Origin of the sequence: Metabacillus litoralis, assembly GCF_003667825.1 — a bacterium.
Lineage (GTDB): Bacteria > Bacillota > Bacilli > Bacillales > Bacillaceae > Metabacillus > Metabacillus litoralis_B.
In genome coordinates this window covers 4042059-4099729 of record NZ_CP033043.1, presented here as the reverse complement: position 1 = coordinate 4099729, position 57671 = coordinate 4042059, and the positions used below count along the sequence as shown (strand labels likewise).

The window sequence follows — 57671 nt, the reverse complement described above, 5'->3', positions numbered from 1 at the left end:
GATTTTATCTTCCAAACTCAGGAGAAATCTTATTTGGAAAAACAAATATAAAAGAGTTTAATTTAAAGTCATGGCGTAGTCAATTTAGCTATGTATCTCAGGAAAGCCCATTGATGTCGGGAACGATTCGAGAGAATATTATATACGGAATGGAAAGAGATGTTTCTGAGGAAGAAATGAAGGCAGCAGCAGAGCTTGCCAATGCCTCAGAATTTATTTCCCGTCTTCCAGGAGGCTTTGATACCGAGGTTGGGGAGCGGGGGATCAAGTTATCTGGTGGACAAAGACAACGAATTGCAATTGCTCGAGCTTTAATACGTGATCCAAAGATTCTTTTATTAGATGAAGCAACCTCTAACTTGGACAGTGCCTCAGAGCTCCTTGTCCAAAAAGCTCTTCAGCATTTAATGAAGGGGCGAACAACACTTGTTATTGCACATCGAATCTCAACGGTAGTAGACGCAGATCAAATCGTTGTGTTAGACGGTGGAATCATATCAGGAGTTGGCACACATCATGAGCTAGTTAAACATCATGATTTATATCGAAAACTAGCAAAGCGGCAGCTTCAGGATGGAGAAGTAGGGAACCATACGATTAAATCTTCCATTGTAACGTAATAGATGTAAAAACCGCATCATAATAAAGGGTTCTGTTTGGAATTACAAAGTAAGGATTAACATTGCTTTTCGTATAGTCATTAGCACTAGGGTTAAAAACAATTTAGCAAGTAAACAGCAAGAAAAAATGCTTGGAGACAAGCGTTTTTATACCAAGATAAGCAACCGACTAAGCAATTTGTAAATCTTCAAGAATCCCCAGGAAATAAGCTACTAAATAAGCGGAGAAATTCCTCTTACTTGAGGGAATAACACTAAAAATAGGTTAAATAGGCGGAAGGATTCCGCCTATTTAATCGAAAAAGATGAAAATAGACCATTTTACCTTGCATAAACGGAGAAACTCCGTTTATATTCCCCAAACCGAGATCCATTCTACAGTCTAAGCGGAAAAACTACGCTTATTTAAACTATCGTTACTCAATTAAGAATAGGCAAGAATTTGATTAATTTTTAGTAAGAGCCAAATAGTCAGTGAAGTCATGGCGTTACTTTAGGCCTATAATTCATTCACTTATTAAATATCTAGATTCATTATTTTTCTATAATTACTTTTACAAATCAATAACCTTATTGTGATTCTTGTAAAGGACTTTGTACGATTTCATACATTATTACAATTAAGTAAAATTTGTATCGTTTGTCAGGTAACAGTAAATATTCCCTGAAAATCTTAGAAAAGAAAATAGGTAGAATTAGTAGAATAGTATTATTGTTAGATATGTAAGCGTTTTATATACTAAGTTGTAAGTACAAATATGTAAGTCTTGGAGGTGTTGTCAGGTTAAATGGTTAGCTTTAGTGGTATAACTTGTACGCATGGTTTGTGATGCGGTATATGTCTATACTAAATTTTACACTTACAAATGAATGTTAAGCTTTGTATGGATAACAAAGGAGGAGAAAAAGTGAAAGGCAATCTTAAAAGATTTTTATCTGTGTTTCTATTTTTATTATTAGTGATACCAAGTAGTACCCTCGGATATGAAAAAGAAAGCAATACAGAACCATTAGAATTTAGAAATGCTTCAGTACATGATCCGTCTATCATTAAAGATCCGAAAACGGGTACTTACTACGTGTATGGCTCGCATATTGATGCAGCAAAATCAACAGATTTAATTAATTGGGATAATTTTACGAATGGTTATACAACCCCGAATAATGCAGTGTATGGAGATTTGTCAGCAAATCTTAAGGAGTCATTTCAATGGGCAGGAGAAAATGATTCAGACAGCCGTGGTGGCTTTGCAGTTTGGGCTCCTGATATTTATTGGAATAAACACTATATAAATGAAGATGGTTCAAAGGGTGCCTACATGATGTATTATAGTGTGTCTTCCACTTATATTCGATCAGCAATCGGAATAGCCGTATCAAAAGATATTGAAGGTCCATTTGAATATGTTGATACGATTATGTATTCCGGTTTTACCAATGTGGATGCTTACGACCAAAACAGTGATGTAAATAAGCATTGGGAGAATACAAATCTTTCTGATCTTATTAAAGATGGTACCATTGACGAAGTAAATCCAGATTGGTTTACAGAAACTGGTACGTACAATAATAAGCTATATACGAATGCGATTGATGCCAATATCCTTGAAGGAGAAAATGGCAAGCTATACATGACCTACGGATCTTGGTCTGGTGGGACATTTATTTTGGAATTAGATAAAAAAACAGGCTTGCCAAAGTATCCTGGTAAGGATGGAAAAACAAAAGACGGAAGAATGATTGATCGATATTTTGGTACTAAAATAGCTTCTGGCTATGGAAGGTCTGCTGAAGGAACGTATGCTGTACATGATAAGGAAACAGGCTATTACTACTTATACATCACATATGGCGGCTTAGCGTCAGATGGTGGTTATCAAATGAGACAGTTTAGATCAAAAAATCCAGATGGACCATATGTTGATGCCAAAGGAAATCAAGCTGTTTTTTCTGAATCATTTGATCTGGGAGTAGGAAACTTCCCGGGAAATGATGATCATAAAGATATTGGAAATAAAATGATTGGAAACTTTTTATTTAAAAGAGATCTTGGTGAAGCAGGTACTGGAATCGGTACAGGTTATCTTTCTCCAGGACATAACTCTTATTTAATCGATAAAGAGTTAGGAAAAGAATTTATCGTTACTCATACTCGCTTCCCGCAACAAGGGGAGATGCATGAGGTTCGTGTACATCAAACATTCAAAAATAAAGATAAATGGCCAGTGCCAACACCTTATCGCTATGCTGGAGAAACAATTGAAAAGGTTACTAGACAAGATGTAATTGGTGACTATAAATATATTAATCATGGAAAAGAAATCACTAGTGAATTAACTGAGTCAAGCTGGATTAAATTGAATAAAAATGGCAAGATCACTGGTGCAGTAACAGGAAAATGGAAGCTATATGGTAAGTACAGAGCAGAATTAAAGATCGATGGAGAAGGTACGTATGATGGCGTATTTATCCGTCAATATGATCCTACTTCACAAAGCTGGGTAATGACATTTAGTGCAATGTCTGATGAAGGAGTTGTGATTTGGGGAAGTTATTCCGTGGCTTCTACAGATGAAGAATTAGTTGAAGCGATCAAACAAGAATTAAGTACAAGTTTGCCTACAACAGTTATCAGCAATTTATCACTAGCAACAGAAGCAACAAGAGGAGCAAAAATCACTTGGGAATCGTCTAATCCTGAGATGATCACTGCAGATGGAGTCGTAACACGTCCAAGCTCTGATTCTGAAGATGCAATTGTAGATTTAACTGCGACTATCGAATCTGGTGATGCTACAGATACTTTAACGATCTCTGTAACAGTTCTTGCAGAAGAAGAAGGTGGCTTATCCGGTTATTACAATTTTAATGATAATTTGAATGATCAAACAGTTAATAACCGAGATGCATCTATTACTGGAAATCGATTAGATAATCGTGGCGGACAAATTACTTTTGCTGAAGGTGTTGCGGGTAAAGCTGCAAAATTTGATGGAAACTCCGGCCTGCGCTTAGGTGATGGGTTAATTACAGGTGATACTTATTCTGTATCCTTGTGGTTAAAGCCTGAGCAAATTACTGAGTTTACAACTTCTTTCTTTGGAGCGGAAACATCAAATAATTGGATTAGTGTTGTTCCAAAAACAAGTTGGGGTAATACAATGGTTTGGGCACACAACGGTGATCAATGGTATGATGCCCCAACAGATACAACCATTCCAGTAGGCAAGTGGAGTCACCTTGCTTTTACTGTTAATGAAGGAAATGCTGTACTTTATATCAATGGAGAAGCAAAATTCTCCGGAGGAAATTTCCCAAATGTATTTAATTCAATAGACGCAGTATTTGGTTTAGGTGTTAACTATTGGGATACTCCTTTTAAAGGGCTCATGGATGAAGTTCGAGTTTATGATGGATTGGCTATTACAGCGGATGAGGTACAATCACTTTATCAAAATCCGGATGGGGTAGTAACTGAATAGAAGCGGAAAAGTAAAAGGAGACTGTAGATAAACTCGATAATAAACGAGCTTGTCTACAGTCTTTTTATTTTGGCTTGAGGTGAAAAGAGGCTGTTGATTTCCGTTCCCAGACATCTTTTCTTGCACTGCCCAATCATAATTCTATGATGATCAACCATAGACTCTTTTCGTTGGGGAGTCTATAATGACTGTTATTCAAGTCTGACAATTGAACTAAGTAATCTCTATATTTTTAATAAGTCCATTTTCAATAGAAGTAAGGAGAGATCTTATAACAGATTTAGGGGAGATAGCAAATGAATAAAATCTTAAAGTGGTTTGTGGAACCTTTCTCCACTACTCTTATTGAAATGAACTATCTAGTGAATTTGAAAAAAAATACAGTGGAAAGAAAGGCAAGGACGAGAATTCGTGAACTACAAGCCTTTAATGTGATGTTTCTAATGTTAATTTCGGTATTATTCTTACTTTCTATCTTTCATCTTTTTCTCATATTTTTTTCAGGGTGGTATGCATTTGTACCACTGTTTGTTTCTGTCATTATGATTACACTGGCAAAAATTGTTCAAAAAAAGCGCTATTTTAAACGAAGAGATGCTTATATTAAAAATGATCCGGGCTTGATTATGAATGATTAACAGAAAATAGCATGATTTGAAATAAATTATGAACAATGGTGTTAAAATAATGGTAGGATTTAAGGATATAGAAAAGGAGGTCATGTAAGTGATCAAAATATCGATTCCAACACCTGATGTTACAATTACGAAACAGGAAAATCCAGAGTTAAGTAATATTTATGGATTTACTGATTTTCACCTTATTACCAGAGATAAAGGTGGAATTTTTATGTTTTACAACGATGATAAGGAATTATTATTCGTAGGAAAAGCTAGGAAGTTACGACAAAGAATTAAAAAACATTTCGAAGATAATGTTTCTCCTATTAAATCACATAGAGAAGAAGTAACGAAGATTAGTGTTTGTTTGGTCGAAGACCCAGTACATAGAGAAATATATGAAACCTATATTATTAATGAACTTAAGGCGAAGTATAACGTAGATAAAGTTTTCTATCGCTAAAAACAAAAAGCCCCTCTTTAACAATTTAACGGGGTTCGGTTTTGGATAAATTAGAAATCACGGGTTATTCGCACTTAAATTAACTGATCATTTGATTAGCGAAAATGCTTGGAACATTGTGTCTCCAAGCATTTTTTACATGATCTTGAACACATAGTTGTGTTTTTTACTAAATTTGAAAAAAATAAACGTAAAAATTACGCTTAAATTGAGGAATACTAACATTCCCTACGAAATAAGGGGAATTTTTCCGTTTATATGAACCAAAACTTTAGATTTAGCCATATATAGAGAATTTTACCGGAATAAATTCGCTTATATCGGCTTCTTAAGTACCAATGATATACCTTAACCGGAATTTCTCCGCCTATCAATTTCTATACCTCCACGACACAAATTAATTTTTTATATACTTATGATCTCTTAGAGGGTTTTTTGTTAAAAAAAGTCGCTTTGCATGATGAATATATGCAAAGCGACTTGAATTAATTTCTAATCAAATAATCAAATGCACCTAAAGCTGCAGTAGCTCCAGATCCCATTGAGATAATGATCTGATTATACGCACTATCCGTACAATCTCCAGCAGCAAACAAACCAGGAACGGTTGTTTCGCCATGCTTATTAACGATGATCTCACCCATGCGATTACGTTCAACGACTCCGTCTAACCAGTCAGTGTTTGGAACAAGACCGATTTGAACGAATACACCTTGTAATTCAACGTGCTTTTCTTCATTGGTATCACGTTCAATATATGTAATACCATTAACACTATCTGTACCAGTGATTTCCTTCGTTTGAACATTTTTCAGTACTGTTACGTTTGGAAGACTGTTCAGGCGATTTTGTAGCACCTCGTCAGCCTTTAGTTCTGGATTAAACTCTAGTACAGTAACATGCTTAACAATACCTGCTAAGTCAATTGCTGCCTCGATACCAGAATTACCACCGCCAATAACAGCTACATGTTTTCCTTCAAACAATGGACCATCACAGTGAGGGCAATAAGCTACACCTTTGTTTTTAAATTCTTGCTCACCAGGTACGCCTACATTACGCCAGCGTGCACCTGTTGATACAATCACACTTTTACTTTTTAGAATAGCGCCATTTTCAAGCTCAAGCTCGAAAAGATCTTTCTTTTCAATGCTTTTAGCGCGTTGAAGATTCATGATATCAACACCATACTCTTTAACATGCTCTTCAAGACTTGCCGCTAGCTTAGGACCTTCAGTGCTTTTTACACTAATAAAGTTCTCAATGCTCATTGTATCAAGAACCTGGCCGCCAAAGCGCTCCGCAACGATACCTGTACGAATACCTTTACGAGCTGCGTAGATTGCCGCACTTGAACCAGCAGGGCCGCCTCCAACAACTAAAACATCATAAGGTTCTTTGTTTTCAAACTCGGAAGCATCAGGGCCTGTACCGATCTTAGCAAGAATCTCCTCAATCGTCATACGACCGCCGCTTAAGAATTCTGCGTTTAGGTAAACGGCAGGAACAGCCATAACGTTTTTACGTTCAACTTCTTCCTTGTAAACTGCACCATCAATCATTGTGTGAGTGATATTAGGATTTAAAACACTCATGATATTTAGAGCTTGTACAACATCAGGACAGTTGTGACAGCTTAAGCTTACGTATGTTTCAAAGTGATGTTCACCAGTAATGCCTTTAATTTGGTCAATCACGCTTTGATCAACCTTAGGCGCTCTTCCACTAACCTGTAAAAGAGCCAACACTAAAGAAGTGAATTCATGTCCTAAAGGAATACCAGCGAAAGTAACACCAGTATCTTCACCAACACGATTCACACTAAAGCTTGGCGTTCTTGGTAAATCAGCTTTTTCAACAGTAATTTTAGATGACATGGAAGCTAGCTCATTCACTAGCTCCATCATGTCACTTGAAACATTATCATCACCAGCACTAACTTTTAGCACAATATCACTTTCTAGTAGTTGAAGATATTGCTCTAACTGTGCTTTAATCTCTGCATCAAGTACCATTTATTGCACTCCTTACAGCTTTCCAACAAGGTCAAGACTTGGCTTAAGTGTTTCAGAACCTTCTTGCCATTTCGCTGGGCAAACTTCGCCTGGGTTGTTACGAACATATTGTGCAGCTTTTACTTTGTTGATTAACGTGCTTGCGTCACGACCAATTCCACCTGCATTGATTTCAACAGTTTGGATTACGCCATCTGGATCAATGATAAAAGTACCACGATCAGCAAGACCTTCTTCTTCGTTTAATACTTCGAATCCACGAGAGATTACTTGAGATGGATCACCGATCATCGCATATTTGATTTTACCGATTTTTTCTGAGCTGTCATGCCAGCCTTTGTGAGTGAAGTGAGTATCAGTAGATACAGAGTATACTTCAACACCAAGTGCTTTTAAGTTATCATATTCGTTTTGTAGATCTTCAAGCTCAGTTGGGCATACGAATGTGAAATCTGCTGGGTAGAAGCAGAAGATGCTCCATTGACCTTTTAAATCTTCGTTTGTTACATCGATGAACTCGCCATCTTTGAATGCTTTTGCTGCGAAAGGTTTTACTTCAGTACCAATTAATGACATATTATTTTCCTCCTATGTAGTTGAGATAATAGATAACTTAAATATACTATCTATAATCTCTCTAATTTTAAATAAATTATCAAATAAAATTCATTATACGTCAAGGGTAACAGATTGATAATTTATTTAAAAGTGTATTTACAAATTAATAGTATTTTAATTCACCTATATTTTAACTAGTTGTAAAGACATGCTGTAGCTAGCCATTAAGCATTATTTCCATTATTAGAATAAAGTATAATCACCTTTTCTCATTTGAAAGTAACAATTGATACTAGTCTATATTCTATTGAAACCTTTTTCCATTTTTTACGTATGAAATAGAAACAGAGAAAACTGGGGGAATGAACATGTTCTCTGATATAAATGAGCAACTAATCAAGATCAAAGGTGACCTTAGGAAAAAACAAAAATATAAAATCCAGATTGAGGATTTTCAAAATGAATTAGAAGCAGTAGAAGGGAAAATCTCTCAATTAAACAATCAATTAAAATCTGACCAAGAAGATGTTAATAAGCTAGAACGAATGAGTTTAACAAACTTATTTGCAACATTATCTGGTACAAAGGATGAGAAACTTTCTAAGGAAAACAAGGAGCTACTAGGTACAAAACATAGGCTAGATGAAGTATTAAAAATTAAATCGGATATTGATGAGTCAATCAATGAAATAAGGAATAAGCTACACCCTCTATCAAATGTGGAGAATGATTACCAGAAACTTTTATTACAAAAAGAAACTTTAATAAAGAGCAGCGATTCAGCACATGCTGATAAGGTTTTGGAGCTGAGTGAACAGGAAGGAAGTCTTAGAGCTTATATTGATGAGTTAAATGAAGCGATTACTGCTGGTGAACTTGTGAAGGAATCGCTGATGGATGCAGAAAATTCTCTTGAAAAAGCTAGTAATTGGGGAACAGCGGATATGCTGGGTGGTGGAACAATTTCTGGTTTTGTGAAACATCAGCATATTAATGATGCAGAGGACTATCTTCACGATGCTCAAACACATATGCGGAAGTTTCAAAAAGAATTATTAGATGTACAAGAGGAAGCAAAGCTCGAAGTTGATATTTCAAGTTTATTGATGTTTGCTGACTTCTTTTTTGATGGATTCATCGTAGACTTTATGGTGCAGGGAAAAATTAATGATGCTTTGGATGAAACAAGGGAGCAGTATGATAAAGTGACAGAAGTTCTGGATAAATTAGAAGATCAAGTAAAGAAAAAAACGGAAGAGTTAGAACTTGTACAGAAGGAGAAAAAGTTTGTAGTAGAACAGTTATAGGAACTCATCTAATCCAATAAGATATATAAGGGCAAAAATCCAAGTAGTTAGGAGAAACCACATGGACCAATCTAATGAACAATATAGTTTACCCAAAGGGAAAAAAACGAAAAGTTTCCTGGAAATAATCAATATTGAAACTGGTGAAAGGAAGACACTAGCATCCTTTCATAAGGTAATTGAAGCACCAAATTGGACCCGTGATGGAAAGCTGATTTATAACAGTGATGGTCATCTTTACTCCTTTGATATAAATACTCATGAAAACGGCCTAATAGAAACAGGCTTTGCAACCTCCTGTAACAACGATCATGTCTTATCTCCTGATGAATCTCAGATTGCTATCAGCCACCACACTGCCCTGGATCATCAATCACGTATATACATCCTTCCTACAAAAGGTGGCATTCCAACTCTCATAACGCCAATGGCACCGTCTTATCTTCATGGCTGGTCACCTGATGGCAAGACATTAGCCTATTGTGCGGAAAGAAATGGCCAATACGACATTTATACGATTCCTGCTAATGGTGGAGAGGAAAAACAGCTAACAGATTTGCCTGGTTTAGATGATGGTCCTGAATACTCACCAGATGGAAAGCATATTTGGTTTAATTCCACACGATCCGGTTTGATGCAAATATGGCGTATGAATGCAGATGGTAGTGAACAAACGAGAGTAACATTTGAAGAAAGCAATAATTGGTTTCCACATGTTTCTCCTGATGGAGAGAAGGTAGTTTATCTTGCCTATAAAAAAGGAGATGTGGAACCTGGAGACCATCCTCCTAATAAGGATGTTGAGTTAAGAATCATGTCAAGTACAGGTGGAGAGTCAAGTTTGTTGATAAAGCTGTTTGGCGGTCAGGGTACGATCAATGTGAATTCGTGGTCTCCAGATAGTAAGCAGTTGGCGTTTGTAAGATATGAACTACATTAAGCTTAAAAATAGCAGTAGTTACCCAGTTATAGGTAACCACTGCTATTTTTTTACACAAATCATAAGGTGATATATCTAGTTCAATGTAGGCGGAAAATACTCGCTTCACTTTTTCAAGCTGAAACATAAGAGAAAAGCTCTTGATTTATTCTCCAATAGTAAACTATAAACTCATCTTTCACTCTGAAAGATAGAGTAAAAGAATATTAATCCCTCATACAAGGGGAAATATCTCTATGGGTTTTTTCATTAATAAACACAAAAGATTCCCTATTAGTGGACATACTTTAAATACATAATCATCAAGTTGAACAATCTTTAAACAGAGATTGAGTATGAAAGCGAATTCAATAAGGCCAACTTAGCTGATAAAATAATTTATGAGCAAGAGAGGTGACAGCTTATGTATTTAGACGAAAGAAGCAACCTACTATTAAAAGCTGTGTTGAGTAATCCGGAAGTTACAAATACTGAATTAGAAAACCGGTTGAATTTAACCCGCAGACAAATAAGTTACAGCTTCAGCAAAATAAATGATTGGTTAGAGCAAAATAATTATCCGGTAATTAAAAGGACAAATGGCGGTAGGTTTATTGTTAGCCCATTATTGTTTGATCTGTTTACTGAAGAAGAAGAGGATACTACTTCTGCTAGGTATATTCCTTCTGAAAAAGAAAGAGTTCAATTAATTATTTTGATGCTACTAAGCAGTGAAGAAGAATTATCATTAATTCATTTTTCAATTGCACTAGAAGTTAGTAAAAACACAGCGCTTAGAGATATTAAGGCAGCTCAAAGGTTCGTCAATGACTATCAATTAGAGATTGTTTATTCAAGAAAATATGGTTATGACATAATTGGAAATGAATGGGATAAACGCAAGTTGTTGATTGGTACATTAAGAGATGTGTTTGATATTTATAAGGGAGAACTTTATATTCAGCAATTTGGGGAAATATCAAGTCGTGAAATTCGTCACCTTAAAACAAAAATAGAAGAAGTGGAAAGGCTTTTGCACCTTAAATTCATTGATGAGCGAATAAAGCTTCTACCATATATTATTGCAGTTCTATTAAAGAGAATAAAAAAGGGTCAGATTATTTCAGATGCCTATCATATTGACCACGAGGCACTTTCTGACACAAAGGAATATGAAGCTGCACAAATACTTATTCAAGACAGCCCAGCAATTCCTAAACAAGAAAGAATGTTTATAACACTGCAACTTTTAACATCAAATGTATTTTCAACTCAATTTTTGACTGATCGAGAATTGCCACAGTTGAGAAAATCGTTAGAAGATAGTTTAGAGCTTTTTGAATATAAAGCAGCTATTACATTAAAGAATAGAGAAGCTTTGCTTAACAGGCTAATCATGCATATGAAGCCTGCATACTACCGGATCAAATATCAACTTACAACCAACTATGCAATGCTAGAAAAAGTGAGTGATGAGTTTGATGCTATTCATTATATTGTAAAAGATGCAATCAGACCCTTTCGTGAGTATATAGACTGTGATATTCCAGAAAGTGAAATTATGTATATAACAATCTTAATTGGTGGTCATTTACTTAATAGTGGGGAAACAATTCCGGTAAAGAAAAAGGCAATAGTTGTATGTCCAAATGGGGTTTCGATATCACAATTAATGGAACATACATTAAGAGACTTGTTTCCAGAGTTTTACTTTTATCAAGCATTCTCTATACGTGAATTTGAACAGTTGGATTTAGAGTTTGATCTTGTCTTTTCACCTGTTCCCTTGCAGACAAATAAACATTTGTTTATTGTAAATCAGTTTATTTCTGAATTTGAAAAAACTCAATTACGTCAACGTGTTATGCAAGGGGTATTCGGGTTAAATACGTCTGTAGTGAACATAGATCAAATTATTTCGATCGTTGAGAAATACGCAAAAATAGAAGAAAAGCAGTCTTTAGAAAAAGCACTTCAAGACTACTTCTCTCTACAATTAACAAAAGAAGTGAAAGTAAAAAAAGATTATATTTTATCAGACTTCATTACACCAGAGATGATGGTTACCAAACAATCTGTGAATAGTTGGGAAGAAGCAATTGAAATCGCATCGCAGCCTTTACTACAAAATGGGGCAATCCAAGAAACATATATCACGACTATGAAAGAAAGGTATCCAACTCTTTTACCACATATTTCATTAAGAATGAATATTGCCATTCCACATGCAAAGCCAGAAGAAGGGGCAAATTCAGTAGGGATGAGCTTATTAAAAATCAAAGATGGGATACAAACTGAAAATGGCAAATTACATCTTGTGGTTGTGATTGCAGCCGTTGATAAGAAGCAGCATTTAAACGCTCTCTTACAACTCATTAAACTGGCTGAAATGGATGATGTTGTTCAAAAGATGATTGAACTTGATAGTAAGGAAGATATGTTCAACCTTATTAAAGCTTACTCAAAATAACGGTATTTTTACTAGGAAGGAATATTGTAATGAAAATATCTACTATTCTTGTTGCTTGTGGTGCTGGAATTGCTACTTCAACAATTGTAGCTCAACGTGTAGAGAGTCTTTTAAAAGAAAACAAGATAAGAGCGGAGCTCATCCAGTGTACTATTTCCGAGGTGGGATCTCTTCAGTCTAATGCAGATTTAATTATATCAACTACATTATTACCAAAAGTTTATGAAACACCTACTATCGTTGCAACATCTTACATAACAGGTGTAGGTATGGAAAAAATTGATCAACAAATTTTGGACTTATTAAAAAAGTGAATAAGAGTATTTTATTGCTCTTTATGAATATAAGTAAAAAAGTTTTAACAAGGAGTGAAGAAAATGAAAGCAGTAATGAAAACGGAACCAGGTTATGACAATATGTCATTAGTGGACATTCAAGAACCAGAAGTATCAGGTGATTTAGTAAAGGTAAAGGTGGCCTATACAGGAATTTGTGGAACTGATATTCATACATATACAGGAGAATATCGAAATTCAAAAACACCAGTTGTTCTAGGTCATGAGTTCTCAGGAGTAGTTGTAGAAGTTGGGGATGCTGTAAAAAAGGTTAAAGTTGGAGATCGAGTTACAAGTGAGACAACATTTACAACATGTGGAGAATGTGAGTATTGTTTAGAAAAAGATTATAATTTATGTTCTACACGTAAAGGGATTGGAACGCAAGTAAACGGGAGTATGGCTGAGTTTGTTGTTTCAAGAGAAGAGAGTGTACACGTTTTACCTGATAGCATCAGCTTTGAAGCAGCGGCATTGACTGAACCATTAGCTTGTTGTACTCATGCTGCATTAGAGAAAACAACAATCAACGAAGGAGATAAAGTATTAGTTTTTGGTCCTGGTCCAATTGGTTTACTTCAATGTCAAATTATAAAAGCAAAAGGTGCGTTTGTTATTTTAGCTGGTATTACAAAAGATAAACAACGCTTAGAATTAGCAAAATCGCTAGGTATTGATGTAATAGTTGATGTTCTCGAAGAGGATTTAGCAGATGTTGTTATGAAACATACAGATGGTTATGGTGTTGACAAAGTATTTGAATGTTCTGGAGCAGTACCTGCTCTAAATCAAGGCTTACCGCTTGTGAAGAAAAAAGGTACATTTGTGCAAGTAGGTATTTTTGCAAACAAATTAAATCAGCTAGATCAAGAATCAATCATTCAACGTGAAATAACATATGTGGGAACTCGTTCACAAAAGCCGAGCTCATGGCACTTAGCGTTGAAGCTATTGGAAGAAAATAAGATTGCAACTGATAAAATGATTACAAAAGTTGTGTCATTAGAAAATTGGCGCGAAGGCTTTGAAGCAGTTATGACTGGTAATGAGATTAAAGTTATTATTAAATCATAAGTCTCAAATTTTAATATTCTAATATATTTATAGAATTATTTTTTTACATCACAATGTTGTACAACTCAAGATCAACCAATGGTGATGAAACCGCATTCAGAAAAGGCTTTCTAAGTGATATGATTACTTTAGTAGCTACAAAATAAAACACAAGGTTAATAAAGATTAAAATTGGAACTACACATTTAGCTTTTCCAATCAATTGTACGTGATTAACCTAAACCATAGTGAAGTGAATAACTAGATATTGATTGGAGGATAACAAAGTGTTATTAGATGAAACTCTTATTTTAAAAGATATAGAAGCTAGCAGCTCTGAAGAAGTAATTGAGATCATGGCAAGAAACTTAAATGATTTAGGAATAGTTAAAGAAAGTTATATCCAAGCAGTAATTGAAAGGGAGAAATCATATGCAACGGGTCTTCCAACGAATGGTTGTTCTGTAGCTATTCCGCATACTGACACTGAGCATGTAAATAAAAAAGCAATCAGTGTCGGAGTGTTAAAAGATACAGTGGAGTTCGGCATTATGGGTGAAGATAGGGAAAAAACTCCTGTTAAATTAGTGTTTATGTTAGCTATGGATGAGGGACACTCCCAATTAGAACTTCTACAAAACTTAATGCGTATTTTTCAGGATGAAAATGTCCTATCAGAATTATCTACTGAAGAATCGAAAACAAAAATTAAAGATTTACTACTAGATAAGCTTAATTTTTCTGTGAAAGGTGGTGAGTAAGTTGAAAAAGCAAATATTAATCGCATGTGGTGCTGGTATTGCAACTTCTACAATCGTTAATGATGCTGTAGAGGCAATGTGTAAAGAAAATGGAATTGATGCAACTCTTCAACAAATTAAAATTACTGAAGTTGGTTCTTATGTAGATACAGCTAGTCTTTTGATTAGTACAACAATTGTACAAAAAGAATATCCATTCCCGGTTATTAATGCAAGAGCGTTCTTAACAGGAATCGGACTAGATGATGTTAAAGCAAAGATTCTAGAGGAACTTAAAAAATAATAGATTCTTAAACATCTCGATTCTCTAATCTTTAGCGAATCGAGGTCCTTTCAATCTTAGAGTCGACAGATGTTAAAAGGAGGCGAATTTAAAATGAATGGTATGGTAGAAGCTTTACAAGCATTTCTAGCATTAGGACCAACAGTAATCTTACCTGTTGCCATTTTCTTAATTGGTATTGCTTTTGGACAAAAGGTAGGAAAAGCTTTTCGCTCAGGTATTACAATTGGTGTAGCATTCGTTGGTATTTTTCTAGTCGTTGATTTATTAGTAAGTAACTTAGGACCAGCAGCAAACGGGATGGTTGAGAGATTTGGAATTGAGTTAAATGTTATAGATGTTGGATGGCCTGGTGCTGCGTCAATGTCATGGGCATCACCAATAGCTGCATTTATTATTCCTTTGGGCCTATTAGTAAACGTTATCATGCTTGTTACGAAAACAACAAAAACAATGAACGTAGATATCTGGAACTTCTGGCATTTTACATTCACAGGAGCTCTTGTTTATACAGTTTCAGGAAGCATAATCCAAGGATTAGCGGCTGCAGTTATTTTCCAGATCATTTGTTTGAAAATTGCAGACTGGACAGCACCTATGTTAAGAGATTATTTTGATCTTGAAGGTATTGCTGTTGCAACAGGAAGTACAGTTTCTTACGCACCACTTGGAATACCACTTGTTAAGCTTATTCAAAAAGTACCAGTAATTAAGAATTGGAATGCAGATCCAGAAACGATTCAAAAACGCTTCGGTGTTTTCGGAGAATCTATTTTCATGGGATTGATTTTAGGTATTGGATTGGGATTACTAGCAGGATATTCATTCGGTGAAGTGATCCAAGTTGGTATGGCCATGGCAGGGGTTATGGTGTTAATGCCAAGAATGGTTAAGATACTAATGGAAGGTTTAACGCCTGTTTCAGAATCAGCAAGATCATTCTTAAGCAAAAAGTTTGGTCAGCAAGACATTTACATTGGTCTAGATGCTGCCGTTGCGATTGGACACCCATCAGTTATTTCAACAGCTTTAATTTTAGTACCAATAACGGTTGCATTAGCTGTAGTATTACCTGGTAACAATGTTTTGCCATTTGGAGATTTAGCCACAATTCCATTTATCGTGGCATTCATTGTAGGTGCTGCACGAGGAAATATTATTCATTCTGTTATTGTAGGAACAATTTTAATCGCATTAACTTTATACTTAGCTACAGATTTAGCACAAGTTCATACTCAATTAGCAATTGACGGTAAATTCAATATGCCAGAAGGAACAAGCTTGGTATCAAGTCTTGACCAAGGTGGAAACTTCATCAACTATGTTGTTTATAAGATATTCGCAATATTTAACTAGAACACCCAGAGTATTACTTTTGCAAAAGTTATTCTCGTATAATAATTGAAAACAATGTAAAATGACTATATATAGGTGTTAAAGAGAAATAAAATTGTCTAAGTATAGCTCTAGTTTTTGACTGGAGCTATTAATTTTAATGAACCTTTTTTAAAAGAAACTATGTAAGAGAAAGGTGAGGTAGTATGATTGAAACATTTGTCGATTATGCATTAGGACCACACGGTAGATATTTAAGTGAGTTATACCTCGATAATCAGTTTCTAATCAATACAATCGTTGTTGGATTTGCCTGTTACAAAATATTCTTTGGAAAACGAAAGCAAGATCCTTCAGTAAAATCGGTGACTGAAACAAAATAGTCTTATTGCATGATAGAGTAATATAAAATTGAGATGTTTGAAAGGACGGGTTACATGGTAGAAAAAACATTTAACATTATCGATGAATCTGGAATTCACGCACGTCCAGCTACTCAAATAGTAAGTGTGGCGTCAAAGTTTAATGCAGAAATTACACTTGATTATAAAGGGAAAAGTGTAAACTTAAAGTCAATTATGGGAGTTATGTCTCTCGGTATTCCCAAAGGTGCTGAAATCAAAGTTACTGCTTTAGGTGCAGATGAAAGTGAAGCTGCCCAGGCAATCTCTGAAATTATTACAAAGCAAGGCTTAGGAGAATAACGAGCATAAAATGGAGTCTTGAACATCTCAAGGCTTTTTCTTTATACCTTTCAAGGATCATTTCTAAAGGAGGAGTATGATTTTGGTAGACACACCGATTGTATTTTTTGATTTGGATGGCACTCTTTTAACAAGTGAATTTAAAGTAGCTAATAGTTCCATAGATGCTATTAAGACCATAAAAAAGTTAGGTGCTGAGCCAGTTATAGCTACTGGTAGAAATATTAGTGAGATTGGTAATGTATTAGAACTCACAGGTATTCGTTCATGTGTTGCTATGAATGGCCAGTATGTTATGTACGAGGGTAAGGTTATTTATGAAAATCCACTTGACCAAAATGAAGTAAAGCTTTTACATACAACAGCTTCTCAAAACGGTCATGATTTAGCATTTTACAACGCTGAATATATAACAGTTACTGCAGGAAATTCTGATGTAATCACAAAAAATTACATAGAACGTGTAGGAACAAAATATCCTCCAGTAGATGAGACGATGTATTTAAAATCCCCCATTCATTTAATGGTCCTTTTCTGTAATATAGGCGAGGAACTCTATTATCAAGAGCAATTTCCATATTTTCAATTTGTTCGGCACTCTCCTTTAGGATGTGATGTGTATCCTAGAGACACTTCTAAGGCATCAGGCATTCAACGATTAATGGAACATCAGAATTTATCATTGGAAAATTCGTATGCATTTGGTGATGGATTGAACGATATTGAAATGTTTCAACTTGTTAAGCACCCTATTGCAATGGGAAATGCAGTAGAAAATTTAAAAAGTATATCTAAATATGTAACGACTTCTAATAATGAAGATGGCATAATGAAGGGGCTTCATCAATGTGGGTTATTAGATTCAGGTGTAATAAAATAAAGAATAATTAAAATTTTAAACTTAACTAAGAGGGGAGAAATCCCCTCTTTTTATCTTTTAAAGAAGGGGCTTTAAGTGTATTAAAATCTAGTTCTAACTAGATTTTATAAAAAGATTAACAGAGTGTGATCTTTATCACATTATAAATTACATTATGGTGTTAATCTTAACTCAAGTTATAAAACACACACTGGATTGTGAAAAACTTCACAATATAAAATGATAAATTGGAGGAATACAAAATGAATGTAACACTAGGAAATAAAGTTGTATTAGTTGGTACTGGAGCGGTTGGATCAAGCTATGCTTATGCGTTAATGAATCAAGGAATCAGTGATGAGCTAGTGCTTGTAGATTTAAATGAGGAAAAAGCGAAAGGTGACGTAATGGACTTAGATCATGGAATTGTTTATGCACCAAATTCTATGAGCATCACATTTGGTACTTATGAAGATTGCAAGGATGCAGCACTTGTTGTTATTTGTGCCGGTGCTGCACAAAAGCCCGGAGAAACAAGATTAGATCTTGTAAGTAAAAATGTAAAAATCTTTGAATCTATTGTAAACCAAATTATGCAATCTGGATTTAACGGAATTTTCTTAGTGGCTACAAATCCAGTTGATATTTTAGCCTACGCAACATGGAAATTTTCTGGATTGCCAAAAGAAAGAGTGATCGGATCTGGAACAGTGTTAGACTCTGCTAGATTCCGCTATTTATTAGGTGAAGAATTTGATACAGCCCCAACAAGTGTACATGGCTATATTATCGGAGAACATGGTGATTCTCAATTACCTGTATGGAGCTCTGCAAATATTTCTGGTACACCAATTGCACCGAAATTAACAGAGGAACGAAAACAGGAAATTGCAGTTCAAGTTCGAGATGCTGCCTATAAAATCATTGAATCTAAAGGGGCAACATATTACGGAATTGCTATGGGATTAGCGAGAATTACGAGAGCAATCTTAAAGAACGAAAATGTGGTTTTACCAGTTGGGGCTTACCTTGATGGTGAAGATGGACACAGTGATGTTTATATTGGGGTCCCAGCTGTGATCAATCGCACAGGTATAAAGAAAGTTGTAGAGCTATCTTTAAATGATCAAGAGCAAGAAAAATTCACAAAGTCAGTTAAAACACTAAAAGCTATTCAAGCTACTATTTGGGGTTAGGTAAAAACCACACAGAGGAGAATTCATCATGTTAGTTGAGACGTTTGATCCATTTCAGCATCTCGCCATATCAGCATTAGTTGCAGCCATACCAATCATATTGTTTCTATTATGCTTAACAGTGTTCAAGATGAAGGGAATACATGCAGCTTTATTAAACTTAGCAGTCACCTTCTTAATTGTATTAGTAGTCTTTAAGCTCCCTTTTGGAGAAGCAATCGGAAGTGTCATCCAAGGAGCCATATTAGGATTATGGCCGATTGGTTATATCATTGTGATGGCAGTATGGCTTTATAAAATTGCAGTAGAATCAGGTAAGTTTGATATACTTCGAGGAAGTATAGTAGGGATTTCTCAAGACCAACGGATTCATTTATTATTAATTGGCTTTTGCTTTAACGCATTTCTTGAAGGAGCAGCAGGCTTTGGAGTTCCAATTGCGATATGTGCTGTACTCTTAGTTTCATTAGGCTTTAAACCATTGCAGGCAGCGATGCTGTGCTTGATAGCAAATGGTGCATCAGGAGCTTTTGGGGCAATTGGTATACCGGTGGGCATCATTGATACATTTCATTTGGAAGGTGTAACATCAATGAACGTCTCAATGATGACGGCTTTAACTCTACCAATGATCAACTTTACCATACCATTTCTCCTAGTCTGGTTACTAGACGGTTTTAAAGGAGTGAAAGAAATATTACCAGCTATTTTAGTCACATCTGCTACTTATACAGTGACACAGGCAGTCATTACAGTCACGATAGGACCAGAGTTAGCCGATATTATTCCGTCACTATTAGCGATGGGGACGCTAGCGTTATTTCTGAAAAAATGGCAACCAAAAGAAATTTTCTTGCTAAACGGTAAAAAGTGTGAAGTTGAAAAGCATTCTATGAGTGAAGTAATCAAAGCATGGTCTCCATTTTATTTGCTAACAATCTTTGTCTTAATTTGGAGTTTACCAGTTTTTAAAGGACTATTTACAGAAGGTGGGTTACTTGCAGGAACAGCAGTAAAGTTCACAATCCCTGGCTCTTCAATAGGGATGGGAATTGATTTAATAGGGGCAACAGGAACAGCCATTCTTTTAGCAGGATTAACAACTGTCGCTTCTGCAAAAGAAATTAGGTTCAAAGAAAGCTTTAAATTATTGAAAAAGACGATTTTAGAATTTAGAATTCTAATCGTGATGATTTCTGCGATTATTGGTATTGCAAAGCTAATGACATACGGTGGATTAACAGTTGCGTTAGGGCAAGCGGTAGCCACAACAGGGGATATATTCCCATTATTAGCTCCAATATTAGGGTGGATTGGCGTATTCATGACAGGATCTGTGGTAAATAACAATACATTATTTGCACCAATTCAAGCTACAGCAGGTAACATCATTGGAACAAACCCATCTTTATTAGTTTCTGCAAATACTGCCGGAGGAGTCATGGCGAAGCTTGTTTCTCCACAATCTATTGCCATTGCAACAGCAGCAGTAGGGGAAACAGGTAAAGAAGCAGAGTTAACGAAAATGACATTAAAATATAGCTTTGGGTTACTAGGGTTTGTATGCCTTTGGACGTTTGTTCTAGCATTGATTTTTTAGAAATGAAAAGGAGGCTGACACAATTAGGTCAGTCTCCTTTCAGTTTAGTTCACTCTTGTGATTCTTCCTTCGGATTTATAGTCAATTGGAGAAGGTAAACTCTTAACGTACTCAACTGTAGCATCAAGATCTACTGGTCCAACTTCCATGCTTGAAGAAAGCTTTCCGAAGCTAGTTTTAATATTTCCATACATATAGTTATTTACAACGACTGTATATTCTGTTGCTGGGTCGATTGGAGTTCCATCAGGTAAAAGAATATCCTGTACTTTTCCAGTTTTAGCAGCAGCATCATAAGTGTACGTATATTTAAAGCCTGAAATATGGTAATCAAGACCTCTTTCAGTAATTTGCTCATCTAAAATAACTCGTAAATCAGCACCACTTAGAGTAGCCTTATTCAATACATTTCCAAATGGTTGCACTGCAAATAAATCACCGTATGTGATCTCACCAGCTTCAAGTGGTGAACGAACTCCGCCACCGTTCATAAGGGCAAAGTCAGCGCCCATTGCATCCTTCATGCCATCAGCAATGAGGTTGCCAAGTCCATTGTCACCGAACTCATTGGTTACTGAAGGATAGCCTTTTTCAAGGGTGGATACTGATTGACCAACTACTTGAGCTTTGATTGGCTCAACCTTTTCTTTATACTTCTTCATGATAGTTGCTACTGCAGTATCTGGAGTATATTTGTCCTGGTAAACTGTTTTAATTTCTGCTTTTTTACTAAAAATATCCCCTGTAAAAGGATCAATTTCTAAATCAACATCTGAGAAAGCAGACCCATAAGAATAAGCTTGTACAATTAATTTATTATCTACCACTCTATTAACATTTACATGGTTATGAGCAGCAAAGATAACATCAACTTCATCATTTATTTGTTCTGCTATTCTGCTAGCATCAAATGAGTCAGTATAACCAGTTTGTGTAGCTGGATTGTGTGCTAAAACAACAATCGATTCAACACCTTGTGCCTTTAATTCCGCTGTATATTTATTAATTGCTTCTGCTTCATCTGTAATTTTTAAAGTTTCGTTTCCTTTTGTCACGATCATTGAAGGTGTTTCTTGAGTCACAACCCCAATGACACCAATCTTTTGACCACCAGATTCTAATACTGTGTAAGGTTTAGTGATTAGCTGTCCATCTCTTGTGTCATAAGCATTTGCAGCTACAAGTGGAAAGTCCATTCCATCATAGCCTGGAGTTCCATTTGGGTGATCTCCGCCATTCATCATCCGTTTTAACTCATCAATTCCTTCATCGAATTCATGGTTACCTAATGTTCCAGCATCAAAGCCGATTTCTTCTAAAACTTCAATTGTTGGCTCATCTTGGAAAAGAGCTGAGATAAGTGGGCTGCCACCAATCATATCACCAGCATGAACTAGTAAAGTATTTGGATTTGTTGCTTCTTCCTGTTTAAGGGCAGCAGCTGTATATTCTATTTGACCGGCTAAAGACTCACCTACTTTAGTCACTGTATCTAATTGGCCATGTAAATCATTTAACCCTAAAAGCTGTACCTTTACCCCACGGTTTAGGTCAATATTGAAAATACCAAAGCCTTTATCATCAGTTTGTCCAGTATATGAGAATGGACTTCCTTCAGTAATGTACTGCTCTGCCTTCGGTGAGGTTGTAAATGTAACGTTCACATCAGCAGGGATTGGTGCAATAGACCAGTTATTATCAGCTGTTGGAGTAACTTCTTTTACTTCCGAAATATAATCCATTAAAATTTGGCGGTTTTCATCAGCAGAATCCACGACTAACTCACTGCCTTTGAGACCAGGGAAATTCCCACCGCCACCAGCACGATAATTGTTTGTCACCACAACAAATTCTTGTTCTGGATCAATTGGTTCTCCGTTGTATTCTAAGTTAACAACACGGCTGGATTCTGGGTTAACAAGATTCCCTTTCGTGTCGTATTTAGCTGGCTGAGTGACATCAATTTGATATTCAACTCCGTCAATGACATCGAAGTTATACACTGGGAAAGAAGGATTTAATAATTGTTGTGCATCAGTTTTAGTGGTGTCAATTGTATTGAACTTACCTGCTGACATTTCAATCCATTCTTTTACAACTGAACCATTCACCTTTACAGCTTTTAATGTGTTGTCATAAAGATACAGATCCCCAGCACTACGGATTGTTAAATCACCTTTTTTGATTTCTGTATATTCTTCAACACCATTACGACCTGCCTTGAAAGGTGCTCCAACAGATAAAATTGGAAGATCTTTTAATTCAGGCTTGTTCAATGAGATATAGTTTTCTACATACCATTTTTGCGCATTTGTTACGACTTGAACAGAAGGATCATCTTGAACAAGGGCAAAATAGCTGTAAATATCATCAGTTGTTGTTCCGATTGGTGTATTTACATAGTCAATCGTATCTTCATGTGCATCCTTTACGGCGTTGACAATTTCTTGATCAGGTTGCACATTATCTATTGCTCTAGTAGAAGATTGAGAATTAGAAACCTCCCACTTTCCTTTAATCTTTTGAAGGGTAAGATCAATGATTCCGAGAGAACCACCGCCATAGCCTGCTTGAACAGCAGCAACACCATTGATTGTACCTTTATTATTATCTACTCCAGGTAATGGTTGTCCGTCAGCACCTTTGAAAAGTGCATCTAAGCTGGCAACATCCTTAGCTGGAAACGTTTTATGAGTATGTGAGAATGTAATAGCATCAATTCCGTCTACTTTACTTAAAGCATAAACTGCATCTTCTGTGTTGTCTTCATTTGCACTAAAACCAGAGTGAGCTAAAGCGATCACAACATCTGCACCTTTTTTCTTCATTTGAGGTACATATTTTTTAGCACTTTCGATGATATTTTTTGTGATTACTTTACCATCTAGATGAGCTTTGTCCCACTCGTTGATTTGTGGGGGAGTAAAACCAATATATCCAACTTTGATAACATTCGTTTTCCCATCTTCATCTTTTACTTTTTTATTAACGATTTTATAAGGGCTATATTTATTAACATCATTTGATGGATTATCATCATGATCATCAATATAAACATTTGCATTTACAAAAGGAAATTCTGCATCATCATACACTTCATCTAGGTAGTCTAGACCATAGTTGAACTCATGGTTTCCAAGTGTAACCATATCATAATCCATCATATTCATTGCTTCGATAGCTGGATGTACCTCGCCGTCCTCAAGTGGATCGATCTTTGCTTTATAGGTGCCAAGAGGGGTTCCTTGAATAAGGTCACCGTTGTCTACGAGGACAGAGTTATCTACTTCTTTTCTTGCTTCCTTAACAAGAGTTGCTGTTTTAGCTAGTCCAAGTTTAGGAGCTTCAGCATTTTTGTAGTAATCGAAGTTGAGCAGGTTCGTATGAATGTCTGTCGTTTCCATAATTCGAAGCTCTACTTGTGATTGAACCTTAGAAGTAGTAGGTTTGGCTGCATTTACAACGCTTGTCATAAACGGGGTTGATAACAAACAAATGGCTAAAGTACTAGTTAAAATCTTTTTACCTTTAAGCTTGCTTTGCAACTTCATTCGATACATCCATCCTTTAATTTTTTTGAGAGATTAAGTCTCCAAAGCTAAATATAGCAGAATTATTTTGTAATAGTTTAATTGTTTTGAATAATGGTTATATTCTACTATCATATTTTTTTGTAAGTTAATTTTAGTAGTGCCAGATGCTTATAAATGACACTATGAAAAGGGAGTATTAATGGGTATAATTCCTCTGAAATTTCGTATTGTAAAACGCCTTTACAGTAGCTTAATAAAGTCTTTACAATTCCTGAAATAGTAAACGCTTTATTGTTTAAGGGAATATTTTACAAACGACTAAAGTGAGTGAAATAAGAGGGGAGAGAAAAGTAAATGAGTAAGAGCAAAAACGATATATTTAATATTGTAAAATAATTATAGAGACCTAATTAACAAAAAAATACTCCAGCTTTTACTCTGGAGTATCTATAAAATAAATTAATCAATAATAGACCAATAAGCAGGTTTCACTTTATAATCTGGATCAAACACAAATGGAGCATCTTTTCCTACGCCATCATTGTACTCCTCAGCGCGGTCATCTAACCAAGTATGGTTATCTGTAATTCCCCAGAAAGTAACGTTACTAATTTTTTTATCTAGTTTCTCGTACAGTTCAAATAAAGCATTGTATCGTTCTGCTTGAGCTTTAAAAACTTCAGCTGGAATTTCATCGTATGTTTTATAAGCAGGTTTTGGTGGCCAACCATATAGACTTACATCAAGCTCTGTAATTTGATTATCTAATCCAAGACTAGCAAATAGATTAATAGAATCTTCTGTTTGTTGCAAAGTAGGCCATCCAAGTTGGATATGTGATTGGTGTCCAACACCGTCAATTGGGACGCCTTGCTCTAAAAGGTCTACAATTAAATTATATAAGTCATCTCTTTTTGATTCTACTTCTGTATTATAGTCATTAATATAAAGCATAGCATCATTTCCACCATATTTATGAGCAGTTTCAAAGGCTACTTTAATAAAGTCAGTTCCAGTGATTTTAAACCAATCTGATTGACGTAATCCACCACCATCATCAATGACTTCATTTACAACATCCCAAGATTTCACATCATCTTTATAACGTGTAACAATCGTTTTAACATGATCCTCAACACGTTTTAATAAAAGCTTTTTATTTTTCATACGTTTTACAGGATTTTTTTCATCGACCATTTTTTTCCCATCTTTATCAAGGAAGAACCACTCAGGCACTTGGCTATGCCAGATTAGAGCATGGAATCGAATGTCCATATTGTTCTCTTTTGCAAATTTGACAATCTTGTCAGCTTCTTTAAAGTTAAACTTTCCTTCTTCTGGCTGAATATTAATTGGCTTCATCACATTTTCAGCAACGATGCTGTTATAATGGCGTTTTAACATGATTGCATCTTTACCTTCTAATTGACTTGGCTCTACAGCTGCTCCGATTGTAAAGGAGTCTTTATATCTTTGGTCTAACTGTGGTGCTGTTAAGGCACTAATACTAGGTTTTTCCGTAGTAGTAGCAGCAGAAGCAGTACTCATTCCTACAGGTAATAATAAGGCTAGGGCTAATCCAGAAATAATTGGTTTACGTAATACGTTTAACATGTTTTAATCTCCTTTTTAATATAGATTTGAAAGGCTTTCTAAAACAAATTCTGAATAACTCTAATGAACCTCCTTTTTATTAAATGAAATAAAGTAAGGGCTTACATTTCTGTAGGAAGTTAACTATGTATGGTAATGGTAGAGCCCTAACTGAAATTGATTATAACAACTTTAACTTTGTTTGGCTACTAAATAAACAAAGTTATTTGGCAATTCAATAAATTTAGTAAAATAGTAATAGTTTATTTTAAAGATAAAGGAGATGAAATCATGACTATACTCCTGGTTAATGCGGATAATGAAAGGCTCTACGCGCAAGAGGGCTTTAAGCAGGAGGAAGGGTGGTTTGTTGTCAATATAAGCTGTGAGGAATATATTCTGCTAGTGAAGCGATAGGGGGTTATGACTAAGTTCGGTTGATTAAGAAACAAATTGCCATACTTTCTATAATTTTAACACCCCCACAGTAAGAGCCTTATAATTCCATAAAACATTCTTAATCAACTGAATTTGATCACCCTCTAAACACTGAATGATAACGGTCACCTCAGGCAACCGTTTTGGCATTTTAGAGCCATTCTTATTATTGAGGTAATAGATGCTATAACCAATTGTAAATCCAATGAATGCACCAAGTAACCCCCATATAATTGGGCCTAGAGTTAGGATAAATCCTATACTAGCACCAATAACAGCACTACCAGTCGCGCAAGCCATTCCAACTTCAAAGGCATTTGAACGAGCGCTCCTCGTTCTACCTTGTAGTCGTTCATTTGGATCACTTTCCATAAAAGTCACAAGTATTTGCTCTCTTGTGACATATTTGCTTTCTAGAACGGCTAGGGCTTGCTCCATTTCAATTGTTTGTTCAAATGTTCCAACAATAATCATAATAAAACTCCTGCTTACTTGAAGATACGAGGGCGATTTTGTCCATATCGCTCTGTTAGATGCTGACGCTGTGCAATACGGTATAGCTTATTATGTCCAATTGTTGTGACATATGCTTGATAAATGGATCCTCCCAATACTGATGGCATAAACAATAACCAGTGTGGGTCAAGGGTTGAACTTGAACCAACAACATTACCGAATACTAATGTTAGTATGGCTTCATGGAGGTTTGAAAAGCTTAAATAGATCCACCACCAAAGCATAGCGTAGAAGGCAAGAGCAACTTGATGATTGTAAAGTTGGCCAAGGCCTGGAAAGAGCAAAGAGTAAAACGCACTAACAAATGGACTTTTTCTTTCGATATATTGAATTTCGTTCGGTGCAATTTTCAACCTTGAAACAGAATGATTTTCTAAATAAGCAATGTGACATAATTTGTTTTGATAAACAGTAGACCTATAGCTATCCCAGATGATTACTAGGTATGTTATGAGATAGCCAAAAGCCCATTTCGGCTCTAAAATGGATACAGACTGTTTAAATTTACCGCAAAAGGAAAAGATCATTGCTTCATTGATATGAGCAAATGTATTTATAAAAACTTCACTTAAGGTTAAAAGGGTAGCTCTTATATACTGGTTAAGCAAATAATGTCCAAATCCAGGAAATACTGCAGACCACCAAGCGATCATGATTGGATTGTGCTGTTGAAGATATGTTGTGCCTAGTGTATGAATTGTAGCGAGAGTAGGTTTTTTTTGGCTCATTTTGATCGTACCCTTTATATTATATTGTTATAATCTTATTCTTCCCCAACTGAATCAATTTCATAATGAATCATTTGTTACAAAAATACGTATGAATTTCACCTTTATTAGTGTTTTTATCCGTGTATTGTTTATTAAAAAGTTGAGGATGAATAAAAATGTTCGTTTTTTGATTTAAGAGTCATTATTATGAAATTAAATCAACTAAATTCAAAATTAGTGAAGGTTTTGAAAAAATGTAAAAGAACACCACAATAATTCATTGTAGTGTTCCAAGTTAGCTTATTTATAAGGATCTATCGTTTGAATAGTGCCGTCTTCATTGTAGTGTATTTCCGCATATTTCACACTACGTTTATGATCGACTCCGTCTGATAATGAACAATCATGATAAAATAGATACCATTTATCTTCAAACTGAACGATTGAATGATGAGTAGTCCAGCCTGTTACTGGAGTAAGAATTTTCCCTTTATACGTGAATGGACCTTGTGGGTTTTTGCTTGTTGCATAAACGATGCAGTGAGTTGTTCCAGTTGAATAGGAAAGATAATATTCATCATTATATTTATGTACCCAAGCTCCTTCAAAAAATCGTCTCTCTTCGTCACCTGCTAAGATTGGATTGCCATCTTCATCAACGATTGAGATTTCTTGCGGTTTAGATTTAAATGTAAGCATATTATCCTCTAGTTCAGCTACCATCGGACCTAATGCCGGCTCTGATGCTGCAGGACCCTCACCATCTGGATTAAAAATTCCAGTCTGCCACTTTTCTAGCTGACCTCCCCATAGACCACCGAAATAAATATAAGACTTGTTGTCATCATCTACTAATACGGCAGGATCTATACTGAAACTTCCTGGGATATAACTCTCTTGAGGAGTAAAAGGGCCTGCAGGGTTTGAGCTTGTTGCAACACCAATTCTAAAGATATCGTCATGATCTCTTGCCGGGAAAAACAAATAATAGGTGTTGTTTTTGAACGCTGCATCTGGTGCCCATAATTGTTTCTTTGCCCAAGGAATATCTTTTACATGAAGAACCTGTCCATGATCAATACAAGGAGATTCGAAATTATCCATTGATAATACATGGTAATCCTCCATTTTGTACTGATCACCATTGTCATTTGAAGGCTCATTATGATCCAAGTCATGTGAAGGATAGATATAAATTTTCCCTTCAAATACATGTGCAGAAGGATCTGCTGTAAAAATATGTTCAACGATAGGTTGGTTAGGTTTTGGTTGTTTACTCATCTTAATCTCCTTATCTACTAGAAATTTGTAAGCGTTTGTATTAATTATAGCAGACTTTGTTTATTAATTAAACAAACTGCACAAAAATTTTTTATATTACCTAAAGAATTCATACTAAAATTACCATTTGTTTTTATTAAAACAGCATAATTGGGATTGATGTACTGAATGTAGGAGTGTTTTGGATATTTAAGTTGAAAATAGTTTAGAAAGAAAAGGATCTAATGATATTCATTGTTGATGTGAAGGTATAGGAAGAATAAATAGGAGGAGAAATTCCGCTTAAGGTATATAGTAGGTGCATAAATAGCCGATATAAGCGGATATATTCCGGTTAACTTCTATAAATAGAAGCAAATCTTTAGATTTGGTTCAAATAAGCGGAAAAATTCCCCCTATTTTGTTAAAAACGCTGGTTTTTCCTAATTTAAACGGAATTTTTCCGTTTGTTTCCCAGAAGACGCAACTATAAAGTGTAAAAAAATGCTTGGAGACACAATGTTCCAAGCATTTAATCATATTATCTGTTAATTTATCGTCGAATTACTGTACGGTCAATCTAATTTTGCACTTCAAAACCGAACCCGTTAACAAAAAGTTAGGGGCCATCGACTATAAAGCTTCTTTTATCACCTTTTTATAATATAAAACAGACAAAATACCAAAGATTGAATATAACGCAGTATAAACAACCATTACCATAATCATCGGTGTCCATATCTCGGTTCCAAATAAAAACCATCCAGATTGAACAGCAAAATAGCTATGAAGTAATCCAATAAACAATGGAATTCCGAAGTTATAAATTTGTTTCATTCTAATTCCATTAAGTAGGTCTCCTTGAGTATATCCAAGCTTTCTTAAGATCGTATAATTTGATTTTTCATCTTCACCTTCATCCATTTGTTTGAAGTAAAGAATACATCCTGACGTAATCAGAAAGGTTAATCCTAAAAATCCAACGATAAACATCGCTAACCCCATTGTCCTCTTTTGACCGTTTGCCATAGCTAGTTGTGAATCATGTCCTTCATTCTGGTCAAACCCCAGCTTTTGAAAAAGGTCATTAGCTCTTTGTATATTACTCTCATCATTAATATTTAACCCGATATAAATAGAAGCTTCTCTTTGAATTTCCTGTTCAAGATCCTGTTTTAAACGCTTAAAAGTAGAGTCGTCAACAACTGCGGTAGGTATTCCACCACTGGTAAAATACCATGAAATAGGATAATGTCTTTTTATTCCTATAAGCTTTTGGGAAATGACCTCATTTTTTCCCTTCAGTTCAATTTGACCGGAGTTTTTCATTTTCATAAACTTTTGCAGAAAATCATTATAGCCAGTAAAAAGAGTTTCATCTGCTGCAACATCAATATCCTTAAGTGCTTTCTCACTAATAACAGGCATTGGCATAGCGCTTGGCTGATAATTTAACCCTTCTAATTTAGCGTCTAAAATATTTGATAGGTTCGTATTGACTTGAAGAACCTCAATTTTCTTTTCCTTATATGCTATATTAGCTGCTTCTAATTCGCCTTTAAAAGTATTTGCATCTTCAACATTTGTTATAGCAAAGTCGTCCGGAACACTATTTTGTGCTTGCTTTTCAGCTGAATAATAGGAGATATAACTGAGGGATAGCAAGCCAATGGCTAGAGCTGAAACGGTTGTGATAATAGTTAGTAAAAGAGCATTAGACTTCATACGAAACATAATGGAGGAAAGAGACAATACCTCATTAATATTTAAATATCCGCCTTTTTTCTTTCGAATAATGTTTGCAATAAAGCGAACAGAGCCTTTATAAAATAGGTATGTTCCGATAATAACGGAAGCTAAGATAAAGGTCATGGCAAAAAATAATTCATTAACCGTTGCAAAATCTCCGCCAAATAATTTAGAAGACACATAATAGCCTAGTATAATAAGAGCTAATCCCAAAACTCCAATAATGGTTTCTATAACTGATATTTTCTTCACTTTTCCTTCTGTTGTAGAAGTTACTCGAAAAAGAGAGAGAATGCTTTGCTTCTTAATAAATAAGGAATTCATTCCGATGATTAGCAGATAGATTGCCACAAATATAAAAATTGTTTGGACAAGTGCTTGCCAAGAAAAATGCATGGTAGCAATCTCATCAACAGCTGTTGTTTTATATAAAATCATGGTAATAAGCTTTGAAAAGGAAAAGCCGATAAAGATACCTATAGATAAAGAGCCGAAATAGAGAATAAGATTTTCTGTACTTAGAATCCGAAAGATTTCAGCTTTTGTCATCCCAATCAATTGAAATAGTCCAATTTCTTTACTACGTCTTTTGATAAAAATGTTGTTTGCGTATAAAAGGAAGATACTCACAATTGCAACAAGTAAAATGGATGCTGTTTTAACAGCTGCTGCTCCTTTTACTGTACCTTTTGCTTCATCCATAGAGGGATCATATTGCAAGGTAACGAAAGCAAAATAAAGAGCAACACTAAAAATCAAAGCAAACGCATAGAGATAATAGTTCTTAAGATTTTTCTTTAAGCTTCTAAATATAAGCTGATTAGTGGTCATATTTTACACCACCTAATACACCTTGAGTTTTGATAATATCCTGGAAGAAACGCTGTCGATCTTGCGCACCTTTATTTAATTGAGTATAAATTTGTCCATCTTTTATAAAAATCACTCGATTACAGAAGCTTGCCGCAGTTGGGTCATGTGTAACCATCAAAATGGTAGACTGGCGGTTTTGATTTAATTCACTTAATTTATGCAATAAATCTGAAGCGGATTTTGAATCAAGAGCTCCTGTAGGCTCATCTGCAAAAATAATACTCGGCTCATGAATAAACGCCCTTGCTGCAGATGTTCGTTGTTTTTGTCCACCGGATATTTCATTTGGATATTTATCTTTTAGATCATAAATGCCTAAGGCAGTAGCCAATTCTTGAAACTTTTGATCAGCTTCTTTTTTAGGTGTTTTTGTGATTGATAGTGGAAGAAGAATGTTTTCTTTCACAGTAAGAGTATCTAACAGGTTATAATCTTGAAAGATAAACCCTAAATGATTTTTTCGAAATTGGGCAAGTTGTTTATCTTTAAGCTTTGTCATTTCGTTGCCTTGGATCATAATAGAACCACTACTGACTCGGTCAATGGAGGAGAGGACATTCAGCAGCGTGGTTTTTCCTGAACCGGACGCCCCCATAATACTAACAAACTCACCTTGTTTAATTGTGATATCTATTCCCTTTAAAACCTCTTGTTTATTAAACTTATTGCCAAAGCTTTTATGAATTTTCGTTGCTTCTAAAATATTCATCATGGAAAAACTCCCTTTCATTACGAATTGATCTTTAGCTTTCATCTAACTTCATTATAAAAAAGGATGATCAGCTTTTCCCTCGATTGTTCTAACAAAATAGAAGAGCATGTGACAATGTTGTCACATGCTCATTACATTCACAAAGTCATTGCTTTTTGGAAAGGTAAGTATAATGGTTGTTCCTACGCCCAGCTCGGATTGGATGGTAATCTCAATTAACAATGGTTTAGCTACTTTTTTTGCGAGATACAGTCCCATTCCTGTTGCTGATTGGTCATCATGATTGGTTGTAGAGGTAAAGCCTTTATCGAATATACGAGGGAGATCTTTCGCATCTATTCCTCGCCCAAAGTCTTGTATTTGTAAGTATGTATGTTCATCTTGTTGATAGCTTTTAATATAAATATCAGAGTGATCACTATATTTAACAGCATTTGTTAAAAGCTGTCTTATAATGAAAGCAAGCCATTTTGTATCGCTTAATACTTCTGTTTTTTGAAGATCGATATCAAAACCAATTCCTTTTTGAATACACCAAGATTGTAAGGTTTTTAGTTCCTGAAACAGCAAAGCTTCTAAATCTGTTTTTTCTATTAGTAAATCATTTTCAATAAAAAGCAATCGTTTTTGATGAAGCTGCTGATCAAGAAGTAAGTGAATTCGAAGCCACTCATAGGTTATTTGGGATTTCAATGTATCATCTTCTATTTTTTCAATCATTAAATGCATGGCTGTTAGAGGGGTTTTCACTTCATGAATCCATGATAATAAATCATCTTTTTCCTGCTCTAATTTCACTTGATTTTGTGAGGCGATCGTTTTTAAGTAGTCTATTTGCTCAATAAAACTACTTTCTATCATCTGCTCAAACGGACTATCAGGCTTTATTAAACGAGTTAAATCAAAATCTTTTTCCCGTTCCTGTAAAGCTTTATAAAACTTAGTTTCTTTTTGATAACGAAAAGCAAGGAAAAAGAGTAGGATAAGTGTCATAAGAAAGGTTACATACACTATAGATGATAGTGAAATTTTCGGATCAATATAAGCAATAAAAAGCAAAAGAAGGAGTTGGAAAATAAAATAGACGATCCAACTTCGTCGTTCCAGAAGATATGTTTTTACCATGTTTATACCTCTTCTACGGCCATATAGCCTTGTCCGACTTTGGTTTCAATGAAGCTTCCTAATGAAATCTCATCCAACCGTTTTCGCAAACGGTTTACATTAACAGTTAATGTATTATCACTAACAAAACGCTTATCATCCCATAGCTGATTGATCATTTTTTCCCGGCTAACAATTTTATTTTTATGGTCAATTAATATTTTTAAAATAAACATTTCATTTTTTGTTAGTTCTATAGAGCCAACATGGTTGGAAACAATATTTCTTTCTAAGTCTACTGTGGCACTGCACCATGTTTTCACTGTTAGCTGTTCACTGCTATAGTCATATACTCTGCGAAGAATGGCTTGAATTTTAGCGATAAGAACGTCAAAGTGAAAGGGCTTTTGAATGAAGTCATCGGCACCAAGCTGCATAGACATCACCATATCAGTAGGGTGATCTCTTGAAGAGAGAAAAATAATAGGAACATTTGATCGTGATCTAATCATTCGGCACCAATGAAATCCGTCAAATTTAGGAAGCTGTATATCAATGATGACGAGTTCTGGATTAATAGAAATGAACTCCTCCATGACCTTGCTAAAATCCGTAATCCCATGCACATCATAAGACCAGCCGGTTAATCGGTCTTTTACTTCGTTAAACAGGGTCATATCATCTTCAATAACTAAAAGTTTAAACAAAATTTTCACCACACTACTAGTTTAATGTCTCTTTTTTTCTTAATTTTTTTATAGCTAGAATAACTAAAGTGATATAGCCAATGATCAGTCCATATCCAATTACGATAATGAGTAGAGGTACATAATCAGGTGTAGTTCCTGAATCGGTTGACATTGCAGCCAAGAACAAAGGCATAATTGGCAACATAATCATACCAGGACCTGTACTAACGAGTAACAACCCACCAGGAATTAAAACAAGCCATGGCCAGATTGTTCTTGATGTTTTTTCTGAAGGTGGACTTGCAGTTGGTCTGGAATTTTGGATGTTAGTGTCCCTTTTAAAAATATGAAATTCTTTAATTGCATCAAAGGAACGCTTCATTGCCCAAATTGCACCAAGAACGATCACAAGTGCAATGGTAAGGTAAAAGAGAGAAAAGAAATGAAAGACACCTGATTGCTTAAATTTCATTAAAAATAAAAATATGAAACCTGGAAGGGCATTGACGAGGAATAATGCTCCACCTATTAAAACAAACCATGCCAATAAAGGAGGTTTTTTTTCTGTACTCATCGTATTTTCCTCTTTCAAAAGATCCTTTTTATTACTATTATAGAATAACCTTTTGGAAAAATATACCGTAATAGATGAGGGGGTACAGATATATTGTGACAGGAGCTTAAGAAGTTAGAAAATCACTCACGAGCATAGAATTCGTGAGTGATTTCTAGAATAAGTATTAAACGCCAGGGAACCAACCTGGTGTATTGATAATCGCGTTCCATAGTGGGTCAGGAATAACGAGTTCTTCTTGTTTATCTTTATTTATTTCTGTTACAATTTCGTCCTCTTTTCCTTCTGACACCTTTTGAACCCAATCAGGATCAATAATAAGCTCTCTTCCTAATGCAAGAAGAGGTACCCCTGTTTCAAAGGCTTTACGAGCATCTTCAGCAGAGTAGATAGATCCTACACCAATTAGTGGTACACGATCATTAATTGTTTCCTGAAGATAAGAGATTCTAGTTTTTGTTAGATCTTCCACACCTCTTCTAGGTGTTGAGAAGAAATCAAATAGTGATACGTGTAAATAATCAAGACCTTTGTTTGATAAAGCATCTACAAGTGCTAGAGTTTCATCCATTGTGATACCAGGCGTTTCTGGTTCTTCCGGTGAAAAACGGTAGCCAACAATAAAAGGTTCTTTAGCATGTTCTAAAACAACCTTTTTAACTGTATCAACTACTTCTAAAGGAAAAGTCATTCGTTTTTCAAGGCTACCACCAAATCGATCTTCACGTCTATTCGAGTGTGGAGAGAAAAACTGTTGAATTAAGTAACCATTAGCCCCATGAATTTCTACTCCATCGAAGCCTGCTTCAATCGCACGGCGTGTGGCTTCGCCAAAGGCTTGAATGATATCCTCAACCTCTGCTTCCGTTAAGGCTCTTGGCTTCTTGTCAGGTTCTTCTGTTGATACCCCACCGTTTTCAGCAGGAATATCACTTGCACTAACTATTTCACCGTTAGGCACTAACTCCGGAGGACACATTCTTCCGCCATGAAAAATTTGCAAAACAGCTTTAGCACCTTGCTCTTTGATTCTTGTTGCTAGCTTTTCTAAGCTCGGAATCATTTCGTCATTATCTGCACCAAATTCACCATGAAATCCTTTGCCATTAGGTGTAATGTAGGCACAAGCAGTAATAACCATACTTACTCCTTTAGAGCGGCGTGCATAGTAATTTACTTCTTCTTCAGTTACAGTTCCATCCTGGTGAGAAGAGAAGTTTGTCATTGGAGCCATGATCAGACGGTTTTTTAATTCTATTCCATTAGGTAATGTATATGTAGATAAAAAGTTGTTACTCAATTGTATCTTCCTCCTTGTTTTGGTGTACTTGTTATAGTAAGAAAATGATCTACATTTGTACATAAATATGCTTAGCAAATGTGTTAGGGTTTATGAAAAAAGATTGATAATTTTATGGAGGGGAGGAAGGAAGATAAATAAAAATAAAAAGACACTGCAATACTTTGCAATGTCTTTTTCCCTTTAATTAAATTTCAATATCTACACCGATGCTGTCAATTCTACCAGAATCGCGAATAAACGCCGCAACTGCTTGGTGATCTTCGTTAGCTGCATACGCATCAAGAGCTGCTTGATCTTCAAAACGGACAATTAATACAATTTGATATTCTTTGCTTTTCTCAGCAAGATTAAGACCTGCATGAATTTCAACAATCCCAGTTAACACATTCTTTAATGCTGTAAAACGACTAATAATCTCTTGATATTGTTCTTGTGTTGTTGTTTCTTCGAATTTAATAAGCACAGTACGTTGAATCATGTGAGTTTCTCTCCATTTCAATGACTTTTCTGTATAGTATTTAACCAACTAACTAAGCGGCAATTTCTATCTCATTTTACATTTTGTGTTATTGGATATCAAATATGAAGTTATAGAAAAGAAGTGAATCTTTCATTAATTCATGATCGTAATACGAGTGAGTATAACAGTTGAGAAAAGCAAACAAAAAAATGGAGAAGAGTGTGGTCTTGAATGGATCTAAACAAACAGGTCAAATTATTTGATAAGCAAGCAAATAAGTATGCAAAGCGCTTAAGGCAAAATACAAGTGATCAAAAAATGAGGAAAAGGCTGCTTTCATCCGCAAAAGGACATATTCTAGAAGTCTCAGTTGGAGCAGGTGCAAATTTTAACTATTATCCTAAAGATTCAAAAGTAACTGCTGTAGACTTTAGTCCCTTAATGATTGAAAAGGCAAAAGAGGAAGCAAGACATCATAAGCTTCATGTAGAGTATATAGTTGGTAATGTAGAAGAAGTCATTTTACCCGAGCGTGCATTTGATACAGTAGTATCCACACTCTCATTATGCTCTTATCCCAATCCTGAAAAGGTACTGCAATTGTTGAATTTTTGGTGTAAAGAAGACGGTCAAATACTACTATTAGAACATGGCATTAGTTCGAATTCTGTTTTTTCATGGCTACAAAACAGAACAGATTTCTTTTTTGCAAAAAGCATAGGTTGCCATATAAACCGAGATATTTTACACATATTAAAGCAATCGCCATTGCATATAAAAAAGATGGATAGCTATATGTTGGGGTCTGTTCACCTTATTTGGGCAACACCACAGTAAAAAATCCCGAGGCTAATAACCTCGAGACTAGTAAAGAAATTGAGTTGCTTGTTAGGAAGTAAATGCTACTAATAACTGGCAACAGCAGTTGGGTTCATAGCAGAAGAATTTTTTAATAAATTATAAGTCATACACATCGGTTTATTTGTTCGTGGATCTTTGCCAATTTCAGCATCAATGTTAAAAACATCCCTTAACACATCATGTGTGATAACTTCCTCACAATTACCGGCTTTAATGACCTGACCGTCCTTTAATGCGATGATACAGTCAGCAAAGCGTGCAGCTTGGTTTAAGTCATGCAAAACCATAACAATTGTGCGCTCTTGCTCTTTATTTAACTTTTGAAGAAGTTCTAATACTTCCAATTGGTGAGCCATATCTAAATATGTAGTTGGTTCATCTAAAAAGATGATGTCTGTTTCCTGAGCAAGGGCCATAGCAATCCACACACGCTGACGTTGCCCACCTGATAGCGCATCGACTGGTCGGAACTTAAAGTCAATCGTTCCTGTCACATCAAGTGCCCAATCAATGACTTCATAATCTTTCTTTGTTAAACGCCCAAAACCTTTTTGATAAGGAAAGCGTCCATAAGAAACAAGTTCACCAACTGTTAAACCGCTTGCACTTTCAGGTGTTTGGGGGAGAATGGCCATCTTCTTTGCAAGAAGCTTGGTGTTTTCCTTGGAAATATCTTCTCCATCTAATATGACAGTACCGGATTGATGCGGAATGATTCTTGTAATGGCTTTTAATAAAGTAGATTTTCCACAACCGTTTGAACCAATAATCGTTGTTATTTTCTTATCTGGAATTTCTACACTTAAATCTTTAACAATCAGTCGTTCACCATAGCCAATTTCTAAGTTATTTGTATATAGGCGAGCCATTATTAACCCTCCATTTATTCATTTTCAACTTACAAATGAAAATGATTCTCAATATCGTTAGTTTGATTCTATAATTCATATGTTCTAATGTCAATACAATAAACAATATTGTAAAAATTAACGAATCATAGTATAGTTAAATGAGAATGATAATCATTAATAGGAATTCAAGCTAAGGAGTGAATAGAATGGACTCACAGGAACTGTTTGATGTAACTGTTATTGGGGGAGGACCAGCAGGACTTTACTCAGCCTTTTATAGTGGATTAAGAGAAATGAAAACAAAAATCATTGAATTTCAGCCACACTTAGGCGGGAAAATTCATGTTTATCCGGAAAAGATGATCTGGGACGTTGGGGGACAAACTCCAATTCTTGGAGAAAAGTTAATTCAACAGCTTGTCCAGCAAGGTCTAACCTTTGACCCAACAGTTGTATTAAGTGAAAAAGTGGAGTCCATCTCACGTAATGAAGAAGGAATCTTTATTTTACATACATCTTCAGGGGAAAAGCATTATTCCAAAACAGTGATTGTTGCTGTTGGCAGTGGAATACTAAATCCTCAAAAGCTTGAAATTGAAGGTGCTGAAAAATTTGAGGTATCTAACTTACATTACACAGTAAAATCCTTAAAACGTTTTAAAAATAAAAAGGTCATTATATCTGGTGGAGGGAACTCAGCAATTGACTGGGCAAACGAATTAGAGCCAATAGCTGAAAAAGTAATCTTAACTTACCGAAAAGGGGAGTTAAACGGCCATGAAGCACAGGTTAGTCAACTAATGAATAGTAAAGCTGAATGCTATTTCCACACTTCGATAACGAAATTAGTTGCTGGTGCAAATCATGAAGAAATTGAAAGCGTTGAACTAACAAATCATCAAACAGGAGAAGTGACGTATCTCCCGATCGATGAAGTGGTAATTAATCATGGATATGAACGAGATTCATCACTGCTTCAAAATAGTGATGTGCAAATTTCATTGAAAGATCAATTTTATATATCAGGTAATGCAACTAGTGAATCTTCAATAGAAGGAATTTATGCGGCCGGTGATATTTTAGCCCATGATGGAAAGCTTCACTTAATTGCGGGTGCCTTTCAAGATGCTGCAAATGCTGTAAACAAAGCAAAGCAATATATTCAGCCTGAGGCTACAAAAGTAGGAATGGTATCATCTCATAATGAAGTGTTTAAAGATCGTAATCGTGAATTAGTTAAAAGAATGATAAATTAAATAGTCTGCTTTTTAAGGAAGAAGTCCTGCGAGCTTACGTAGGACTTCTTTTTATTATTAATATTGAAGAAATGTAACAGATATAATGGAAATAATAGATACATAACAAGGGCAGGGGAGAACTTATGATAAAGAAAATAGCTGTTGTTACAGGGGCTTCAAGCGGGTTTGGAATGTTAACAGCATTAGAGTTAGCGAAAAATGGATTTGAAGTTATTGCTACAATGCGTGATAAAAAAAGGAGCATAACTCTTCTAAGAGAGGCTAAAAGCTCTGGAATAACGAACAGGATAACCATTCATGAATTAGATGTAACCTCTGCAGAATCAGTTAATCAATTCAAGGACTTAGTGGGAAGGGTAGGACAAGTTGATGTATTGGTTAACAACGCAGGTTTTGCAGGAGCTGGCTTTGTAGAGGAAATCCCAATTGATGAGTATCGTAGTCAATTTGAAACAAATGTATTTGGTGCAATAGCTGTCACACAAGCTGTACTTCCAATAATGAGGAAGAAGTCCAAAGGAAAAATAATTAATGTTAGCAGCATTAGTGGAAGAGTTGGCTTTCCTGGTTTATCGCCGTATGTTTCTTCAAAGTATGCGTTAGAAGGGTGGAGTGAATCTCTCCGTTTAGAAGTGAAGTCCTTTGGTATAGATGTTATATTAGTGGAGCCAGGCTCATTCCAAACAAATATATGGACGTCGGGAAAGAAGGTAACAGAGAACTCTCTCAAAAAAGAGTCACCTTATTATGAAATGATGCGTAAGCTTGAAGATCATATTGAAAGTGGATCAAGTAAGTTTGAAGACCCAAAGGACGTAGCAAGGCTAATCACAGCCATTGCATTAAAGAAGAAAACAACCTTGCGTTATGCAATCGGAAGAGGGGTTAAGATAACGATTCTATTTAAAATGCTGGTGCCGTGGACGATATTCGAAAAAATCGTATTAAGAAGGTTAAGGTAGGGATCAAGCTTAAGCTTGATCTTATTTGTTGTTATTTTTCTTAAATCTATTAATTTAAAAAGAAATCTACTAAAAAATAAAAAAATGTTTCTCCAATAACCTACATTTTTCTATAAAAACTGAGGTAGAAACAAACGTTCAACTAGGTCAAAAGGGTTAGAAGATTCTGTCGAAATAGACCAGAATTCCACAGTATACGTCACTGTATACATGTATACATATTGTGTACGTGGTGTTTACAATAGTGTTTACATGTGTACAAATACGTATACACCGCGTCATATAGGTATGTATACAATTTTGTTACAAATGTAGACAAAATTGTGTACATGTATTCAAATTGAACACAACGAAAGTAATATTGACGCTTGTCTCCCCTACCCTTTACCCTTGAGTTACTAGATTCACTGATTTAGTAACTCATGAATGAAATAGAGAGGGATGGTTAGATGAGTAAAACTAGAATTACAGCAGTTGATGTTGGAAATGATTGTGTGAAGGCACTTTTTGGAAAAGTAGATTACGAATTATATATCCCTAATGTTATTGCAAGAGACACCGAGGACCGACCAGTCATCGGTATAGAAGAATTAAATGATAAAGATCCATTAGATGGTATTCATGTAAGAGTTCACTCCCCTGCCCTGAAGGATAACAATGCAATCTATCGAGTTGGTAACCTCGCAACAAAAAGTGATAACCCTAGTGAGCTAGATCCTGGTAGTACAAAATCAGAAGAAGATCAGACACTTGTTATGCTTTTTACTACCCTTGCATTAGATGCCGTTCGAGAAGAAAACTCGTCTATTTTCAAAAAAACCAATAATGTTATTGATGCAAATTATACGTTAGGAACAGGTTTACCACTTCGTGAAGTTAAGGAAGGCAAAGACGTTGGCTATCGCTCACAGCTTCTCGGATCTGTTCATCAAGTTGAATTTTTAGTGACTCCTAAATATCAAGGTTTAAAAGTAAATATTAAGTTTGACGAAGTGAAGGTGTATCCAGAAGGATTTGCTGCATTTATTAATCTAGTTATGGACAAAGATTTAAAGATTATCAATCGTGATTTAATTGATAAGCAAATATTAATTCAAGATATTGGCGGCTTATCAACGGATATTGCTGTCATTAAAAATCGTAATGTTGATGATGACAAAGCGCAGGGCTTTAATCTTGGTGTTTCAGAGTCATTAGAAGCTATTAGAGAAGAAATCCGAAAAAAGCATGGTGTTGAACTCGACAGCCGCCGAGATGTGGTTGATATTATTACACGTAAAAATGACCGTCACCACATCATGGTAAAGGGTAGTCGGACAAACGTACATGATATCACCGACCGCATTCTTCTAGAGCTTGCTAAGAAACAGTACCGTCATCTACGAAACGTATGGCAAAAAAATTCACAAACAGAAATCTGCTATTTTGTTGGTGGAGGTGCCATTGTTCTAAAAGACTATATTAAGATGTTAAATAATAGTTTAGATGGCTATAATATTGAGTTTTTTGAAGATGAAAACGAAAGTATTTGGATGATGGCAAATGCTTATTATAAATTAGTTTCCGATTTTGTCAGAAAAACTAGCGAGCCTCCGAAAAAGAATGAAAAACAAACAGTCTAATTAAAATTGGGTGGTTATATGAATAAAAAGGGCACACCAACCATAAAAAGGGGACAGGCTATTACCTTTCGCCTTCCCTCTGATACCCCTGATCATTTAGTAAGACAACTGGACAAACTTAAACAAACGGAGAAAAGAAACTTTTCTAGTACAATTGCTGATTTTGTATTAGAAGGAGTGGGCAGCTCATTAAAAAAAGAGAAAGAAATGATTACACTTCCTCTGCCAAAGCAATTATCAAAAGATCAACGAAATTGGCTAAAGCACTCTCATTCAGAGGCACTAATGGGAAGTATTGTTTATCAACTATTATCTGATCCAGTCAGAGCAACATCTATATTAGCTTCGTTAACGAGTAATTCCTTGGATATAGATGAAGCTTTGTATTTACAGGAAGTTGAAAATGCCCCGATGGATGTAGAGGTGGAACATTTCTCTGTTAATCAGGTAGAGAATGAAGAAGAAGAGAGTATAGCAGTAAATGCACTTGAAGATGATATTGCTGATTTTGATATCTTTCCTACAGAAAATGAAGTTGCTGCTACGATAGAGGATGAATCAAAGGAAGATTTAAGTGATCTTTTAGGTGACTTTTTGGCGAGTATGAATAAATAAATTTCTCTGTTAGCTGTCTACTTTAACGCTGCCCAGGGTTGGGCAACCTTCTTACAAGGTGCGCACAGTGCTTTTCTAAGATTAAAGTTGATAATTAGTCATAATTGTTTAAGGAATTAGCATATAACTGAACAGGAAAATAATTTCAGAAAAACGTTGACAGTACGATTTGAAAAAACATACAATAAAAAAGAATAAATTTACAAAAATTGGAGGGTTACAAAATGGAAATTGTAAGAGTGCGATACTATAGCAAAATTTCATATTGTAAGGTGACCCGCCATACCTTTCTTTAAAATGAATTAACACTTAACTTACTTTTCTACGCAGGTCATCACTATTGTGACGTGCGTTTTTATATTGTCTTTTTTCGGGCATTATGCACTTTACACATGCATAATGCCTTTTTCTGTTTATTCCGGGTATTGTATCTGCCCGTTTATATAGATATTTTTTACAAATGAAAGGAGTTTTGAGCATGTTAAAACAACAGGTGGTTCGTATTTATTTAGATTGGATGGAAGGTGGCTAACTGAAGACATTTTATTTGATATCAAAGGAGGGATATGAATGTTCTCAGTACTAGGAAAATTAAGCTGGTTTTTTTATAAATATTGGAAACGATACACAGTAGCCATTTCACTACTGATCTTCGTTAGTATTTTAGATGTTATTCCACCAAAGATAATTGGAATAGCCATTGATGATATTCAGTTTGGTCAGATGACTGCTGAACGGTTACGTGAGCTTCTGTTTTTCTTTATTGCGCTCATCATTGTCAGCTATGCGATAACTTACGTATGGATGTATCAATTGTTTGGCGGAGCACATTTAATTGAACGGATTTTAAGATACCGTTTTATGAAACACTTGCTTGCGATGACACCGAGATTTTTTGAAAAAAATCGTACCGGTGATTTAATGGCACGAGCAACAAATGACTTAAAAGCTATTTCGTTAACAGCAGGGTTTGGTATTTTAACCTTGGTCGATTCAACCGTGTTTATGATTATCATTGTTTTTGTTATGGGATTTACGATTAGCTGGAAGCTTACACTAGCTGCACTTATCCCACTACCGTTAATGGCTATCGCTATCAACTATTTTGGGAAGCTCATTCACGAACGTTTTACTGTTGCTCAGGATGCCTTTGGAAATTTGAATGACAATGTTCTGGAATCAATAGCAGGAGTGCGAGTTATTCGCGCTTATGTACAAGAAAAAGCAGATGAAGAGCGGTTTAATGAAATGACAGAGGATGTGTATGAGAAAAATATCGCTGTCGCAAAGGTTGATGCCCTGTTTGAACCAACCATTAAAATACTTGTTGGATTGAGCTATGTTATTGGCTTGGGCTATGGTGCATATCTTGTGTTCAACCAGTTGATTACTCTAGGAGAATTAGTTAGCTTTAACATTTACCTTGGAATGTTAATTTGGCCAATGTTTGCTGTTGGAGAACTAATCAATATTCTACAGCGTGGAAACGCTTCATTAGACCGGGTAAATGAGACTCTAGCCTACGAAGAAGACGTTAAGGATGTAAATAGTCCTAAGCATGTAACCATACCAGGAAATATTGAGTTTGCCAATGTGACTTTCCGTTATCCGACCTCAACAACAGACAATTTAAAAAACATTCATTTGCAGGTGAAAAGAGGAGCTACAATCGGTGTTGTTGGTAAAACGGGGTCTGGAAAAACAACATTACTCAAGCAATTGCTAAGAGAGTATCCATTAGGTGAAGGGAAACTTCTCGTTTCAGGTCAACCAATTGAAGAGATTCTAATTGATGACATTCACTCATGGGTAGGCTATGTGCCACAGGAACAAATTTTATTTTCTAGAACAATCCGTGAAAATCTTAAGTTTGGAAAAGAAAATGTTAGTGAAGATGAAATTAAGTCCGCATTGAATTCAGCAGCCTTTGATTTGTCTATTCTCCCAAAAGGCCTAGACACTCTTGTAGGAGAGAAAGGTGTAGCCCTATCAGGTGGGCAAAAACAGCGCATCTCAATTGCACGGGCACTAATAAAGGATCCTGAAATTCTTTTATTAGATGATTCCATGTCGGCGGTTGATGGAAAAACAGAAGCAAAGATTATTGAAAACATTCGTCATGAACGAGCTGGAAAAACAACATTCATTACTGCCCATCGTTTATCGGCTGTCCAGCATGCAGATTGGATTATCGTGATGGACGAAGGAAAAATAGTTGAAGAGGGAACACATGAACAGTTAATTCAGCTGGGAAAATGGTACAAAGAACAATATGATCGCCAACAAGCAGATTCATATGGGGAGGTGAGCTAAATGAAGAATCCCTCAACTGGAAAACGCCTAGTTCAATATGCACTTCACTATAAACGAACAATCTTTATTGCGCTTGCTATGCTAACCTTTGCAGTAGCAGCAGAGTTAACAGGACCGTTTATAGCAAAAAGAATGATTGACCACCACATGATGGGGATTGAAAAGCCGTGGGTAGAGGTTTTAGAGGTAGATGAACAATCCGTTGCCTATCAAGGGAAATATTATAGAAAGAGTACAGATATAGCATCAGATCAATCAGTCGGTAAAGATCAAATACAGGTTGTGCAGGTTGGGCCCTCCTTCTATGTAACAGATGAGCATGTAACATTTGATGGAAAGAGGTCTATTAATAACCAAATATTAACAATTAGTAATGGAGATGAAACTGCCAACTATCCTGTAAATAAACTAACGAGAGAAGAGCTGTTAGCATTTTATCAGCCTGAAATTAAACCGATTGTTTTTCTTCTAAGCGTTTATGTAGGGTTGCTCTTGGTTGCAGCTTTCTTTCAATATGGTAAATCCTTATTGCTACAAAAGGCAGCCAACCGTATTATCCAAAAAATGAGAACAGATGTATTTGAGCATATTCAAAGAGTACCACTTTCATATTTCGACAATCGTCCCGCCGGGAAAATTGTTTCACGTGTAACAAACGACACAGAGGCGATCAGGGAATTATATGTGAAAGTATTAGCGAGTTTTTTCACAAGTGGGATTTATATGACAGGAATTTTAATCGCTTTGTTTTTCTTAGACGTCAAGCTGGCACTGATTACTTTGCTTGTTGTACCGATTTTGTTTATCTGGACGGTTCTTTACCGTAAAGTAGCTTCTAACTATAATCATTTAATTCGTACTCGTGTTAGTGATATAAATGGAGTGGTAAATGAGTCGATACAAGGTATGACGATTATTCGGGCATTTCGTCGAAAAAAGCAAACAATTGACGAATTTGAGGTGCTGAATAAAGAGCATTTTACGTATCAAAATAAATTACTAAGTTTAAATGCTTTAACTTCCCATAACCTAGTAAATGTGCTCAGAAATGCCACCTTTGTTGCCTTAATCTGGTATTTCGGAGGGCAATCACTAACAGCAACAGGTATCATCTCAATTGGTGTTTTGTATGCATTTGTAGATTATTTAAATCGATTGTTCCAGCCCGTAACGGATATTGTCAATCAGCTGGCACAGTTGGAACAGGCACGTGTTGCATCGGAGCGTGTATTTGAACTACTCGATGAAGAAGGGGAAGTAGTGGACACAGAGATCCTGCCTAGATTTCAAGGAAATGTTACATTTGAAAATGTATCATTCTCGTATGATAGTGAGAATGATGTATTAAAAAATATCTCCTTTGAAGCAAGAAAAGGAGAGACAGTTGCACTAGTTGGTCACACAGGCTCTGGGAAAAGCTCCATTATCAACCTGTTATTCCGATATTACGATATCAACCGCGGAAAAATAACGATAGATTCTATGGATACAAGCCAAATTCCACGTCAACAGCTGCGGAAGCACATGGGCATTGTGTTACAGGATCCGTTTCTGTTTACAGGTACAATCGAATCAAATGTTAGCCTTGGAAATGCTGAAATTCCTAAAGAACGTGTAAGAAAAGCTCTGAGAGATGTAGGTGCAGAGCGATTTATTAAACAGCTACCTCAACAATTTGAAGAGCCAGTTTTAGAAAAGGGAAGCACGTTATCAGCAGGAGAACGACAGCTCATTTCCTTTGCCCGGGCTTTAGCATATGACCCAGCGATTTTAATACTAGATGAAGCAACAGCTAATATTGATACAGAAACTGAAGCAATGATTCAACAAGCATTAAATGTGGTAAAGGAAGGACGAACTACATTTATCATTGCGCACCGATTATCCACGATTCGAAATGCAGATCATATTTTAGTGTTAGATCATGGTGAAATTGTTGAAAGAGGAAGTCATGAGGAACTCCTAGAGCAAAGAGGAAAGTATTATAAAATGCATCAATTACAGCTAGGAAAAGAAGTTTCAAACGTAGGCTAGAGAGAGCGCAAAGCGTGTTTAACCTCCTATTTTCCGGGGAATATAGTAAGTAATAGGAGGTTAACAATGAAAAAATTCGTGAAGAATCTAGTAAAGTGGGCTCCTATCATTTATCCAATTGTAAAGAAAATCGTTCGTAACAGAAAAACTAAAAGAGTGTAAAAAGAAAAAGATGAAAGGTCGGAATAATTATCCAACCTTTCATCTTTTACTCTTATCTAATGATACAGGGGAGGGAGCCTTTCACTTTTCTCATCATTGAATGAAATAGATAAATCAAGGTTTCGGTTAAGCGAAATATAAAAGATATTCTCGTAATTAATAATACCCTTGTGTGCTAATTGCTGTTTTAACCACGTTTCGTCTACTTGAAAATAACGCAGTGTGTTTTCATAAATTTGTCCCTCCATCATAACTGGAAAGGAAATGGAGGGGCTAGAGCTATAGATTTTCATATCTTCTCTAGTTACCATTTGTTTTTCAGCTTTTTTTAACACACTCAGCGCTCCATTAGCTTCAATGATTGCCAAATCAACATCTTCTAAATCAAAGGCATTTTTTTCTCTTAACATTTGAAGAACATTATCTATTGAGTAATGAATGCGACTAATATTTTCTATCAGTAACTTTCCATTCTGAACAACGAGTGTAGGCTCAAAGGTTATAAGCTTTCCAAACTTTCGATTTTTAATTTTCCACCTGGCAACAAGTCTCTGAAACAGTCCAATGATAACAACTGTAAAAGCAGTCGGGAGGTGTTTGATGTTAGGATCTGCAATATCTGCACCAACAACAGCACCTAAAGTAAGAATAATGAGAAAATCGAAAACTGGGAGTTCCCCAATTGCACGCTTACCCATGAAAATGGTGATAAAAAGCAACAAAGGTAGAATCGTGACAATACGTCCTAGGACAATAAGTAAGTCCTTCATTAAGTCCTCCAACCTTTTCACCCCTTTTCATATTAATAGCCAAAGGGTAGCCAAAAGCATTGGATAAAATACGCTGAAAAGAAAAAGAGACGATAGAAATCGTCTCAAAAAAGTACTTATACTTATGCCTTATTTGGCTCAGGCACTTTTATTAAAATAAGAATACCGATGATAAACAAGATGACCAAACTAAATACACCACTGCTTGAATTTCCTGTTACCTGTGCAGTTACTCCTACAAGCAATGGTCCCATAATGCTAGCGAATTTTCCAAAGATATTATAAAAACCAAAAAACTCATTTGCCTTCTCTTTTGGGATAAGCTTAGCATAATAGGAGCGGCTCAATGCTTGAATCCCTCCTTGTGAAGTGGCAACAAGCATGGCTAGAATCCAAAAATCCAATGTCGAATCAAGAAAATAAGCATAAATACAAACACCCATATAGATGACGATTCCAACATAGAGCATTTTTTTACCGGTAAAGCGTTCAGATAATCTACCGTATAGAATAGCAAATGGAGCAGCCACAACTTGCGTAATAAAGAGAATAATCAGTAAGCTTGTTGAATTAATACCTAGGTCAGTCCCGTATGCCGTTGACATCGTAATGATGGTTCCAACTCCATCTATATAGAAAAAATAGGCTAGCAAAAATAGAAACAAAGCACGATGTTTTTGAACTTCTTTTAGTGTTTTAAATAATCGTTTAAAGCTGTTAAATACCGGGTTTGCCTCACGCTCAATATAATAACGCTGCTGGACATTTTTGAAGAGTGGAATGGTAAAAAGCCCCCACCAAACCGCGGTTATGATAAATGCGGTCTTACTAGCTGCTGTTGTAGAAAGTGGAATAAGTTCACTTTGTGCTAAAACAATAATGGCAATGCTGATAATAAAAGGTATGGTACTTCCGATATAGCCAAGTCCAAATCCACGGGCAGAGATACGATTCATTCGTTCCTCTGTTGTGACATCTACCAAAAAGGCATCATAGAAAATGTTTGTCCCAGAGAAGCCAATTGCAGCCAATGTATAGCAAGCTAGCAAAAGAAGCCATTGCTCAGAGGGGATAAAGGCGAGTAGTGCGGTAAATCCCATTCCTAACGTAAAGAAGAAGGAAAAAAATCTCTTTTTGTAGCCCTGATAGTCAGCAATTGTTCCTAATATAGGTCCAAGCATAGCCAATATAAAGGTTGCGATTGAGATTGTATAACCTAAATAAGCAGTAGAATTTGCGGCACTCACTCCCGCGTTTGTTGCAGCCGCCTTATAATATATTGGAAAAACGGCTGTGGAGATAATAATAGAATAAGCAGAGCTTGCCCAATCATAAAATATCCAACTATTTTCTTCTTTAGTAAAGCGCTTCATCAGTTTGCCTCCCTAGTAGACTTTCCCTTCTATTCTACAAGAATTTTAAAAAGAAGGATGGTTGTTACTAAAATTTTACATTGAGTTAATAAAGCATTAACAATATCAATGCATGATATTCAGATGGAGGGAGAAGAAGATTGGTGTTAGCGTTTACATATATGTATGCGAATACAAGTATAAAAAAACCAGATGAAGATGGAAAATCCTTTTAATTGATATCCATCTCCATAATGGAAGAAATCTCTTTAAAGCCTAGCCTTTTATACAATGATTTGGCGGGATTACCTGTAAATACATTTAGCTGTACTTTGTGATATCCTTCAGACTTTAACTCTTGCATGGCTTTATTCATAAGCTGCTTGCCTATTCCGGCTTTTCGATATTGTGGAAATACATAAAGAGCAATAATGCTGCCTGTTTTTCGAGCATTTATTGGATTAAAATCAGGGCCTAGTAAAACCCAACCTGCTATTGTCTGTTTATCAAGTGCAATAAGGTAATAAGCACCACTATTTAATAAAGGTACGAACATATTCATTCCCGTATGAAAATCATTTTTAACAGTCCCCATTGAGCTTTCATTCATTGTATTAATTGTCATATGAAGAAGGGAATTTGTTTCATTTTGCGTAGCTTTTCTAATCTTCATGAAAACACCTCATAGGTTATGGTCTGCAACAGTATATGAGGGATTTACGGACGTTGTGAAAGGAAAATAAAAAGCCCCGAAAATCGAGGCTTTATAATCACTATTCGAATGTCCCCTTCACAAGTGCTTTTCCTTCTGATACCATATGCTGCCCTTTAGCCCATACAGATTGAATGGAAAGATCATGATCTAATAGCACAATATCTGCATCTTTCCCAGGCTTTAGTTCGCCTTTTTGCTGTAACTTTAAAATTGTAGCAGGATTGCTAGTAATGACCTTTAAGGCTGTTTGCAATGGTATTTGTTCCTGGTGAACAGCATCTTTTACAGCTTGAAAGAGTGTATTGACCTTGCCAATCTTTAAGCCGACCATCTCACCATCCTCATTAAAGTCAGGAAGGCTTGCTTGCCCGTCTGAGGTGAAGGTAATTTGTTCAATCGGTACATTGGCATCTAACATTCTTTTTAAGCCTTGGCTACAGGAAACCTCACCTTCAGCAAGAAACTTAGGAATTGTACTTGTTGTGAAATCAACCCAGCCGCCTTTCTTTGCATAAGAAATTCCTGCTTCAAAAAGATGCGGATTTCGGTTGATATGGGTTGGATAAAATTGGCGAATTGGAAGGTCTGTTGTCTCGAGGACCTTTAGAATAAGATCAAGATGATCCTTACTATCACCAACATGAATATTAACAATGCCTGCTTTTCCAGAAAGCATCCCACCAATTCGGGCCGCAGATGCGAGCTTCGCCATTTCTTCTACAGTCGGCTGTGAGGATCTGTGATCACTAATCGCAATTTCTCCAACACCGATGATTCTATCAATTAAGATAAGGTCGTCTTCAATTCTTCCAGTTAGTGTTTTAACAGGAACCTGATAGGAGCCAGTATGCACATAACAAGTGATACCTTCTTCTTCAAGAGCACGTGCTTTAGCTATTAAATTAGGCATTGTTCTTGTTGTGCCATCAGTGCCAATCACACCAATAATGGTAGTAATACCTGATAAAGTAGCATTTGTTAAATGCAGTTCAGGAGTGCGGGTTTTATAACTTCCTTCGCCACCACCGCCTGTAATGTGAACATGTGAATCAATAAAGCCTGGTACAACTTTCATTCCGGACGCATCAACTACGTTTATATCGACAAAATCAGTAGGTAATGAAATATGGTCCTCAATGAATCCAATTTTTTCATCTACGAGGAGAAGATCCTTTTTTCCTATATAAGTTGGAGTATACACTTCTCCATTTTTAATAAGTGTAAGCATTGGGGGCATCCCTTTCATCTTAGAATCATTATCTTTTCTCAAATAGCTTACATATTTCAATAATCGTTTCAGTTGCTTTTACCATATTATCAACCGAAATAAATTCAAATTTCCCATGAAAATTCTCGCCGCCAGTGAATACATTAGGAGTTGGTAATCCCATATAGGATAGCTGTGAGCCATCTGTTCCACCGCGGATTGGTTCAACAATAGGTGTGATGCCAAGGTTCTCCATTGCTTCATGAGCCACATCCACAATATACTTCACAGGCTCAATTTTATCTTTCATATTATAGTATTGATCATTGAGCTCTAAAACAACGGAATCCTGACCATATACAGATTGAAATTCCTCAACAAGCTTAGTGATTGTTTGTTTTCTTTCTTCAAACTTCTGTTTATCATGATCACGGATAATATAATGTACATATGTATTTTCAACATCACCTTGAATGCCAATAAGATGATAAAATCCTTCATACCCTTCTGTAAACTCAGGAGCTTCCATTGCAGGGAGCTTGCTTTGAAAGGCCATTGCTATTTTAGACGAATTGACCATTCTCCCCTTTGCGGTTCCTGGGTGAACATTGTTTCCTTTAAATGTGATTTTGGCTGCAGCTGCATTAAAGCTTTCGTACTGAAGCTCACCTAATGGACCGCCATCGATTGTGTAGGCAAAGTCAGCATTGAAGGCATCAACATCAAATTTATGAGGTCCTCTCCCAATTTCTTCATCAGGTGTAAAGGCTATACGTATTTTGCCATGCTTGATTTCTGGATGATTAATCAGATAGGCCATACTCGTCATAATTTCTGCAATACCTGCTTTGTTATCTGCACCTAATAATGTCGTTCCATCGGTTGTGATAAGTGTATGACCTTCGTAGTTTTTTAGATTTGGAAATTGTAATGGAGATAAAACCACATTTAGCTCCTTGTTTAGTACAATATCTTTTCCATCGTAGCTTGAGATGAGCTGTGGGTTTACATTTTTGCCAGTGAAATCTGTTGCCGTATCTATATGTGCAAGAAACCCGATTGTAGGAAGCTCTTTATCTGTATTAGCAGGAAGGGTTGCCATCACATAGCCGTTGTCATCCATTGTGACATCCTGCATACCAATTTCCTTCAGTTCCTCCACTAGTTGCTTGCCAAGTGTAAGCTGACCAGGTGTGGATGGACATGTATCATTGTTTTCATTTGATTGTGTATCAACTTTTACATAGCTTGTAAATCTTTCAATGATTTCATTTTTCATCATGATTACTCTCCTTACTATGAGATAGGTTTATCTTATCATGAAGAAAATGCTTGGTACCAATATTGAAACAGAAAAAAGCATTGAGTTTTCACTCAATGCATGAATTACACACCTCTTCGTGCAAAATCAGTAAATCTGAACTTATCGAGGCGGTGTCTGGATTCTGTGTATTGAAACAAGCTAGTGTTTTCAAGGTACACATAATTTTTCACAACAACAATATGAGAAAAGCCCTCAAGATCAAGAAGTTGTCTGTCTTCTTCCGTGCAGTCTTCAACAACAATTTCTTTTTTTGCAAAGCTAATATTCAGCTTTAATTGTTGCTCAAGATATTCATAGATGGAGGTTTCACATATTTGTTTAGTTAATGTCGGGACAAATTTCTTTAGGAAATAATCTTTATCTAAAATAATCCGTTCACCATTAATAGTTCGAGATCTAACAACCTTCCACACTTCATCCTTGCTTGATGCATGTAGCTGCTGTTTAATAAAGGGCTCAGGCTTAATCAAACCAAAGTCATGAACAGTTGTTACCGTCTCTCTATTAAGGTTTTTTGATACTTCCTTAAAGCTAACAAGTCCTGAGATAGGAAAGCTCATTTTTTGAACGTCAATGACAACTGAGCCTTTTCCTTTAATTTTTTGGATAAAGCCATTTTGTGATAATAAATTTAGGGCTTTTCGAATGGTTTCTCTGCTTGTTTCATGTTGAACAGCTAACTCATTTTCAGAAGGTAAAATATCTCCTGCTTTAACATCCCCAGATTTAATTTGTTCCGATAATTCTTTATATATAGAATGGTATTTATTTTGTCTCATCGTCATCACCATCCCTATCTTACCATGAACGAATAACAAGATACATATAGGCTCTATTACGGTTTGAATGTCTTATTTTTTCGATAAATAAAAAATAATGGATTCATATGGACGTAGCTTCAGGCTTTCAAACGATAATGATGAATCTTTATAGTTAGATAAAAGAATGTCTCTGTTATACCCTTCAACAATTACATGCTCGGGCAAAATGAATTCGGTATACTGATCATAAAAATTATTAACTACTAAGAGTTTTTCATTAAATGTTTGACGTAAATAAGCGAAAATTTGAGGATCATTTTCTAATAAAAGCTTATAATTTCCTGTTGTGATCACATCATACTGTTTTCGTAATGAAATAAGCTTTTGATAATGATAGAAAATGGAGTCCGAATCCGCTAATGCATTTTTAGCATTTATTTCTTTATAATTGCTTGCAACATCAATCCAAGGTGTACCTGATGTAAAGCCTGCATGCGGAGAGCTATTCCATTGTACTGGTGTTCTTGAGTTATCACGTGATTTTCGCTTTAAGATTTCAAGGATTTCCTGGTCTGACATTCCCTTTTCTTTAAGGATGTTATACATATTCAGTGACTCAACATCACGATACTCCTCAATAGAGTTAAACTTAGGATCAGTCATCCCAAACTCTTCTCCCTGATAAATATAAGGAGTTCCTTGCATCATATGGATGGTGGTTGCGAGCATTTTCGCTGATTCTTTATGATATTCTTTGTCATTTCCATATCGTGACACAACTCGTGGCTGATCGTGGTTACACCAAAATAAGGCATTCCAGCCATTTCCTTTGTTCATACCAGTCTGCCAAGTGGAAAGAATTTCCTTTAATGAAAGAAAATCCATTTCACCAAGAGCCCATTTTTCACCGTTAGGATAATCAACCTTCAAATGATGAAAATTAAATGTCATACTTAGCTCTTTGCTCTCTGGATTTGAATATTGAATACAATGATCAATTGTTGTTGAAGACATTTCTCCTACTGTTAAACTTTCATGCTTTGAAAACACTTCATTATTCATTTCATGGAGAAATTCATGAGCACGGGGACCGTCTGTATAGAATTTTCTTCCATCACCAGGAGCTATAGAACCATCATCATCTGGGAAGGATTGATTTTTAGATATTAAGTTAATAACATCTAGGCGGAAGCCATCAACACCTTTTTTAAACCAAAAGTTCATCATTTCATACACTTCTTTACGCAGCTTTTCATTTTCCCAATTCAGATCTGCTTGAGTAACATCAAAGAGATGAAGATAGTATTGCCCTGTCTTTTCGTCAAGCTCCCAGGCATTACCGCCGAACTTGGATTCCCAGTTTGTTGGTGGTGATCCATCTGCTTTAGGATCCTTCCAAATATAATAATCTCGATATGGATTAGACTTTGATTTTCTAGCTTCTTTAAACCATTTGTGCTCTGTTGAGGTATGGTTAACAACGACATCCATAATCACTTTTATGTCACGTTGATGTGCTTTTTCAACTAGCTCATCAAAATCATCCATTGTTCCATATTCTTCATGAATTGAATAATAATCACTTATATCATATCCATTATCTTTTTGTGGAGAAGCATAGATAGGTGTTAACCAAATCACATCAACTCCTAATTTATTTAAATAAGGTAACCTACTAATAATCCCTTGTAGATCACCAACACCGTTTCCGGTTGTATCATGAAAGCTCTTTGGATAGATTTGATAAACGACTGATTTTTTCCACCATGGGTTAATCAAATTAAACACCACCATTATTAGTTTTATATAAAGAAAAGGGACAAGCATCTTGTCCCGATTTGATTTATTTTTACTAGTAGAAAGAAAGTACTAAGGCTTTCGCATTTGACAATGATCCAAGTGGATCTATTGTTTTTTTATTTTTGCAAGAACAAAGGTTAACAAAAATGGAACGATGATTACGATCGCCATTCCGATAAAGAATGATCCCCAGAATTGTGAATCGATCGATAAAAATCCTGGTACACCACCGACACCAATAGAAAATGCCTTTACTCCGTTAATAGAGATAAATAATCCGGCGATACCTGAGCTAATTAGTGCGGCAATAAATGGATAGCGGTAACGTAAATTAACACCAAACATTGCTGGTTCAGTAATACCAAGCCATGCAGAGATACCGGATGTTAACGCTAAACCTTTCTGTTTTTCTTCTTTTAAAATAAGCATCATTGCAAAAGCAGCTGATCCTTGTGCAATATTTGATAATGCCAGCATTGGCCATAGGAATGTTCCGCCTGCGTTTGCTAATTGAATATCAACTGCTAAGAAGGTATGGTGCATGCCTGTTACAACTAATAGGGCATATAATCCTCCATAAATCAGTCCACCAAGTGCTGCAAAGTTTTCAAAGATTGAGATCACGCCATCTGTTAATACATTTCCTATTGCAAACGTTATAGGTCCGATTACGATGAATGATGCAAATCCTGTAATTAAAAGTGTAAGCGGAGGAACAATTAATAATTGAAGACCGTCCGGAACACGTTTACGTAAAAATAATTCAACTTTAGCTAATAGCAATGAGGCCACTAAAATCGGTAAAACTTGACCTTGGTAGCCGATCTTTTCAACTTCTAATCCAAACAAATTCCATGTTGGGATTTGTTCAGCTGTTCCATATCCCCATGCATTTAATAAATCTGGGTGAACAAGCATTAGTCCAAGCACAATACCTAATAATGGACTTCCGCCAAAACGGTTTACGGCCGACCAGCCAATTAAGCCAGGTAGAAAGACAAAGGCTGTATTTGCTATTAAGTTTATAATGCTAGCCAAATCGGCCCATTGTGGATGAACATCAATAATTGATTTTCCATCATAGAAAATTCCTGGTCCCGTTAAGATATTATTAATCCCCATTAATAAACCAGCTGTTACAATGGCAGGCAAAATTGGGATGAAAATATCAGCCAATGTTTTGATAGCGCGTTGGATAGGATTTAGGTTTTTCTCAGATGCCTTTTTTACATCTTCCTTTGAAGCTTCCCCTACACCTGTTTGTTGAACGAGCTCTTTGTAAACTTTATCTACTGTTCCTTGACCAATCACAACTTGAAATTGTCCGTTTGTTGAGAAAGATCCTTTTACTAACGAATTATTCTCAAGTGCTTCTTTATTTACTTTTGATTCATCTACTAGTGCAAAACGAAGTCGTGTCACACAGTGTGTGGCAGCAGAAATATTCTCTTTACCACCAATCGCATCTATAATGTCCGTTACTTGTTTTTGATCGACACTCATGGTTTTCCCTCCCAAATATATAAGTCTCGTTCCAGATAAAACGAATAGAATAGCGTTTTCATTTCAGAACAAGGTTTGCATATTTGTATATACAAATATGGTATTATCATAAACTTGTATATACATGTTGTCAACAAAATTAATCGTTCACAAAGTTGGGTAACTAGAGTTTTATATGGATGGTTGAAGAGTTTAGGTGTTATATAGAAGTATTTAGTTTTGGCCAATATGTAGATTGTTAATCGAAGTGAAGGGATGAGGAATTAAAAAAAGCCAGCTTTTTAACTGGCTTTCATACAACACATATATATTATCTAGGTAACGTAAATTCTGCTGTTCGACCTTTAAATGCTTTTTCACCGTTTTCAGCATAAAAAGGACCAAATTCCATAACAAATTTTTTATATAAACCAAATTCATCTTTTCTAAATAAGAAAACATGGAGTTTTTCACCGGTTTCTCCAGCAGCGATTGTTGCTGGGTCACGTGGTTCAGCCATTCCCTGACTAAGGACTCGTACTCGGTTATCATCAACATTCAAAATGGTTCCTAAGTTGTTAATGCTAACTGGTGTAGTTGATCCGTTATCTATTTTCACTTTGACAGTTAGGGCAGCAACGCCACTGTCTCCAAAATCACTAAACATTTCTTTATTTGCTTCGGTTGGAATAACTTCTGTATATTGTACCCCTTCAACCGTAACGTTTACATCACCGATTTTTTTGGTATCATTTATGTTTGCTTTTTCAAAAATCATCTTCTTATCAGCCCAGTTATCTGATGTTAAACGATCTTGGAAGAACTGTGGTTGAGAAGCTGTTGTTTCTGCTTGTTCATCGTTGTAGATAAAATCATATGAAGGTGAATTTCCTGAAATACTTCCGCTAAAATCAGAGTTCTCCGCTACTCCACCTTCTATTACGTATTTAGGCTTAACTGACTTTAACTTTTCAAAATCTTCATTAGTCATTTTAAAAGTTAATAAGCCTGTTACTTTTTCTCCTGCCTCGAATAAGGAAATATCATCCTGGTTCTTTTTAATCTTAAAAATCTGTTGATCTTCTGGTACAAACGCTTTCCAATCAGAAGGTATGTAATCTAAATCATTGCTTAACTGAATTCGATGAGAATTGTTATAATACATAGGTTTATCTGTTCCATTTTCTATAGTCACTTTAGCAGTAACAACATATCCATCAACTTGATCATCAAAATAGATGGTTGAATATTCATTCACGTCGGTAACTTTTACAAGTTGATATTCATCAACTGATACTTTAAAGCCTTCCATATCATGAGTATATTCAGGATCTTTATTTGTATAGAGAATCTCCACATTCCCTTCAGAATCTTCAGCAATAAATGGATTTAACGTTTCATTATCGCCTTGTGGTTGTTCTCCGGCATCTTGTTCTTCTGTTTCAGTTTCTACTTCATCATTAGCTGTTTGTGTTTCCTCAGCTTGA

General features: G+C 35.7%; 48 protein-coding genes (2 of these 48 cut by a window edge). 24 read left to right on the top strand and 24 right to left on the bottom strand.

Annotated elements, in window-relative coordinates; translation table 11 throughout:
* The 4 genes from D9842_RS19950 to D9842_RS19935 form a co-directional block, all read left to right on the top strand.
* Positions 1-620, top strand: the 3' end of a protein-coding gene (locus tag D9842_RS19950; protein WP_121664044.1) for an ABC transporter ATP-binding protein. 1171 nt of this gene lie to the left of the window's left edge; the window shows 620 of its 1791 coding nt (coding positions 1172-1791); its start codon lies off the left edge, out of view; it ends in the stop codon at positions 618-620.
* A 908-nt stretch (positions 621-1528) separates the two neighbouring features.
* Positions 1529-4102 carry a lipocalin-like domain-containing protein gene (locus tag D9842_RS19945; protein WP_257535929.1) on the top strand — a complete coding sequence of 858 codons (2574 nt, stop codon included), beginning with the start codon at positions 1529-1531 and terminating at the stop codon, positions 4100-4102.
* 296 nt (positions 4103-4398) lie between these two features.
* Positions 4399-4740, top strand: a complete 342-nt coding sequence (locus D9842_RS19940; protein WP_121664042.1) for a hypothetical protein — start codon at positions 4399-4401, stop codon at positions 4738-4740.
* An 88-nt stretch (positions 4741-4828) separates the two neighbouring features.
* A complete protein-coding gene (locus D9842_RS19935) occupies positions 4829-5185 on the top strand; it encodes a nucleotide excision repair endonuclease (RefSeq protein WP_121664041.1) in 357 nt (118 codons plus the stop codon).
* A 485-nt stretch (positions 5186-5670) separates the two neighbouring features.
* On the opposite strand, the gene ahpF is transcribed toward D9842_RS19935, so the two are convergent.
* Positions 5671-7200, bottom strand: a complete 1530-nt coding sequence (gene ahpF / locus D9842_RS19930) for an alkyl hydroperoxide reductase subunit F (RefSeq protein WP_121664040.1) — start codon at positions 7198-7200, stop codon at positions 5671-5673.
* A 12-nt stretch (positions 7201-7212) separates the two neighbouring features.
* The gene (gene ahpC, locus D9842_RS19925; RefSeq protein ID WP_121664039.1) at positions 7213-7776 is read right to left on the bottom strand and encodes an alkyl hydroperoxide reductase subunit C; all 564 of its coding nucleotides are present in this window, start codon (positions 7774-7776) and stop codon (positions 7213-7215) included.
* 350 nt (positions 7777-8126) lie between these two features.
* Here ahpC and D9842_RS19920 point away from each other — a divergent pair, with 350 nt between their 5' ends.
* The 13 genes from D9842_RS19920 to D9842_RS19865 all read left to right on the top strand — a co-directional run bounded on the left by D9842_RS19920 (position 8127) and on the right by D9842_RS19865 (position 20580).
* Positions 8127-9065, top strand: a complete 939-nt coding sequence (locus D9842_RS19920; RefSeq protein ID WP_121664038.1) for a hypothetical protein — start codon at positions 8127-8129, stop codon at positions 9063-9065.
* Between the two features lie 61 nt (positions 9066-9126).
* Positions 9127-10005: a TolB family protein gene (locus D9842_RS19915; protein WP_121664037.1), complete on the top strand. Its 879-nt coding sequence runs from the start codon at positions 9127-9129 to the stop codon at positions 10003-10005.
* Between the two features lie 403 nt (positions 10006-10408).
* Entirely contained in the window at positions 10409-12454 is a 2046-nt protein-coding gene (locus D9842_RS19910) for a BglG family transcription antiterminator (protein WP_121664036.1), read from the top strand.
* Positions 12455-12483: 29 nt separating this feature from the next.
* Positions 12484-12768 carry a PTS sugar transporter subunit IIB gene (locus tag D9842_RS19905; protein ID WP_121664035.1) on the top strand — a complete coding sequence of 95 codons (285 nt, stop codon included), beginning with the start codon at positions 12484-12486 and terminating at the stop codon, positions 12766-12768.
* A 63-nt stretch (positions 12769-12831) separates the two neighbouring features.
* Positions 12832-13863, top strand: a complete 1032-nt coding sequence (locus D9842_RS19900) for a zinc-binding dehydrogenase (protein ID WP_121664034.1) — start codon at positions 12832-12834, stop codon at positions 13861-13863.
* 266 nt (positions 13864-14129) lie between these two features.
* Positions 14130-14603, top strand: coding sequence for a PTS sugar transporter subunit IIA (locus D9842_RS19895; protein ID WP_121664033.1), 474 nt, complete (start codon positions 14130-14132; stop codon positions 14601-14603).
* Position 14604: 1 nt separating this feature from the next.
* Entirely contained in the window at positions 14605-14886 is a 282-nt protein-coding gene (locus tag D9842_RS19890) for a PTS sugar transporter subunit IIB (protein WP_121664032.1), read from the top strand.
* Between the two features lie 93 nt (positions 14887-14979).
* Positions 14980-16242 (top strand): PTS galactitol transporter subunit IIC, encoded by a 1263-nt coding sequence (locus D9842_RS19885; RefSeq protein ID WP_121664031.1) that lies wholly within the window; start codon positions 14980-14982, stop codon positions 16240-16242.
* Positions 16243-16427: 185 nt separating this feature from the next.
* On the top strand, positions 16428-16604 hold the full coding sequence (locus D9842_RS26065) for a hypothetical protein (protein ID WP_162987518.1): 177 nt from the start codon (positions 16428-16430) through the stop codon (positions 16602-16604).
* A 54-nt stretch (positions 16605-16658) separates the two neighbouring features.
* Positions 16659-16925, top strand: a complete 267-nt coding sequence (locus D9842_RS19880) for a phosphocarrier protein HPr (protein ID WP_121664030.1) — start codon at positions 16659-16661, stop codon at positions 16923-16925.
* 82 nt (positions 16926-17007) lie between these two features.
* On the top strand, positions 17008-17805 hold the full coding sequence (locus D9842_RS19875; protein ID WP_162987517.1) for a Cof-type HAD-IIB family hydrolase: 798 nt from the start codon (positions 17008-17010) through the stop codon (positions 17803-17805).
* Positions 17806-18047: 242 nt separating this feature from the next.
* A complete protein-coding gene (locus D9842_RS19870; protein WP_121664028.1) occupies positions 18048-18980 on the top strand; it encodes an L-lactate dehydrogenase in 933 nt (310 codons plus the stop codon).
* 28 nt (positions 18981-19008) lie between these two features.
* Entirely contained in the window at positions 19009-20580 is a 1572-nt protein-coding gene (locus D9842_RS19865) for an L-lactate permease (protein WP_121664027.1), read from the top strand.
* Positions 20581-20624: 44 nt separating this feature from the next.
* Here the strand turns inward: D9842_RS19865 and D9842_RS19860 are convergent, their stop codons facing one another.
* The 12 genes from D9842_RS19860 to D9842_RS19805 all read right to left on the bottom strand — a co-directional run bounded on the left by D9842_RS19860 (position 20625) and on the right by D9842_RS19805 (position 36112).
* The gene (locus D9842_RS19860) at positions 20625-24131 is read right to left on the bottom strand and encodes a bifunctional 2',3'-cyclic-nucleotide 2'-phosphodiesterase/3'-nucleotidase (protein ID WP_121664026.1); all 3507 of its coding nucleotides are present in this window, start codon (positions 24129-24131) and stop codon (positions 20625-20627) included.
* A gap of 441 nt (positions 24132-24572) precedes the next feature.
* Positions 24573-25727: an endo-1,4-beta-xylanase gene (locus tag D9842_RS19855; protein WP_121664025.1), complete on the bottom strand. Its 1155-nt coding sequence runs from the start codon at positions 25725-25727 to the stop codon at positions 24573-24575.
* Positions 25728-26171: 444 nt separating this feature from the next.
* A complete protein-coding gene (locus D9842_RS19850; RefSeq protein ID WP_121664024.1) occupies positions 26172-26618 on the bottom strand; it encodes a hypothetical protein in 447 nt (148 codons plus the stop codon).
* Positions 26619-26632: 14 nt separating this feature from the next.
* Positions 26633-27388: a hypothetical protein gene (locus D9842_RS19845; RefSeq protein WP_121664023.1), complete on the bottom strand. Its 756-nt coding sequence runs from the start codon at positions 27386-27388 to the stop codon at positions 26633-26635.
* A gap of 282 nt (positions 27389-27670) precedes the next feature.
* Complete coding sequence (locus D9842_RS19840) at positions 27671-28651, bottom strand: glycoside hydrolase family 43 protein (protein WP_121664022.1); 981 nt, start codon at positions 28649-28651, stop codon at positions 27671-27673.
* 612 nt (positions 28652-29263) lie between these two features.
* The gene (locus D9842_RS19835; RefSeq protein ID WP_121664021.1) at positions 29264-31210 is read right to left on the bottom strand and encodes an ABC transporter permease; all 1947 of its coding nucleotides are present in this window, start codon (positions 31208-31210) and stop codon (positions 29264-29266) included.
* A complete protein-coding gene (locus D9842_RS19830) occupies positions 31200-31961 on the bottom strand; it encodes an ABC transporter ATP-binding protein (RefSeq protein ID WP_121665147.1) in 762 nt (253 codons plus the stop codon). The genes D9842_RS19835 and D9842_RS19830 overlap by 11 nt, the downstream gene beginning before the upstream one ends.
* A gap of 123 nt (positions 31962-32084) precedes the next feature.
* The gene (locus D9842_RS19825; protein WP_121664020.1) at positions 32085-33089 is read right to left on the bottom strand and encodes a sensor histidine kinase; all 1005 of its coding nucleotides are present in this window, start codon (positions 33087-33089) and stop codon (positions 32085-32087) included.
* 2 nt (positions 33090-33091) lie between these two features.
* Positions 33092-33775: a response regulator transcription factor gene (locus D9842_RS19820; RefSeq protein WP_121664019.1), complete on the bottom strand. Its 684-nt coding sequence runs from the start codon at positions 33773-33775 to the stop codon at positions 33092-33094.
* A gap of 16 nt (positions 33776-33791) precedes the next feature.
* A complete protein-coding gene (locus tag D9842_RS19815) occupies positions 33792-34331 on the bottom strand; it encodes a hypothetical protein (RefSeq protein WP_121664018.1) in 540 nt (179 codons plus the stop codon).
* 166 nt (positions 34332-34497) lie between these two features.
* Positions 34498-35631 (bottom strand): NADH-dependent flavin oxidoreductase, encoded by a 1134-nt coding sequence (locus D9842_RS19810; RefSeq protein ID WP_257535928.1) that lies wholly within the window; start codon positions 35629-35631, stop codon positions 34498-34500.
* Positions 35632-35818: 187 nt separating this feature from the next.
* Positions 35819-36112, bottom strand: coding sequence for a Dabb family protein (locus tag D9842_RS19805; RefSeq protein WP_121664016.1), 294 nt, complete (start codon positions 36110-36112; stop codon positions 35819-35821).
* Between the two features lie 213 nt (positions 36113-36325).
* Here D9842_RS19805 and D9842_RS19800 point away from each other — a divergent pair, with 213 nt between their 5' ends.
* Positions 36326-36931, top strand: coding sequence for a class I SAM-dependent methyltransferase (locus D9842_RS19800; RefSeq protein ID WP_121664015.1), 606 nt, complete (start codon positions 36326-36328; stop codon positions 36929-36931).
* Positions 36932-36999: 68 nt separating this feature from the next.
* Here D9842_RS19800 and D9842_RS19795 read toward each other — a convergent pair whose 3' ends face one another.
* Complete coding sequence (locus D9842_RS19795) at positions 37000-37824, bottom strand: ABC transporter ATP-binding protein (RefSeq protein ID WP_121664014.1); 825 nt, start codon at positions 37822-37824, stop codon at positions 37000-37002.
* 188 nt (positions 37825-38012) lie between these two features.
* On the opposite strand from D9842_RS19795, the gene D9842_RS19790 reads away from it, so the two are divergent.
* From D9842_RS19790 to D9842_RS19765, 6 genes are all read left to right on the top strand, one after another.
* Positions 38013-39062, top strand: coding sequence for an NAD(P)/FAD-dependent oxidoreductase (locus D9842_RS19790; RefSeq protein WP_121664013.1), 1050 nt, complete (start codon positions 38013-38015; stop codon positions 39060-39062).
* A 125-nt stretch (positions 39063-39187) separates the two neighbouring features.
* The gene (locus D9842_RS19785; RefSeq protein WP_121664012.1) at positions 39188-40027 is read left to right on the top strand and encodes an oxidoreductase; all 840 of its coding nucleotides are present in this window, start codon (positions 39188-39190) and stop codon (positions 40025-40027) included.
* Between the two features lie 449 nt (positions 40028-40476).
* Entirely contained in the window at positions 40477-41649 is a 1173-nt protein-coding gene (locus D9842_RS19780) for a ParM/StbA family protein (protein WP_121664011.1), read from the top strand.
* Positions 41650-41667: 18 nt separating this feature from the next.
* On the top strand, positions 41668-42264 hold the full coding sequence (locus D9842_RS19775; protein ID WP_121664010.1) for a hypothetical protein: 597 nt from the start codon (positions 41668-41670) through the stop codon (positions 42262-42264).
* A gap of 570 nt (positions 42265-42834) precedes the next feature.
* Positions 42835-44577 (top strand): ABC transporter ATP-binding protein, encoded by a 1743-nt coding sequence (locus tag D9842_RS19770; RefSeq protein WP_121664009.1) that lies wholly within the window; start codon positions 42835-42837, stop codon positions 44575-44577.
* The gene (locus tag D9842_RS19765; RefSeq protein WP_121664008.1) at positions 44578-46611 is read left to right on the top strand and encodes an ABC transporter ATP-binding protein; all 2034 of its coding nucleotides are present in this window, start codon (positions 44578-44580) and stop codon (positions 46609-46611) included.
* A gap of 218 nt (positions 46612-46829) precedes the next feature.
* Here the strand turns inward: D9842_RS19765 and D9842_RS19760 are convergent, their stop codons facing one another.
* From D9842_RS19760 to D9842_RS19720, 9 genes are all read right to left on the bottom strand, one after another.
* Positions 46830-47543, bottom strand: coding sequence for a DUF421 domain-containing protein (locus tag D9842_RS19760; protein WP_121664007.1), 714 nt, complete (start codon positions 47541-47543; stop codon positions 46830-46832).
* A gap of 122 nt (positions 47544-47665) precedes the next feature.
* The gene (locus D9842_RS19755) at positions 47666-48919 is read right to left on the bottom strand and encodes an MFS transporter (RefSeq protein ID WP_121664006.1); all 1254 of its coding nucleotides are present in this window, start codon (positions 48917-48919) and stop codon (positions 47666-47668) included.
* 208 nt (positions 48920-49127) lie between these two features.
* Positions 49128-49568 (bottom strand): GNAT family N-acetyltransferase, encoded by a 441-nt coding sequence (locus D9842_RS19750; RefSeq protein WP_121664005.1) that lies wholly within the window; start codon positions 49566-49568, stop codon positions 49128-49130.
* A 100-nt stretch (positions 49569-49668) separates the two neighbouring features.
* The gene (gene iadA / locus D9842_RS19745; RefSeq protein ID WP_121664004.1) at positions 49669-50838 is read right to left on the bottom strand and encodes a beta-aspartyl-peptidase; all 1170 of its coding nucleotides are present in this window, start codon (positions 50836-50838) and stop codon (positions 49669-49671) included.
* A 28-nt stretch (positions 50839-50866) separates the two neighbouring features.
* The gene (pepT, locus tag D9842_RS19740) at positions 50867-52096 is read right to left on the bottom strand and encodes a peptidase T (RefSeq protein WP_121665146.1); all 1230 of its coding nucleotides are present in this window, start codon (positions 52094-52096) and stop codon (positions 50867-50869) included.
* A 107-nt stretch (positions 52097-52203) separates the two neighbouring features.
* The gene (treR, locus tag D9842_RS19735) at positions 52204-52920 is read right to left on the bottom strand and encodes a trehalose operon repressor (protein WP_121664003.1); all 717 of its coding nucleotides are present in this window, start codon (positions 52918-52920) and stop codon (positions 52204-52206) included.
* Positions 52921-52992: 72 nt separating this feature from the next.
* Positions 52993-54681, bottom strand: coding sequence for an alpha,alpha-phosphotrehalase (gene treC / locus D9842_RS19730; RefSeq protein WP_121664002.1), 1689 nt, complete (start codon positions 54679-54681; stop codon positions 52993-52995).
* A gap of 126 nt (positions 54682-54807) precedes the next feature.
* A complete protein-coding gene (gene treP, locus D9842_RS19725; protein WP_121664001.1) occupies positions 54808-56205 on the bottom strand; it encodes a PTS system trehalose-specific EIIBC component in 1398 nt (465 codons plus the stop codon).
* Positions 56206-56515: 310 nt separating this feature from the next.
* Positions 56516-57671: the 3' portion of a DUF5068 domain-containing protein gene (locus D9842_RS19720; RefSeq protein ID WP_257535927.1), read on the bottom strand. Its footprint extends 110 nt past the window's final position; the window shows 1156 of its 1266 coding nt (coding positions 111-1266); its start codon lies off the right edge, out of view; its stop codon occupies positions 56516-56518.

Bases quoted from the DNA above. Each gene is read 5' to 3' on its own strand.
- D9842_RS19885 (WP_121664031.1), top strand. From the start codon at position 14,980: ATGAATGGTATGGTAGAAGCTTTACAAGCATTTCTAGCATTAGGACCA.
- pepT (WP_121665146.1), bottom strand. From the start codon at position 52,096: ATGAAAAATGAAATCATTGAAAGATTTACAAGCTATGTAAAAGTTGAT.
- D9842_RS19910 (WP_121664036.1), top strand. From the start codon at position 10,409: ATGTATTTAGACGAAAGAAGCAACCTACTATTAAAAGCTGTGTTGAGT.
- D9842_RS19865 (WP_121664027.1), top strand. From the start codon at position 19,009: ATGTTAGTTGAGACGTTTGATCCATTTCAGCATCTCGCCATATCAGCA.
- D9842_RS19870 (WP_121664028.1), top strand. From the start codon at position 18,048: ATGAATGTAACACTAGGAAATAAAGTTGTATTAGTTGGTACTGGAGCG.
- D9842_RS19880 (WP_121664030.1), top strand. From the start codon at position 16,659: ATGGTAGAAAAAACATTTAACATTATCGATGAATCTGGAATTCACGCA.
- D9842_RS19940 (WP_121664042.1), top strand. From the start codon at position 4,399: ATGAATAAAATCTTAAAGTGGTTTGTGGAACCTTTCTCCACTACTCTT.
- D9842_RS19765 (WP_121664008.1), top strand. From the start codon at position 44,578: ATGAAGAATCCCTCAACTGGAAAACGCCTAGTTCAATATGCACTTCAC.
- D9842_RS19900 (WP_121664034.1), top strand. From the start codon at position 12,832: ATGAAAGCAGTAATGAAAACGGAACCAGGTTATGACAATATGTCATTA.
- treR (WP_121664003.1), bottom strand. From the start codon at position 52,920: ATGAGACAAAATAAATACCATTCTATATATAAAGAATTATCGGAACAA.
- D9842_RS19780 (WP_121664011.1), top strand. From the start codon at position 40,477: ATGAGTAAAACTAGAATTACAGCAGTTGATGTTGGAAATGATTGTGTG.
- D9842_RS19790 (WP_121664013.1), top strand. From the start codon at position 38,013: ATGGACTCACAGGAACTGTTTGATGTAACTGTTATTGGGGGAGGACCA.
- D9842_RS19785 (WP_121664012.1), top strand. From the start codon at position 39,188: ATGATAAAGAAAATAGCTGTTGTTACAGGGGCTTCAAGCGGGTTTGGA.
- D9842_RS19795 (WP_121664014.1), bottom strand. From the start codon at position 37,824: ATGGCTCGCCTATATACAAATAACTTAGAAATTGGCTATGGTGAACGA.
- D9842_RS19815 (WP_121664018.1), bottom strand. From the start codon at position 34,331: ATGAGTACAGAAAAAAAACCTCCTTTATTGGCATGGTTTGTTTTAATA.
- D9842_RS19805 (WP_121664016.1), bottom strand. From the start codon at position 36,112: ATGATTCAACGTACTGTGCTTATTAAATTCGAAGAAACAACAACACAA.
- D9842_RS19770 (WP_121664009.1), top strand. From the start codon at position 42,835: ATGTTCTCAGTACTAGGAAAATTAAGCTGGTTTTTTTATAAATATTGG.
- D9842_RS19835 (WP_121664021.1), bottom strand. From the start codon at position 31,210: ATGACCACTAATCAGCTTATATTTAGAAGCTTAAAGAAAAATCTTAAG.
- D9842_RS19850 (WP_121664024.1), bottom strand. From the start codon at position 26,618: ATGATTATTGTTGGAACATTTGAACAAACAATTGAAATGGAGCAAGCC.
- D9842_RS19905 (WP_121664035.1), top strand. From the start codon at position 12,484: ATGAAAATATCTACTATTCTTGTTGCTTGTGGTGCTGGAATTGCTACT.
- D9842_RS19775 (WP_121664010.1), top strand. From the start codon at position 41,668: ATGAATAAAAAGGGCACACCAACCATAAAAAGGGGACAGGCTATTACC.
- iadA (WP_121664004.1), bottom strand. From the start codon at position 50,838: ATGCTTACACTTATTAAAAATGGAGAAGTGTATACTCCAACTTATATA.
- D9842_RS19845 (WP_121664023.1), bottom strand. From the start codon at position 27,388: ATGAGCCAAAAAAAACCTACTCTCGCTACAATTCATACACTAGGCACA.
- D9842_RS19760 (WP_121664007.1), bottom strand. From the start codon at position 47,543: ATGAAGGACTTACTTATTGTCCTAGGACGTATTGTCACGATTCTACCT.
- D9842_RS19750 (WP_121664005.1), bottom strand. From the start codon at position 49,568: ATGAAGATTAGAAAAGCTACGCAAAATGAAACAAATTCCCTTCTTCAT.
- treP (WP_121664001.1), bottom strand. From the start codon at position 56,205: ATGAGTGTCGATCAAAAACAAGTAACGGACATTATAGATGCGATTGGT.
- D9842_RS19855 (WP_121664025.1), bottom strand. From the start codon at position 25,727: ATGTTAAACGTATTACGTAAACCAATTATTTCTGGATTAGCCCTAGCC.
- ahpF (WP_121664040.1), bottom strand. From the start codon at position 7,200: ATGGTACTTGATGCAGAGATTAAAGCACAGTTAGAGCAATATCTTCAA.
- D9842_RS19920 (WP_121664038.1), top strand. From the start codon at position 8,127: ATGTTCTCTGATATAAATGAGCAACTAATCAAGATCAAAGGTGACCTT.
- D9842_RS19840 (WP_121664022.1), bottom strand. From the start codon at position 28,651: ATGAGTAAACAACCAAAACCTAACCAACCTATCGTTGAACATATTTTT.
- D9842_RS19915 (WP_121664037.1), top strand. From the start codon at position 9,127: ATGGACCAATCTAATGAACAATATAGTTTACCCAAAGGGAAAAAAACG.
- D9842_RS19825 (WP_121664020.1), bottom strand. From the start codon at position 33,089: ATGGTAAAAACATATCTTCTGGAACGACGAAGTTGGATCGTCTATTTT.
- D9842_RS19800 (WP_121664015.1), top strand. From the start codon at position 36,326: ATGGATCTAAACAAACAGGTCAAATTATTTGATAAGCAAGCAAATAAG.
- ahpC (WP_121664039.1), bottom strand. From the start codon at position 7,776: ATGTCATTAATTGGTACTGAAGTAAAACCTTTCGCAGCAAAAGCATTC.
- D9842_RS19860 (WP_121664026.1), bottom strand. From the start codon at position 24,131: ATGAAGTTGCAAAGCAAGCTTAAAGGTAAAAAGATTTTAACTAGTACT.
- D9842_RS26065 (WP_162987518.1), top strand. From the start codon at position 16,428: ATGATTGAAACATTTGTCGATTATGCATTAGGACCACACGGTAGATAT.
- D9842_RS19830 (WP_121665147.1), bottom strand. From the start codon at position 31,961: ATGAATATTTTAGAAGCAACGAAAATTCATAAAAGCTTTGGCAATAAG.